The organism is Atlanticothrix silvestris CENA357 (assembly GCF_016056295.1).
Taxonomy (GTDB): domain Bacteria; phylum Cyanobacteriota; class Cyanobacteriia; order Cyanobacteriales; family Nostocaceae; genus Atlanticothrix; species Atlanticothrix silvestris.
On sequence record NZ_JAECZB010000019.1, the window covers coordinates 1 to 57671 of the forward strand.

At 41.3% G+C, this 57671-nt stretch carries 51 protein-coding genes, 1 tRNA gene and 2 pseudogenes (1 of these 54 running past the window's edge); 27 read left to right on the forward strand and 27 right to left on the reverse strand.

The features are described 5' to 3' along the window. A pseudogene (locus I8751_RS10295) lies at positions 1-1015 on the reverse strand (IS701 family transposase); the annotation flags it as partial. A gap of 480 nt (positions 1016-1495) precedes the next feature. Here I8751_RS10295 and I8751_RS10300 point away from each other — a divergent pair. Beyond that, a pseudogene (locus I8751_RS10300) lies at positions 1496-2805 on the forward strand (IS1634 family transposase). A 336-nt stretch (positions 2806-3141) separates the two neighbouring features. Here the strand turns inward: I8751_RS10300 and I8751_RS10305 are convergent. Both I8751_RS10305 and I8751_RS10310 read right to left on the reverse strand, forming a co-directional pair. Beyond that, a complete protein-coding gene (locus tag I8751_RS10305; protein ID WP_214439070.1) occupies positions 3142-3855 on the reverse strand; it encodes a DUF4082 domain-containing protein in 714 nt (237 codons plus the stop codon). A 438-nt stretch (positions 3856-4293) separates the two neighbouring features. Next, positions 4294-6693 carry a GH116 family glycosyl hydrolase gene (locus tag I8751_RS10310; RefSeq protein ID WP_214439071.1) on the reverse strand — a complete coding sequence of 800 codons (2400 nt, stop codon included), beginning with the start codon at positions 6691-6693 and terminating at the stop codon, positions 4294-4296. 178 nt (positions 6694-6871) lie between these two features. Here I8751_RS10310 and I8751_RS10315 point away from each other — a divergent pair, with 178 nt between their 5' ends. After that, positions 6872-7345: a hypothetical protein gene (locus I8751_RS10315; RefSeq protein ID WP_214439072.1), complete on the forward strand. Its 474-nt coding sequence runs from the start codon at positions 6872-6874 to the stop codon at positions 7343-7345. A 702-nt stretch (positions 7346-8047) separates the two neighbouring features. Next, a complete protein-coding gene (locus I8751_RS10320; protein WP_214439073.1) occupies positions 8048-8644 on the forward strand; it encodes a transposase in 597 nt (198 codons plus the stop codon). Positions 8645-8926: 282 nt separating this feature from the next. Here I8751_RS10320 and I8751_RS29565 read toward each other — a convergent pair whose 3' ends face one another. From I8751_RS29565 to I8751_RS10340, 5 genes are all read right to left on the reverse strand, one after another. After that, the gene (locus I8751_RS29565) at positions 8927-9055 is read right to left on the reverse strand and encodes a CU044_2847 family protein (protein ID WP_225894084.1); all 129 of its coding nucleotides are present in this window, start codon (positions 9053-9055) and stop codon (positions 8927-8929) included. A gap of 163 nt (positions 9056-9218) precedes the next feature. Then, positions 9219-9291 (reverse strand) — tRNA-Phe (locus I8751_RS10325). Between the two features lie 74 nt (positions 9292-9365). Continuing rightward, positions 9366-10235 carry a metal ABC transporter permease gene (locus I8751_RS10330; protein WP_214439074.1) on the reverse strand — a complete coding sequence of 290 codons (870 nt, stop codon included), beginning with the start codon at positions 10233-10235 and terminating at the stop codon, positions 9366-9368. Between the two features lie 3 nt (positions 10236-10238). Continuing rightward, complete coding sequence (locus I8751_RS10335) at positions 10239-11012, reverse strand: metal ABC transporter ATP-binding protein (RefSeq protein WP_214439075.1); 774 nt, start codon at positions 11010-11012, stop codon at positions 10239-10241. A 317-nt stretch (positions 11013-11329) separates the two neighbouring features. Further along, positions 11330-12349, reverse strand: a complete 1020-nt coding sequence (locus I8751_RS10340) for a metal ABC transporter solute-binding protein, Zn/Mn family (protein ID WP_318780313.1) — start codon at positions 12347-12349, stop codon at positions 11330-11332. Positions 12350-12672: 323 nt separating this feature from the next. On the opposite strand from I8751_RS10340, the gene I8751_RS10345 reads away from it, so the two are divergent. Continuing rightward, the gene (locus tag I8751_RS10345; RefSeq protein ID WP_214439119.1) at positions 12673-14286 is read left to right on the forward strand and encodes an iron uptake porin; all 1614 of its coding nucleotides are present in this window, start codon (positions 12673-12675) and stop codon (positions 14284-14286) included. 239 nt (positions 14287-14525) lie between these two features. On the opposite strand, the gene I8751_RS10350 is transcribed toward I8751_RS10345, so the two are convergent. The 6 genes from I8751_RS10350 to I8751_RS10375 form a co-directional block, all read right to left on the reverse strand. Next, complete coding sequence (locus I8751_RS10350) at positions 14526-15221, reverse strand: Npun_F0296 family exosortase-dependent surface protein (protein WP_214439076.1); 696 nt, start codon at positions 15219-15221, stop codon at positions 14526-14528. Between the two features lie 738 nt (positions 15222-15959). Then, positions 15960-17690 (reverse strand): Rqc2 family fibronectin-binding protein, encoded by a 1731-nt coding sequence (locus I8751_RS10355; protein WP_214439077.1) that lies wholly within the window; start codon positions 17688-17690, stop codon positions 15960-15962. A 279-nt stretch (positions 17691-17969) separates the two neighbouring features. After that, positions 17970-19241, reverse strand: coding sequence for a glycosyltransferase family 4 protein (locus I8751_RS10360; protein ID WP_214439078.1), 1272 nt, complete (start codon positions 19239-19241; stop codon positions 17970-17972). Between the two features lie 764 nt (positions 19242-20005). After that, positions 20006-20500, reverse strand: a complete 495-nt coding sequence (locus tag I8751_RS10365) for an RNA recognition motif domain-containing protein (protein ID WP_214439079.1) — start codon at positions 20498-20500, stop codon at positions 20006-20008. Between the two features lie 600 nt (positions 20501-21100). Then, the gene (locus I8751_RS10370; RefSeq protein WP_214439080.1) at positions 21101-23365 is read right to left on the reverse strand and encodes a M48 family metallopeptidase; all 2265 of its coding nucleotides are present in this window, start codon (positions 23363-23365) and stop codon (positions 21101-21103) included. Positions 23366-23455: 90 nt separating this feature from the next. Then, a complete protein-coding gene (locus tag I8751_RS10375; protein WP_214439081.1) occupies positions 23456-25084 on the reverse strand; it encodes a peptide chain release factor 3 in 1629 nt (542 codons plus the stop codon). Positions 25085-25219: 135 nt separating this feature from the next. On the opposite strand from I8751_RS10375, the gene I8751_RS10380 reads away from it, so the two are divergent. From I8751_RS10380 to I8751_RS10390, 3 genes are all read left to right on the forward strand, one after another. Beyond that, positions 25220-25561 (forward strand): DUF4870 domain-containing protein, encoded by a 342-nt coding sequence (locus I8751_RS10380; RefSeq protein ID WP_214439082.1) that lies wholly within the window; start codon positions 25220-25222, stop codon positions 25559-25561. A gap of 311 nt (positions 25562-25872) precedes the next feature. Then, positions 25873-26853, forward strand: coding sequence for a porphobilinogen synthase (gene hemB, locus I8751_RS10385; protein ID WP_214439083.1), 981 nt, complete (start codon positions 25873-25875; stop codon positions 26851-26853). Positions 26854-27138: 285 nt separating this feature from the next. Further along, on the forward strand, positions 27139-28059 hold the full coding sequence (locus tag I8751_RS10390; RefSeq protein ID WP_214439084.1) for a histone deacetylase family protein: 921 nt from the start codon (positions 27139-27141) through the stop codon (positions 28057-28059). Positions 28060-28132: 73 nt separating this feature from the next. Here I8751_RS10390 and I8751_RS10395 read toward each other — a convergent pair whose 3' ends face one another. After that, a complete protein-coding gene (locus tag I8751_RS10395; RefSeq protein WP_214439085.1) occupies positions 28133-28675 on the reverse strand; it encodes a GNAT family N-acetyltransferase in 543 nt (180 codons plus the stop codon). 281 nt (positions 28676-28956) lie between these two features. On the opposite strand from I8751_RS10395, the gene I8751_RS10400 reads away from it, so the two are divergent. The 6 genes from I8751_RS10400 to I8751_RS30045 all read left to right on the forward strand — a co-directional run bounded on the left by I8751_RS10400 (position 28957) and on the right by I8751_RS30045 (position 34243). Further along, the gene (locus tag I8751_RS10400) at positions 28957-29094 is read left to right on the forward strand and encodes a hypothetical protein (RefSeq protein ID WP_214439086.1); all 138 of its coding nucleotides are present in this window, start codon (positions 28957-28959) and stop codon (positions 29092-29094) included. A gap of 169 nt (positions 29095-29263) precedes the next feature. Next, entirely contained in the window at positions 29264-29710 is a 447-nt protein-coding gene (locus I8751_RS10405) for a tellurite resistance TerB family protein (protein WP_214439087.1), read from the forward strand. A 272-nt stretch (positions 29711-29982) separates the two neighbouring features. Then, positions 29983-31335 (forward strand): UDP-N-acetylmuramoyl-tripeptide--D-alanyl-D-alanine ligase, encoded by a 1353-nt coding sequence (locus I8751_RS10410; protein WP_214439120.1) that lies wholly within the window; start codon positions 29983-29985, stop codon positions 31333-31335. Between the two features lie 204 nt (positions 31336-31539). After that, the gene (locus I8751_RS10415; RefSeq protein ID WP_214439088.1) at positions 31540-31917 is read left to right on the forward strand and encodes a hypothetical protein; all 378 of its coding nucleotides are present in this window, start codon (positions 31540-31542) and stop codon (positions 31915-31917) included. Positions 31918-31948: 31 nt separating this feature from the next. After that, entirely contained in the window at positions 31949-34024 is a 2076-nt protein-coding gene (locus tag I8751_RS10420; RefSeq protein ID WP_214439089.1) for a caspase, EACC1-associated type, read from the forward strand. A gap of 87 nt (positions 34025-34111) precedes the next feature. Beyond that, entirely contained in the window at positions 34112-34243 is a 132-nt protein-coding gene (locus I8751_RS30045) for a hypothetical protein (protein WP_263973495.1), read from the forward strand. Positions 34244-34283: 40 nt separating this feature from the next. On the opposite strand, the gene I8751_RS10425 is transcribed toward I8751_RS30045, so the two are convergent. Continuing rightward, complete coding sequence (locus tag I8751_RS10425) at positions 34284-35048, reverse strand: Uma2 family endonuclease (protein ID WP_214439090.1); 765 nt, start codon at positions 35046-35048, stop codon at positions 34284-34286. Positions 35049-35082: 34 nt separating this feature from the next. Further along, entirely contained in the window at positions 35083-35721 is a 639-nt protein-coding gene (locus tag I8751_RS10430) for a Uma2 family endonuclease (protein WP_214439091.1), read from the reverse strand. Positions 35722-35857: 136 nt separating this feature from the next. Between I8751_RS10430 and I8751_RS10435 the strand changes: the two genes are divergently transcribed. The 4 genes from I8751_RS10435 to I8751_RS10450 all read left to right on the forward strand — a co-directional run bounded on the left by I8751_RS10435 (position 35858) and on the right by I8751_RS10450 (position 38686). Continuing rightward, positions 35858-36583 carry a pyridoxine 5'-phosphate synthase gene (locus I8751_RS10435; protein WP_214439092.1) on the forward strand — a complete coding sequence of 242 codons (726 nt, stop codon included), beginning with the start codon at positions 35858-35860 and terminating at the stop codon, positions 36581-36583. A gap of 191 nt (positions 36584-36774) precedes the next feature. Next, the gene (locus I8751_RS10440) at positions 36775-37494 is read left to right on the forward strand and encodes a SnoaL-like polyketide cyclase (RefSeq protein ID WP_214439093.1); all 720 of its coding nucleotides are present in this window, start codon (positions 36775-36777) and stop codon (positions 37492-37494) included. A gap of 65 nt (positions 37495-37559) precedes the next feature. After that, positions 37560-37889 (forward strand): MgPME-cyclase complex family protein, encoded by a 330-nt coding sequence (locus I8751_RS10445; protein ID WP_214439094.1) that lies wholly within the window; start codon positions 37560-37562, stop codon positions 37887-37889. A 101-nt stretch (positions 37890-37990) separates the two neighbouring features. Then, positions 37991-38686, forward strand: a complete 696-nt coding sequence (locus I8751_RS10450; RefSeq protein ID WP_214439095.1) for a hypothetical protein — start codon at positions 37991-37993, stop codon at positions 38684-38686. 569 nt (positions 38687-39255) lie between these two features. On the opposite strand, the gene I8751_RS10455 is transcribed toward I8751_RS10450, so the two are convergent. The 3 genes from I8751_RS10455 to folD all read right to left on the reverse strand — a co-directional run bounded on the left by I8751_RS10455 (position 39256) and on the right by folD (position 41658). Then, positions 39256-39711, reverse strand: a complete 456-nt coding sequence (locus I8751_RS10455) for a divergent PAP2 family protein (protein WP_214439096.1) — start codon at positions 39709-39711, stop codon at positions 39256-39258. Positions 39712-39727: 16 nt separating this feature from the next. Further along, positions 39728-40657 (reverse strand): geranylgeranyl diphosphate synthase CrtE, encoded by a 930-nt coding sequence (gene crtE, locus I8751_RS10460; protein ID WP_214439097.1) that lies wholly within the window; start codon positions 40655-40657, stop codon positions 39728-39730. 122 nt (positions 40658-40779) lie between these two features. Next, positions 40780-41658, reverse strand: a complete 879-nt coding sequence (gene folD, locus I8751_RS10465; protein WP_214439098.1) for a bifunctional methylenetetrahydrofolate dehydrogenase/methenyltetrahydrofolate cyclohydrolase FolD — start codon at positions 41656-41658, stop codon at positions 40780-40782. 287 nt (positions 41659-41945) lie between these two features. On the opposite strand from folD, the gene I8751_RS10470 reads away from it, so the two are divergent. From I8751_RS10470 to lepB, 3 genes are all read left to right on the forward strand, one after another. Then, positions 41946-42542 carry a hypothetical protein gene (locus I8751_RS10470; RefSeq protein WP_404800428.1) on the forward strand — a complete coding sequence of 199 codons (597 nt, stop codon included), beginning with the start codon at positions 41946-41948 and terminating at the stop codon, positions 42540-42542. A 31-nt stretch (positions 42543-42573) separates the two neighbouring features. Continuing rightward, complete coding sequence (locus I8751_RS10475; RefSeq protein WP_214439099.1) at positions 42574-43017, forward strand: NUDIX hydrolase; 444 nt, start codon at positions 42574-42576, stop codon at positions 43015-43017. 354 nt (positions 43018-43371) lie between these two features. Next, the gene (gene lepB, locus I8751_RS10480) at positions 43372-43944 is read left to right on the forward strand and encodes a signal peptidase I (protein WP_214439100.1); all 573 of its coding nucleotides are present in this window, start codon (positions 43372-43374) and stop codon (positions 43942-43944) included. 162 nt (positions 43945-44106) lie between these two features. Here the strand turns inward: lepB and I8751_RS10485 are convergent, their stop codons facing one another. After that, positions 44107-44640 (reverse strand): helix-hairpin-helix domain-containing protein, encoded by a 534-nt coding sequence (locus tag I8751_RS10485; protein ID WP_214439122.1) that lies wholly within the window; start codon positions 44638-44640, stop codon positions 44107-44109. Between the two features lie 14 nt (positions 44641-44654). Further along, positions 44655-45029 carry an NINE protein gene (locus tag I8751_RS10490; RefSeq protein WP_214439101.1) on the reverse strand — a complete coding sequence of 125 codons (375 nt, stop codon included), beginning with the start codon at positions 45027-45029 and terminating at the stop codon, positions 44655-44657. A 618-nt stretch (positions 45030-45647) separates the two neighbouring features. On the opposite strand from I8751_RS10490, the gene I8751_RS10495 reads away from it, so the two are divergent. Together I8751_RS10495 and I8751_RS10500 are read left to right on the forward strand one after the other, a co-directional pair. After that, positions 45648-46595 (forward strand): J domain-containing protein, encoded by a 948-nt coding sequence (locus I8751_RS10495; RefSeq protein WP_214439102.1) that lies wholly within the window; start codon positions 45648-45650, stop codon positions 46593-46595. Positions 46596-46708: 113 nt separating this feature from the next. After that, on the forward strand, positions 46709-47032 hold the full coding sequence (locus tag I8751_RS10500) for a DUF1825 family protein (protein ID WP_214439103.1): 324 nt from the start codon (positions 46709-46711) through the stop codon (positions 47030-47032). A gap of 565 nt (positions 47033-47597) precedes the next feature. On the opposite strand, the gene I8751_RS10505 is transcribed toward I8751_RS10500, so the two are convergent. After that, positions 47598-49520: a transglycosylase domain-containing protein gene (locus I8751_RS10505; RefSeq protein WP_214439104.1), complete on the reverse strand. Its 1923-nt coding sequence runs from the start codon at positions 49518-49520 to the stop codon at positions 47598-47600. Positions 49521-49695: 175 nt separating this feature from the next. On the opposite strand from I8751_RS10505, the gene tyrS reads away from it, so the two are divergent. The 4 genes from tyrS to I8751_RS10525 are packed head-to-tail and all read left to right on the forward strand — an operon-like array spanning position 49696 to position 52902. Further along, positions 49696-50886 (forward strand): tyrosine--tRNA ligase, encoded by a 1191-nt coding sequence (tyrS, locus tag I8751_RS10510; RefSeq protein WP_214439105.1) that lies wholly within the window; start codon positions 49696-49698, stop codon positions 50884-50886. Positions 50887-50928: 42 nt separating this feature from the next. Continuing rightward, on the forward strand, positions 50929-51648 hold the full coding sequence (gene pyrF / locus I8751_RS10515; protein WP_214439106.1) for an orotidine-5'-phosphate decarboxylase: 720 nt from the start codon (positions 50929-50931) through the stop codon (positions 51646-51648). Next, complete coding sequence (locus I8751_RS10520; protein WP_214439107.1) at positions 51645-52274, forward strand: hypothetical protein; 630 nt, start codon at positions 51645-51647, stop codon at positions 52272-52274. Before pyrF ends, I8751_RS10520 begins: the two co-directional genes overlap by 4 nt. Positions 52275-52296: 22 nt before the next feature. Next, positions 52297-52902 carry a Uma2 family endonuclease gene (locus I8751_RS10525; RefSeq protein ID WP_214439108.1) on the forward strand — a complete coding sequence of 202 codons (606 nt, stop codon included), beginning with the start codon at positions 52297-52299 and terminating at the stop codon, positions 52900-52902. Positions 52903-53014: 112 nt separating this feature from the next. On the opposite strand, the gene I8751_RS10530 is transcribed toward I8751_RS10525, so the two are convergent. Beyond that, positions 53015-53278, reverse strand: a complete 264-nt coding sequence (locus tag I8751_RS10530) for a hypothetical protein (RefSeq protein ID WP_214439109.1) — start codon at positions 53276-53278, stop codon at positions 53015-53017. A gap of 143 nt (positions 53279-53421) precedes the next feature. Here I8751_RS10530 and I8751_RS10535 point away from each other — a divergent pair, with 143 nt between their 5' ends. After that, entirely contained in the window at positions 53422-54000 is a 579-nt protein-coding gene (locus I8751_RS10535) for a Uma2 family endonuclease (protein WP_214439110.1), read from the forward strand. 2 nt (positions 54001-54002) lie between these two features. Here the strand turns inward: I8751_RS10535 and I8751_RS10540 are convergent, their stop codons facing one another. The 3 genes from I8751_RS10540 to I8751_RS10550 all read right to left on the reverse strand — a co-directional run. Next, positions 54003-54698, reverse strand: a complete 696-nt coding sequence (locus I8751_RS10540) for a uracil-DNA glycosylase (protein ID WP_214439111.1) — start codon at positions 54696-54698, stop codon at positions 54003-54005. 229 nt (positions 54699-54927) lie between these two features. Further along, positions 54928-56010, reverse strand: a complete 1083-nt coding sequence (locus I8751_RS10545) for a tetratricopeptide repeat protein (RefSeq protein ID WP_214439112.1) — start codon at positions 56008-56010, stop codon at positions 54928-54930. A gap of 362 nt (positions 56011-56372) precedes the next feature. Next, positions 56373-57671, reverse strand: partial view of a hybrid sensor histidine kinase/response regulator gene (locus I8751_RS10550; RefSeq protein ID WP_214439113.1) — the 3' portion only. Its footprint extends 597 nt past the window's final position; the window shows 1299 of its 1896 coding nt (coding positions 598-1896); its start codon lies beyond the right edge, outside the window; the stop codon is at positions 56373-56375.

Below are 57671 nucleotides of genomic sequence, written 5' to 3' on the forward strand. Positions count from 1 at the left end.
ACTCATAACAATCTCCCACCATCGTTCAATATCACAGTAGTGAGTTAGACGATAATCTGCCTGCCCAACCTAATTCATTTTTACTTTGCTTCAAGCCATATTCAACCCAAGTTCTTAACCCATAAAAATTACCAACATCTCGCTTGTTAATGTCTGGATACTTACTGATCACATACCAAGTAGTGTTATCAGGTAAATTCTCACTGTCTGTGGTAATCTGCCAATATCTTTTCTCTTGTCGTTTGCCGTGAATTATTTCTCTAATCAACCGCTTTTCATTTCTAAGGTCTGAAAATACCCTTTTAAACTTATGCCACTTTAAATATTGAGTATGTTGCCTTGGAAGTAAATCCACATAATGGTTTGAGCGAATCGCTACTATATAGTTTAGATTCATTTCATCTAACACAGATATGAAGTTAGTTCCACTTTCTCCATACAAACTGTCTGCCAGTACTAAGTTAAAGTTAAAGCCCATTGACTTGAGCTTTCGCATTAGAATTGCTGCTATTTGTGGCTTACTTAGGTACTTCTCTTCTGGTTTTAACCTTTCACGAGGTTTGTATACTTCAAACAGTAGTGGAAAAGTCATACCGCAGAATACACCATACGCTGTTACTGCTACAATTCCCTGATCTACTTTTCCCAAGTTTCCTATATACTGCCGTTTCACATAATCTGTCTTATTCCCTTTCTTTTTATCTCCTGTTTCATCAATAATTAGAATGATTGGTCTACCTTTTAGCACTTGCAAAATTAACTCTAATCGCAAAGTTCTTAACTTCTCTATATCCCAAGGTGATGTAGTTAAAAAATGATGCAACCCTTGTTGGTTATCCAATCCTACAATTTTTGCTATTTCTGGTAGGGTTTTCCGTTTTAGATCAGAAACACAGCCCACATGAAGATATTTAAAAGCCTCAAAACTCCTAACATCTGAAAACAGGCTTTTATACCACTGGCAATATTCGTCCACAAATTTGATTGTTGGTGCGGCTGGACGGGGCTGTACCATAGTCTGTGTCTTGGTTCTAGCATTTGTACTTTATTATACTACTGCCAGAGTGACAAAACAGGGCTAGATACAGTAAATCTTTCAATGGTTAAATCTGTATCAAATTTTTCGTGAAATGGTATAACTATACGGGATAAGGTTAACGTGAGTTCGACAAGTCTTATTTGACCTCTCCCCCAACCCCTCTCCGTGTCGGCTATCCATTAGCCCTCTTTTATCACTTTGGGTTCTCCCAAAGTGATAAAAGAGGGTTAGGAATGGGTATAATACACCTTTCCAACCCACATTCCGCACCTAAAACTGGCACACAGAGAAAGCAGTAAGTAAATCAAGAAGATGGGTAAAAATTAAGACCATAAAGCTACATAAGTGAAGCAAGCGGTAAGAATCAAGTAGAAGTCAAAAAATAAAGATTAAAATCAGCAATGCAAAGGCTCTAAGCATGAAAAGCTAGAAAGAGTTGATGGCAGATGCTGTGACATGAAAACACCCTTGAATATCGAAGTAAAAAATCTAGATCATCTGGGAATAGTAGCAGGAATAATAGATGAAATAGGGCTAGTAGACGAAATAAATAAAATAGTAGGACAGCACCCTCAAGAAAAGGTGAGTGCAGGTCAGGTGGTCAAAGCAATGATACTAAACGGGTTAGGTTTTGTGTCAGGCACTTTATATATGTTTCCTAAATATATAGATAATTATGCCTGTGAACACCTGTTAGGAGAAGGAGTATTACCAGAATATTTGAACGATGATAGATTAGGAAGAGTATTAGACCAATTATATTTAAGAGGATTAAGTGGAATTTTTACCATAATAGCGTTGGCAGCAGTAAAAAAATATGGAGTAAATTTGTCATCGCTGCATTTGGATTCCAGTTCGCTGCACCTACACGGAGAATATAAAACTGGCTTACCCGAAGTAGCGTTTGAAAAAAATGTCACAACAGAGAATGAAACCACACGAATAGAGATAGCACCACAGCCAATAAGTATTACCTATGGTTATTCAAGAGATCATAGACCAGATTTGAAACAATTTATTCTCGAGTTGATTTGTAGTAGTGATGGAGATATCCCCATCTTTTTAAAAGCAGCGTCAGGAAATCAATCAGATACGAAAACCTTTGCTAAAACTCTCGTTGATTTTCGAGAGAATATTGATATAGATGCGTTAATGGTAGCCGACAGCGCATTATATAGTGCCGAGAACCTTAATTTGATGAAAAACCTCAAATGGTTATGCAGAGAAGCAAAAATATTTCTCAAAATGATTGGAAATATTGCTATCAAATATCAGCACAATTAGCAGCAGATGAAGAAGCGATTGAAATGGAAAATCGGACTTCGGGAAAATTTATTTTAGCCACTAATGTTATTCAAGAATCCCAATTGAGCCACTCAGATATGATTCAAGAATATAAAGCTCAACAATCATGTGAGAGAGGATTTGCTTTCTTGAAAGACCCTTTATTTCTCACAGACAGCATCTTCCTCAAATCAAGGGAGCGCATTGAAGCATTATCTATGATTATGGGGTTATGTTTGTTGGTTTATACTTTAGGGCAAAGACAATTACGTGAAAGTTTATTGGCTCAAAACCAAAAAATCACAAATCAATTAGGTAAACTGACACCCCGCCCCACTCTCAGGTGGATTTTTCAATGTTTCCAAGGTATCCATTTATTAATTGTTAATGGTATTTTCCAGATATCAAACCTCTCTGATCAAAGATTATCGATACTACAATTCTTTCCTCATACTTGTCGTCGCTATTATTTATTAGTTTGATTGTCATTTTAAGGAAGCATTCTTTTTCTCATTTTTTTGAGTTACTTACTCTAATTCCAGTAGCTCTACTTTTTTATGCAGTATTTTTTCCACTGGTTCATTTTTTAACACACTCTGGCTTAATTGTTTACTTTCCATCCCTCCAGTTTTAGTCTTGAATCAAAAACTAGCTCCCAAATTCCTTGTCATTTCTTTTGTGACAGTTCCAGGTGCGGAATGTGGGTTCCAATACCCATAATTTATGATTGGTTCTATCTAGCAGTGAAACTATTTTGCTAACGAGTTAATATTTTTTTCGTAAATTATTAAAATGGTTTGACAACACAATAATTTCAGTTAAGGAATCAATCCTTGGTAGGGAAAGTATGGGGGAGGTGTGTTTGTTTTAAAAATGACATCAATCCAATAATTACTGGCTTTATAACCTTCTGTGGGGAAGCCACCACCTACTGCATATTTGTATACACTATTACGCTCACAATTACTGTCTGTGACTTGGGCACATTGTTTTAAGTAAATACCATTGCTGTCGTACACACCTTGACGCAATATGTGCAATGGCCCATTCTCAACACTAGTAGCAGTCCAGAAATTTGTTTCTGCTACATAAGATCCTTGACTTGCATAGTAGGAAGCAATGTAAATTTCTCCAGCTTTGATGGGCGCTGGTGGGTACACCATAACAGTTTGCCAGCCTGGAGTTGGCCCTTGGCCCTCGATCGCTATTCCTGTACCTATTGACTCCCCTGTTGATGCCTTCCATACACGAACCGCATAGCCACTATCAATTGATTTGTTTCGGAAAAATCGGACAGCGCTAACTACACCGTCTACATCACTACGGAACTTTACTCCTAATTCTACGGGGCCAGTATCTGGGTCAACTGGACTACTCACTTGGGGCGAATCAGGCCAGAATGAGTAAGAGTAAATCGGTAGATCTGTTGATATTGTTTGGGCATGGACATACGTAGGCAACCAGCCAGTTAGTGCAATAACACTAATAATTTGCAAGATATTGCGGTGTTTGTGCCATTTGGTGTGTTGCATCTTAAATTCTCCTGACGTATGATAATTCGATACTTATGCCACTTGGCATATTGCGTCTTAATTTTCTTTATGGTATTGATTTGTTACTTTAAGTACTTCTACCAGAATTTTGCTTCTTTTTGCAATAAAATCTCCAAAAATGGCTTATTAACCGCTTGTTTGCTAGTTTTTGCTCAAATAGGAACCTTGATTAATAGCTTTGGCGATTAATACGGCTTAAAAATACTTATTGATTCAGGACTTACGCAAAATATTTCTCAAACTCTCATTCCTCAGTGCCCTCTGTCTTGAAAAGTTTGTTACGGAGGGAAACCAACGCCAATATTGTGGAATAAGTCACGAGCCATCCTAAGACATACTTTTGATTAATTTTCAATAAGGAGAAAGAAGTAATTTTTCTTCATTCTCCCTATGTCCTGTACCTCTACCTTTTCTGCCCTATGCCCTATTCCAAACTAAATAAATTCCCCAAATCGCCATTGCTCTAAGATAAGTACTGGCGCGGAAAGTACCAGATGCGGTAATCGCTTCGGGCGTGCGGAATTGCAGCCCATTGTCGTAGATTTGTTGTACCACCGCTTGCGTCAACCTCAATGCTTCATCCTTCATTCCCATTTGTACTAGAAAAGCTGCTAGCCCAAAGTTAATCCCTGTCCAGACTTCCAAAGGATGAGTAGCTTGAGGATTTTCTGGTGAACCGTCGGGACGAACTCCATTAGCTGCACCGAACTGGCCATTACAGAATTTGAGGAAACAAGCATCATAAACAGTCTTTAAAGCAGAGAGGGCGCGATCGCTCGATACAATATCTGGTAAACCCAGTAACCGGGCGTAGAATTGTCCGCATAACTGATCTGCCATCACTACATCAGAACCACTCTCACTATCCAAGCGGTAATATTGCCCGTTCCAAAGTTTTTCTTCGTAGATAGGGCGGGATTGTTGCAGCCAAGCTTCATAGATGGATTTTTGAACCGCCAAGTCGCCAAGTTCGCCAAGGTTATGAGTTAATAAAATATTACTGATTGCGATCGCAGCTTGTAGCGCTGCTAACCACAATCCACCACAGTAAGCACTTACTCCCTGTAATCGCCAATCATCAAAGGTTTGGTCTGGTGCGCCAGAATTTTCGGGAATCCCATCGCCATCTTGATCAAAAGTTTTCAAGTAATTGAGAGTCTGGACAATCGCAGGCCAGCAATCTACAAGAAAGTCCACATCTTCAGCACCTGTGAGCAGAAAATCTCGGTATACTTGCAACACAAAATCACTGCCTAAATCTTTCCATAAATTACAGTCTTGATAACAGGTGTAATTAGTTTTCTCCCAGACATGTTCATTAGGTGCGCCTAAATCGTGGGGTGTTGCACCTGTGATTTTACGCGCGGCTGTTGTAGTGTCTGCCCCAATTGTGTAGTAATAGCCAATTACCCGCTGATGATCGTCACTATGAGGAATTGCCCTTGCAAATGCTCGCATTGCCGACTTTTCTAGTTCTGGGAACAGCATCAGCAAAGCAAAAGAACCATATAACCGCACGTCTAAACTTTCGTACCAGCGATAATCTAGGCACTCTAGCACCGCAAATTGACCGATGGGGTCTAAATCTGATGCTGCACTCCAGAGAGTACCGCCGCTGGTGAGGTCGTACAGTTCATTAAACAGCGCCATTTTAAACCAGTCGGGTAAATCTTCCCGCTCTAAAATCGGCTGTTGCCAAGTTTGAATTTGTGATCGCCAACTTTGATATTCTTGTAACGCAGTAGTTGCGATCACCCAAGCATTGTTGCCATCGCGACCAAAAAAGTCTGTATATCTGCGGTAGTAATTAATCCCGGCAGCAAATTCTGTGATCGGAAAATCCCAAGTTAAAACAAAGGGAATTTCTATAGTTTCGCCTGGTTGCAGAGTGAAGCGCACTGCGATCGCAGTTCCTATCTGTGTATTTTCTGATGCTGGAGTTGCATCTACATAATTGGGTAAATCACCATTGGCAGCAAAGCTTTGCCAAACATCTCCACCATTACCGTCAGGATTCCAGCGGGTATGATGAAATATTTCCACTTGGGGATGTTTTAAAGTGGCAATACACCAAGTGCCATCCCCTTCTTGTAATGGTGCATCACTACCAACCCGTCTTAAAACACAACCAATGTGTTGATTATTTTCAACTAATTCATTGTAATTATCTTGACTTTCCCCCAAACGTGGCTGATATTCGTAAACCGGGCTACCATCATCTCGAATCTTTACCTGGGGAGACTTGAGAGCATTTGTAAACCAGCCCACCATATTTTGCCAGGTGAGCATAATGCTGAGAGTAATGGCTTTATCTGTAGGGTTATGGGCATTCCAGAGAAACACTGCCACAGGGTAACTAGTTTCTTGATAATTGTTTTCCCAGATGGGAGAAAACTGCTCACAAGTTAACTGTGCTTGAAAAACGTTTTCGTAGACAAACCAACTACGGGGGTATAAGGCGTGATATGTACCTGCATTTTCTGGATACCATTGCCAAGCTTGCAGACTACCATCATCTGGCACTTGGGTAGACAAAGCGTAGGCACTAGATGATGTGTCGTTTGACTCAAACACACTAAATTGACAAGCGGGAATATTTTTGAAGGTATGCTCACCGCCGTCAATGTGCCACAGATTAAAGTCTCCCCGCGAAGAACGACCGATGCAACCTGCACCAAAGCCCCCTAAAGGCATACCATGCCAAGGGCCATCATCAATATTGCTAGCGTAGCGGACTGTATAGGGCTTGTCCCAGCCTAAACCGATGGGACGGCTCCAAGTGCAAGAGGGAATTACGGACGAGGGCTGATTTGTCATCGCCTGATTTTACAGCGTGCGGTTACGCTAAGGAAGCTTAACGCGATGTGCGATTTTTCTCAAGTAAAACGCGGTACTAGCTTTGAACTCGGAATTTTTATCTTTACTGGTGTCATTGAAATTCAAATTGTATATGTGGGCACTCTAAAACTAAGCAACATACTGGAGACTAATTTCTATGTCCACAGCCCCAATTAGTGCAACACTAACGCAATCAGAGAGAGATGCTGTGTTGCAAGCGATCGCCACCATTAAAGAAAAATTACCATTTTTGATTGATTTAAGTAACGAGGAGCGTAAAGCTTTACCCAAGATGGGAGATAAAAGCCGCGCCTTTGTCAGCAAAGCATTGGAGGTGGCGACACAGAACCCAGAGTTTTTACCGCGATCGTTTGACCTCAACGAGATGCGGAAAGACGTTCAATTATTTGAAGCTCTGTATCCAGTATTGCTTTCACTGTCACAATTAAAAGAATTGGTGGATGATACATCCCTAGCGGTGGGCAGTGAAGCTTATGCAGCCGCGTTGCAGGTGTATAACTATGCCAAAGCTAGTGGACAAGGCGCTGGTTTAGATGGAGTAGTTGAGGAAATGGGGCAAAGATTCGCCCGTAAATCTCGGAAGTCCAAGCCTCAAGCCGCAGCGTTGTAGAAAATAGCTCGGCAATCGCACTTCTAAGGTGCAATGTTGAAGCTCAGAACTTGGATGTTGGAGTAAATTTCTCGGCGTTCCGAGTTCTGAACTCGAAATTTCGGCTTCCGAACATGGAATTTTGAGATCCGATAGTAAATGATGGTGAAAAAAAGGCGATCGCTCGTCCTTTGAACTCGAAACTTCATGCTTTGAACAGCAACAACCGAGATCCAAAGGTGAATGATGGTGAAAAAACAGCGAATATAGTTCTTCCCATCCCATCTTTACCAACCTATAACCCAATACGGTTCAGTTAAGAAAAAAAGTAGGTTGGGTTGACGTTAGAAAATCCAACATTCCGAGGGATTTGTTGGGTTGCGCTTTGCTTAAACCAACCTACATTAGTCTTAGTTTTAGCCTTATCTGAACCGTATTGACCTATAACCTTACGCTACCACAGATATTTTCCGTAGGGGCATGGCAATGCCATGCCCTCAGAGAATTGTGCAGTACAACCAAGATTTTTTTGTAATCTCCCTGAGATCAATTAGCATTATTCACAGATCATATACATCGGTAAAAATAATATTGTTTATCGTTGAGAAACCAAATGGGTTGGAGGGCAAGGCATTGCCTTGCCCCTACGTTATTTGTGTGGGCAAAGGCAAAAATTAACGATTAAAATAAATCCAAATTTATAACAACTATATATAGAAAATTATGCCTTATGATCCACAAAAACATCATCGGCATTCTATTCGCTTAAAAGGGTACGATTACACCGAACCTGGCGCATATTTCATCACCATTTGCACCAAAGCACGGCAATGTTTATTTGGTAATGTGGTTAAGGGAGAAATGCAATTAAATTCTTTAGGTTATATCGCCTTCAACTGCTGGCAAACAATACCCGACCACTTTCCTCACATTGAACTAGATACCTTTGTGGTCATGCCTAATCATCTACACGGCATCTTAATCATGACCGAAAACCCTGTAGGGGCAAGGCATTGCCTTGCCCTCAATCAGCATATCGAACACAACACCGAAAAATTTGGTAAACCTGTACGTGGTTCTATGTCTACAGTTATTGGTAGTTATAAAAGCGTGGTCAGCAAGCGCATTAATATAATTTGGCAGACAAAAGGACAATCAATCTGGCAACGTAATTTTTATGAACACATTTGTAGAGAGCAAAAATCTATAGATAACATCCGAGAATATATTTTAAATAATCCCCAGCGTTGGGCAGATGATCCAGAAAATCTGCAACATAATTCTGATGATCAAAATTTCCTCTTTGATATTCCTTTTTAATTAAAAATCTTGTGTTATTTCATAAATATTAATTCGCATTGAGATACAACACATGGTAGGGGCATGGCATTGCCGTGCCCGTATGAATAATTTATGTGTCGCAAACATTATTTGAATTGATATTAAGCAACACGCGGTGAAGACACAACATTTTTATGCCCCTACAAAGGACTGTCTTTTATCCCAATTGCAAAAGGCGTAGGCAAAGCCCGTCGTAGACATCGCTTCCATCATGTTTTGCATAGCTTAAGGTATAAAAGTTATGCCTACTCAAACAAAACCTTAAGTGCTGGAATTTTGCTTGTTTTCAGGAAACTTACACTTCACCTCAATTTCAAAATTACTCTCCGCCGAACCTTCAGTTACAAAGGGGATACCAGTTTTTCCGCCTATCTTCAAGCCAAACTGCAAGCTTGAGGCTTGGAACTCTCAACTTCGTGCTTTGATCTGCAACACTTGAGTTCTAAAGACTAATCAAAGGTGATGTCTGATGGCAAGCAGCTGCGTGTCTACGCTTTGATAAAAACTTTAACCATGCTGCGATCGCCTACTTCGTTATCTATATTTAACTATATGCCAGGAACGAGACTTGAACTCGTGACACGAGGATTTTCAGTCCTCTGCTCTACCAACTGAGCTATCCCGGCGTGGACTTTTTATTAGCCACGATTAATCATCTTAGCGAACATAAAATGATTTGGCAAGAGGTAAGCAAAAAAAATTATGCTGTTTTCAACTTTAACTTCACCCCAATGAAAACGGCTATAAATAGCAAAAACTGAACAAGCACAATACTAGGGCCAGAAGCAAGGTTGAAAAGACCTGACACAATAATCCCAGCAATGCTGCTAGTGGAACCAACTATCACCGACATAATTAGAAAATGGCGAAAGTGATGACTCATCAGTTTGGCGGTTGAAGCAGGAATTACCAAAAAAGCATTCACCAGTAAAACACCGACAGCTTTAATCGCTACGGCTACGGCTAGTGAAAGCAAGACGACAAAGCCATAGCGATATAGTTGGACTGGAATGCCTTGCACTTGAGCTACATCAGAGTTCAAGGTCAACAAAATTTGCTGTCGTAGGGTTGATAGTAAAAATATGCTACTACCAACAAGTACAATTAGGGTCAAAATTAAATCTGTGGTATCAATAGCAAGAATATCGCCGAAAAGTACTGCCATCAAGTTACCGCGATATCCTTTAATGAGACTGGTGAGAATCACCCCGATCGCTAATGCTCCAGATAATACAATACTGAGTACGCTATCGCTCGCTAAATCGGTTTTGTCAATAAAGTAGAGAACTACAATGCCAAAAAGTAAGGTAAAAGGTAACAGCATCCAAGTCGGATTGACCTGTAACAGCACACCTAACGCTACACCTACTAATGCTGCATGACCGACAGCGTGGCTGAAAAATGACAGCTGGCGCAAGGTCACAAAACTACCAAGCAAACCTCCCAGTATCCCCATTAATACAGCACCTGCGATCGCTCGCTGCATAAAAGGGAATTGCAACAACTCTACCAATTCATGGCTATTGGTTACGGCTAGTGCAATTATCTGGCAATGATCATAGAAGTGCATAACTCAATTGTGGTGATGTTGGTAGCGACTGAATCCTGGGCCGTAGGTTGCTAAAAGGTTTTGGGGTGAAAGAGCAATTTCCGGCTGTCCGGTACAAACAACAGTTTGGTTGAGACAAAGGACGCGATCGCAATGGCGGCTTACCATATCAATATCATGGGAAACCTGTAACACTGTCCAACCTTCTTCCCGTTTGAGTTCATTGAGCAAAGCATAAAAATCTGTTGTACCTTGCACATCCACCCCGGCAAAGGCTTCATCTAATATTAAAAGTTTTCGCGGTCTTACCAAGCAGTAAGCTAATAATACCCGTTTAAGTTGACCACCGCTGAGAGTACCAATAGCTTGATGCCGTAGATGATAAGCATCGGTTCGCTGTAAAGCTTCTATGACTGCTGCTGATTTTTCCTGGTTTTGTCTCCATAACCTGAAGAAAAACGACCTCGCTGTTTTGGCTTCATTAGTCCATCCCAATCCTACTAACTCACTCACAGAGATTGGGAAACTGCGGTCAAAAATGAAATTTTGCGGCATATAACCCAATAAATGACGCAAATTTCCCAACCTAGAAAGTGGACGACCAAATATTTCAATCTTGCCAGCACTATGAGGAATCAAATCTAACACCGCTTTGACCAAAGTACTTTTACCCGCGCCATTGGGGCCAACTATCGCTGTATCTGTTCCTGGCAATAATTCAAAAGCAACGTCCCGCACAGCTAAATGACTGCCTTGATATACAGTTAATCCTTCTACTTTTAAAATTGGCGTAGTCATTATTCCTGGGTAATTGGTCAAGTCGCTTCGCTCCAATTAAAAATTAAAAATTATTAATTAAAAATTGCAATAAGTGGTTGCTCTGTCCCACCACTTATTGTAGACCACTAAATCAAAGTTCTAGTGGGGGCTTGTAGCCAAAATTAATTAATTAAAAAGCGAAAATTGCGGTCTTGGATAGAACCCCGAACTTTGCTCAACGGGGGGAGCCGCCGCACGCAAGTTCTCTCCAAGAGGAGCAACTTTTCAAGACATTGTTTTTCTTTTTAATTTTAATTCCAAAAAGGTCACAGGTGGTTAATTAGCCTTAATTAAACTTACTGGCAGGCAGTTTGCAGAGTTTGCAAATTAGCTTTCATTGCTTGAAAATAATACTGCGGATTTGTTTCGCCAGTTTCTAAGGAATCCAAAGTACGCAAATTTAAATTCAAGTCTTGAGAGAGACTTTTTAACAATTTGTTATCTACTCCTGGTTCACTAAATAAAGCTTTAACTTTGTATTTTTTCACTGTATTAACTGCATTTTGTACATCTGCTGGTGAAAGTTGGTCTTCAGGAATTTCCACCACAGCAACTTGTTTAATATTATATCGTTGAGCTAAGTAAGGATAGGCATCGTGAAAAGTGATGAAAGTGCAGTTGGGAGTTTTCTGCAAAGTTTGTTGAAATTCACTATTTAAAGTTTCTAATTGCTGAATATAAGCCGCAGCATTTGCTTCATAAATGGTTTTATTTCTAGGGTCAGCGGCTATTAATCCATCGCGGATATTTGTCACCTGCTGTTTTGCCAACACTGGATCTAACCAAACATGAGGATTACCTTCAGTGTGTGCATGGTCATGGTCTTTTTTTTCTGTTGTCGTTGTTTCAATAGGTGAAATCTCATTTAATGGTTTAATGCCTTTGCTGGCATCAATTTCTGTCAAATTAGAATTTTGGGCATTTTTTACAGTGCCTTCCAGAAATTCCTCTAATCCCAAACCATTTTTTACCAGCACATTCGCAGTAGCGATCGCTTTTACATTATCTGGTGTTGCCTGATAGTCATGTACTTCCGTCCCTGGCGGTACTAAAATTGCTACATCTGCGGCATCTCCAGCTACTGCTTGAGTAAACAAATAAATTGGTAAAAATGTCGTCACCACTTTGGTTTTTTCTGACGGCACTATAGGATTAGACGCTGCTTCTTGTGCTTGCGGCGACTGCTCAGAATTTGTTCCCTGATTCGTGTTTGATTGGTTACAGCCAACAACTGTGGAAAATATGAGCAGAGCAATTAAGGATAGGAAGCCTCTTTTTTGTGTGCCTGTTTTACGTTCTCTAACAGTCAAAATCACCGTATTTTCTCCTTAAATTAAGATACTTGTTTTACTTTTGTCAAAATTCTTATTGACAATGAGACTTATTCTACACTGCATATTATAATAATTCTCATTCTCATATAATCCAGATAACATTCCTTTGTGTAAGCAATCACAGCAGAATTTTTCCTGTGATGCTGTTGCTTGCTGTCTATGTTTACTTGGTGAATGTGGCTTTCTTAAGCCTTGTATTAAAAAATGCTAGCTACTGATACTATTTGAGAATCTTTTCAAAAAAATGTGCCCTTAAATAAATAGTGGTGCGGGTACAACAAATGGTGAATGAGTGTGAGGGAAAAATGCAAAAGCTATGGAAATATCTGCTGGCAAGTCCAGTAGTCTGCGGTATGATTATCTTTGCTGGTACTGCATTTGCAGAGGAAATATCTACGACAGCAAAAACAAATGAACGTCTAACTGTCGCAAATCCAGTTAATAAAGTTGAGAATTTTAATCAAGATCAGGTAATAGCGCAAGTTACTTCAGTGTCTCAGTTATCGGATGTCCAACCTACAGATTGGGCATTCCAAGCTTTACAATCACTAGTCGAGCGTTACGGTTGTATTGCGGGTTATCCAAATAGCACTTATCGCGGTAATCGGGCGCTGACAAGATATGAGTTCGCTGCTGGTTTAAATGCTTGTCTTGATCGAGTTAATGAACTTATTGCCACCGCAACCGCTGAACTGGTAACAAAACAAGATATAGCCACACTGCAAAAGCTGCAAGAAGAGTTTTCCGCAGAATTAGCAACATTACGAGGTCGTGTAGATACACTAGAAGCACGCACATCTGAATTGGAAGCGAATCAGTTTTCCACTACAACCAAACTACAAGGGCAAGTTGTTGCAGCCATTACTGATGTTTTTGGAGGTGACAACATTAATGGTGGGGAAATTACAGATAGAAATACAACTCTTGGAGTAAGGGCGCGGGTTGAATTTGTAACCAGTTTTACAGGTCAAGATACACTATTCACTAGAATCCAGGCTAATAATATTATCAGTCCTGATATTGGCACACCAGAAGGGAACTTATTCTTTGCTGGTGAAGACGGTACTACTGATGCTGCTATCGATGCCCTGTTTTACGCATTTCCTTTGGGAGAAAAGACACAGGTAATTGCGATCGCCAATGCAGGCGCAGCAGATGATATTACTGATACTGTAAATATTTTTGATGGTGATGGTGCTTTTGGAGCTTTATCAACCTTTGGCACACGTAACCCAATTTATTATCAGATGGATGGTGCAGGGTTAGGAGTAACCCACGAGTTTAATGATAAATTAGCACTCAGTTTAGGGTATTTAAGTGGTGCAGCTAATGACCCATCTCCCGCAAATGGTTTATTTGATGGTGCTTATGGGGCGCTAGCACAATTGACGGTTAAACCAAGCGATCGCATCTCTATTGGTTTAACTTACATCAATTCGTACAAACAGCCACTACCCACAGGTAGTAATGCTGCAACCCTCACACCCTTGTTAAATGAAGAGGGTGAACTAGATACCGCATTTTCCAGCAATTCTTACGGTGTGCAAGCATCTATCGGCATCAGTGATCAAATAGTCTTAGGTGGTTGGGCTGGATACACCAACAGCCGTACCCTCTCTGGTAATCGTGGAGATATTGACATTTGGAACTATGCCGTCACCCTCGGCTTTCCTGACCTTGGTAAAAAAGGTAACTTAGCTGGTATTATCGCTGGTGTGGAACCTAGGGTAACAAGTTCCAGTGTCGCAGGCTTGGAAAGAGATAGAGATACTTCTTATCATCTTGAAGCTTTCTATCAGTACCAAATCAGTGAGAATATCAGCATCACCCCAGGAGTTATCTGGCTGACATCCCCAGATCATAATAATGATAACGATGATGTTTTTATTGGTGCCCTGAGAACTACATTCAGTTTCTAATTTTCAACATCTAAAGAAAAGACGCGAAGTTGTTCTTCGCGTCTTTTTTGCATGATCTCAAAATTAAAACCCAGCATTCTTGCCGGGTACAAAATCTCATACCAAATTGTCGTTCTGAAAGGGTGCATACACAGGGAGCGAGATTCAAGAACAGCTTCTCTCACCCCAAAACATAACCTAAAATAGGTTACACGCTACATTAAAAAATGTCTATTTTTCGTTTTTCAGGGTGTATGAGCTTAAGCCATTTTTGACTTGCGCTTGACAAATGACCCCGCACTCAAAGCACCGAAGGCTAACAGACCCAACATAGAACCAGATTCAGGAACACTAGCTAGTCTGTAGGTATGGTTATCGCTTTCAAATGCACGACCGTTAGATCTCAAAACTACCTTGTCAAAGGTTTCTCCTTTACTAGCTAATAAATTAACGAAAACATTATCTGCATTGCTAGTCCAGCTACCAGTAGCTTGAGCGCCTGGAACATCTGCGCCGCTAAAGGTTTTCAACAAAGTACCACCACTGTAGACATCCACAAAGTTATATGTGTCTACTGACCCCCAGTACAAACCAAAGTAATCAATAGCCTTAGCAAAGTTGATAGTGACAGAACCAGTTGACCCTGCAACGTTAGAACCTACTGGTGAAATAGTCAGATATTTACTGGTATCACCAAATGGAGTAGCATAAGCGTTTGCTTGGCTACCTTGCACGATTCCATTGGTTGCAGAGTAAGTCGCAAATCCGTTTGGATCAACTGCTGTACCTGAATTAAAGTCAATAACCTGAGATCCTAGGATAGTAGACTGTGAACCTTGTCCTGCAACAGGTGCGCTACCTCCTTTGGTTAAGCTAACAGCGCCGGCTGGGTTAACACCCATGAAAACAACTGCTGTTCCGGCTAAGGCTAATGATAGTTTTTGCAAAATAGACATTGATTTGTTTCCTAAACTTTTACTATCCATAGACTGGCACGTCAGGTTGCGATTTGTGTAGGGATTAGAAACAATTTTTACAAAAACAATGTATTTGACTATTTGAGTCTAAAGAGGAGAAAAAGCCTTTTCATAATTCAGCTTCAAAGAATGCTATTTTTGAAAAAAAGTAAGTAACTACACTTACACACGAGTCATAAAATGTATTTATTGTTAACAGACAATTAGGGTTTTTCAGTAAAGTCTACTATTCAGGAAGCCCATCAGAAGTTGGAAAAAGAAAATCCATAGTGGGTTTAACGGAGATAAGGACAAAACTAGTCGTAATTACTTAAAAAGTACTGTAATATTAGTATTGATTGTGAGTCAATCAATACTCTCAATCAATACTCTTAGGTTAATGCTGTTGATTTTGGATATCTTGTTAAAAAGTGGGGGGTTCCAAAACAAGTTCCCCTAGGCAGTTGAGAATCTTTTTATACCTTTTATGCAGTAAAAAAAAGACCAGCCTCCCACAGCTAGTCTGAAAGATATTCTTTTGCGTTGTCTTCTCAATAGAGTTAAAACCAAATTGCGCGTTTCCAAAATGCAACGGGCAACTTTTCTTAACAGTATTGTAACAGCCAGCACAGTTTTTTCGTAAAGATTTACCAAAAAAGATGTTTCCCAAGAAAATTAACCTCTATCTTGTAGAATATTTCTAAAATTTTAAGAGATAGAGTGGTACAAAAAGAATAACTATCGACTATTGACTATCATCTGTGGTTTTCCCCACAAAATGCGTTCTTGTTTGTAAATAGCAATTCCCGGTTTAGCTCCTTTGGGTTTGTAAACATGCTTTGGCTGAGTATAAACTACTGGTACTTGCTCACTTTGACGAGCGCGGCTGTAATATGCCGCAAGATTTGCCACAAATTGTAAGTCATTTGCTTCTGGGATAGTACCAGGTTCTAAACGCAGTAATAGATGACTTCCGGGAATTTCTTGAGTGTGAAACCACAGGTCATAATCCCCAGCTACACGGAAGGTCAATTGGTCATTTTGGCGATTGTTACGACCGATTAAAACTTCAAAGCCGCTAGGTGTAAGGTAACGATAAAAGTTAGTGCTGGCAGTTTCGTTGGTACTGCGATTGCGGTATTCGGGATCTTCTAGATACTTTTGTCCAATTAATTCATCGCGAATTTCTTCAAGAGCTTGTAAATCTTCTATTGTTTGATATTGGTCTATCTGAGCGATCGCAGCTTCAACTTGCTCTAAATATGCAATTTCTGTTTGTACTTCTAAGAATAGCGGTTCAACGGCAGTACGGGCACGTTTCAGTTTTTGATGCTGCTTGTAAAGACGTTGGGCATTTTGTACAGCATTTTTATCTGGCTGGAGGGCGATCGCTATTGGTTTACTGGTCTCAAAATCAAGGAGGGTAATTTCTTTCATCCCTGGTTCCCAGTTTTGTAAATGCGCCATCAACAAGTCTGCTTTTTGTCGATACTCATCCGCTTGATCTGATTGCCGCAAACGGTCTGCAAAGGTTTGAGCTTTATTGCGTAATTTTGCCAGAATATTACTTAATTTCTGACTTAGTTGATGCCGTAATTGAGAGAATAACTGTTGATTGATTTGGTCATTGTAATACTTAGCCAGTAGTAATTGGATGTCTTTGGCTGGAGCAACAGCACCCCAACCCATGACGGTGTATCCATTGACAGTCCAAGCCGGTTGAAATCTATTTAATTCCAAGGCTTGTAGCCATTCCTGCCATCTTGCAAAGAGCCTTTGCCAGTCGTTGGTATTCAGAGTATCAGTGGTAATTTCTGGTGCTAAATTAGCTGCCACAAGCATTGACTCTACTAATGCAGAACTCAAGCCGCTATAGCTTTTTAACAACTGACGCTTAATTGATCCTGGTACTAAGCTGACCCGTTCTTGCCAACGTTCTTTTGATTCGCTCAAATTGGGAACAGCCCCGGTGAGTTTTGGTGGTGTTTCATAAGGCTGTCCGGTTTGGATGGGACGGACACTGGACTGTTGCTGACTAACTTGATGGGCAGCAGTAATAATGAAATTGCTGGCATCGGTGAGGATGGCATTGCTGTATTTGCCCATAATTTCTACATATATATGATGTAGAGTGTTTTCTCCTGGACGACGGGCAAATTGTAAATCAATCACACGTTCCCAAGGAGCGATCGCCTCAATTGCCACCAATGCCAAACCATTCAATTGATGTACTAGTTGTTGGCTAAAGGTAAAAGTGTCTGGCGATCGCGGTGGCGGATCGCCAATGCATAAGCGCGCAGCTTGGGGATGCCAGGAAATCTCTAACCAACCCCTTTGTTTGAGAGTGCGTAATGCCACAGCAATAGTGTAGCGATCGCGCTGATAAACTTGTTCTAAGCGCGATGGTAGCCAGTGAGCGCGTAGTTCGCTACAAGCGGCTGCGAGAGTGGTAAAGTCAACTGGTTGCACAGCAATTAGCCGATGGCGTTCAAGCGTCGATGCTCAGTATATGCTATCTTATCTGGCTCGGTGTGGAATAACGCAAAAAAGCGGTCATAAGTTATTATCTTTTTCAAAATAATCCTGACCGCGTTTATCCTAGCAGTAATTTTCTTAAAATTGTCTTGTCTATTTGTTGAAATTTCTACTATTGGGGTTTGAAGTTCTTAACTCCTAGTTAAATCCCAAGTTGGCTTAAAATTGTTGTTATTATACATTTCCTATTAACAACCAAAAAGCATGAAAAATTTATTGAGTAAGCAATGCAGCTTCTTTGGTTACTGGTTGCTCCAAAAATTGGGTGTAAAGTTCAGCGAGTTGATTTGCTACACCATCCCAACTAAACTTAGTTTCGACAAGCTTTCTGCCAGCTTTACCTAATTCATCTCGCCATTCTGGATTTAATAAAATTCGGTCGATAGCAGATGCAAAGGCAGTGACATTTTGTGGTGGCGCTAATAAACCTGTTTCTTCTGGAATTACAGTAAACTGAAGTCCGCCAACATCACTTGCTACCACTGGTGTACTACTTGCCATTGCTTCGATCGCTACAAGTCCGAAGGGTTCATAGTGGCTGGGAACAACGCAAACATCAGCAGCAGCATAGTAAGTTGGCAAAATTTCTTGACTAAGGCGACCAGTGAAGATGGTACAGTCATTCATTTTCAACTCATTGACAATGTTCTCAATGCGATCGCGTTCAATACCGTCGCTGTTACCTGGAGTACTACCGCCACCAATAATTAGCTGGAGGTTCTTAGAACGACGTAATTGAGATTCATTGATTGCACGCACCAAGGTTTCTATACCTTTACGCGAGTCAAAACGTCCCACATAAAATACAAGTTTAGTTTCTGGAGTAATTCCCAACTTGGATCTGGCTGCTTGTCGTTCAATCGCACCAAATCGCCGAATATCAGTACCACAGGGAATAATATCAATAGTGCCTTGACTAGAGACAAGCGATCGCATGTGTTGTTTTTCTTGGGGGCTTGTCGCCACAATCCTTTCTGCTGTCTCTAAAACCTTTGTTTCCACTGCTAATCGCTGAGTAGCTATTAAGGGGATAATTTCTATCGTGTTGTACTTGACTGCTCCTAAAGAGTGATATGTATGAATTTGTTTACTACCTTGAATTTTTTTCAGTTCCATTCCTATCCAACTAGAGTGCCAATAGTTTGTGTGAACTAAGGGATATGTAATATCATTTGCTTTTTGGAATTGAAGCAAACTATCCAAGAATTTTGGCAAATAATCAAAAAGATCATCTCGCGGTACAAACTTTACAGGGCCAGCTATTAGACGAATAGTTCGACAATTTTGACTATGTTGAACAACTGGATCTTGCTCTTTACTGACTTTCCGGGTAAACATATCAACTTGCCATCCTAGCTGCCCTAGTGCTTCACCCACATGGCGCACATAGACGTTTTGTCCTGCAGCTTCTTCTTTACCAATTTCAATCGCTGGGTCTCCGTGGACGGAAATCAGGGCGATGCGTTTTTCAGTGGTAGAGTTCATAGTTGTGCTGCTGTTATCACAAGGTATTAGGTGGTTTGAAGTCTGCGAAACGCAAACTTCACCCAAGTAAATTATTTAAAAATTTTGAGTAATTTTTATTTTATTTTAAATATGTCAAGGATTTTTTTATATCTACTACCAAGACTCTACTTCTGTCTTAAGTATTTATATTTAATTTTTTATGCATCAATCGCAATATTAATATTTAATGCCTGCGATAGATGAACTTTCATTTAATTAGTGTATTTTTTATAGAGAGTTCTTACGTAAGTCCTAATAGAGAGTAGAGAAAATTTAAATCCCCCTAATTGTTTATACATGAAGTACATACACATAGGGGGATTCATTGTATATCTTACTTTTAATCTTTGGAAACAAAAAAATACAAAAGTAGCTTTCAGTAAAATATACTTATGTGATAATGAGTTGTTCAGATTGAGTAGTTCTGGTTTACCCTTACCTTGACTGTTCTGACTCTGGAAAATGTTGCACAAGTGTAGTGCAGTTAAAGCAGTGCGATCGCAATTGTTAAGATATTGGGCCAGTTTTTTACTGTTATCCTTAGCAAACAGAACACTTTATTAATTGCATATTGTGTCTGTTTCGCTGAGAGGAACTTAAGGCACTGGTCTTTTGATTAATGACTATGGCTAAACGTTTAATCTCAAACGTCAGCCAAGCCTTTCCGCGAAACCTTTTTACTTACCACCTTTTACCTAACAGACGCGATCGCACTTACAATAATGGCTGCAAGTACCATGCACTTAGTTTGTAGTTTGTGCGGCTAGCATCTGCTTGAGCTTTTCTAGTTCAGAAGCCCAACGGGGATCTGGACGAATAGCATCTGAGTCAGCAGTGGTGTTGCTGGTTTCACGAGTACCACCACCACGTCTGGACTTCTTAGCACTTTTCTCACGACGATTGTTGTCTTTATTAATGTTTGGAGCAGGGTGACTACTAGCAGGAGTAGTAGCTTTAGGGGCTTGATCCTCGTTCTCCTCACCTTTTGTCCTAGGTAATGCCTTTTCTAGCTTGATGGGAGTTTCTTTAAACAAGTGGCCATTATACTTTTCAATAATTTGGTCAGCTTGTTCGTCATTGTTGACTGTAAGAAAACCGAAACCACGGCATTTGCCAGTTTTACGATCTTTAATTAGTTTAGTTGTAACAGCATCACCTTCTTCGGCAAAAACTGCTTGTAGATCTTGACGATCTATTTCTTCTTTTGGCAAATTGCCTATATATAGGCGAATAGACATGAACTATACCTCCAGAGTTGAATGAACATGGCAAGGCAAGAAAACAATCGCTTGGCTTTGGCTTTTCTTTTAAATAGATGCTATTAACCAAGGCTGCCATAAACCAATTTTTTTACTCCAAACTGTCAACCTATACAATACAGTTTTTCGTTGGGATCAATCTTGTTTAATCCAAAAGCCCACACAAATTCCAGCTAATACCACCTTAATTCTAAGAATTTTAAATTTATTAGCCTCTTGTTTGCCACAGTAAATATTTTTTCAGTGCCGTTGCCCGCAGAATTGAATACCATCCCTTAGATTACCACGGTATTTTCTACGTAGCTAGTTCACCGCATACATTTTTGAAAACATTATGATTGCATCGTAGCATAAAGTAAAGTTTTTTTCTCAAGAATGGATATAGGAAACAAAAACCAGCCGAGGGCTGGTTGGTTTGCTGCTGTGTTGGGAAGATAAAAACGGTAAAGCAATAATCAAGCCATTACGTTGATTAATATCAGTACCTTGGGGTTGTGTAAATAAATGTAACATTTGTGAAGGATGTTTGCAACTTTTGTTTACATTCTGTTCAATTTTGGTAATGAACACTGACAGAGGCTAGCCAGTGAGGAAAATATATGCACCCCAAGCTTGTGCTGCAACTGCCAAAACAGTAGACCAAATGGGATGAGGACTATGAATTGTTTTACCACTTTGAGTTTGTAATGTTTGGATATCAATCCAGGGTGTTGCTCCTCGGCGGAACCAGCCAATTACAGTAACTTGGCGACCGATCAAATCTTGGGGATTAACTGATTGCCCTAACCAGGAAATGTGATGTAATTTCACTAAACCTGTGCTGGACTGGAGAATTAAGTCTTGTGCTACGCAGTTACCTATGCCCTGACGGCCTAGGAGTTTGCCCACAAGATGCACCTTAATGCTATCAATGGGTATGGCAGATGGATTGGCTAATAGGTTGGGCAAAAGGTGATCAGTTTGCACATTGGCAGTTTTGATATCTGGAAAAAAAGAATTCATCCGAATCACCGTACCGATGCTGAAGCCAATTAATAGGCAGCCTGTCACGAAAGACCAATCTTCGTAGATCCACTTTAAGTTCAAAAATTTGAATGTGAAGGCAGTTTGCCAACTCAGCCAAATCAAACCTGCAAATACAAAACCTAGGGGAATGCCCAAAAAAGGAGCGATTTGTAATAAAAAGGATTGACGCGTTACCTTTAAAGACTGTTGACTTAAAGATTGCTGACTAGTCAGATGTAGTTCTGGGTCTATATGCCAGTGGTGGGCTATTTGACAGAGACGCTGGATGCGATCGCCTATTAAAGGATGACTATTATTAATTGCCAACCATCGCCGATAGGGGTTGAGATTATCCCACATCAACAGAGATTCAAAAGTGAGATGACCCGCAACACTACCCAAAGCGAGGCTCTGTTGATAACCTACTGGTGTGAGGAGATTCAAGCTTTCTAACTGCCAACTCGTGTGTTCTGCTTTTTGAATATCGCTAGCAATGCCAATGGCAATTTTGAGTAAGGCGCGAGTCAAAGCATTGGGATTACCGGTAATTTCAGCTGCTAGGCGATCGCTATAATAAAGCCGCAAACGCGACAACCATAAAGTAGTACCAGTCAACAAACACCAAAATCCATAACAAATACTAGCCGCGATAGTGACTGGCCAGTACCAAATGCCCTTTGATAATTTGTTTCCCCACTCCGATAATTGCTGATATAACCTGTAAGTTGGTAAAGTCACCAGCAACACCAAAGACATGACTACAAAATCCCAGTGGGCAATATGTCCTAGTTGTGCAGCGTAAATTGTCGCAATCTCATCGTCTGCTAGTTGTTCTAAAAGTCCCTGACTGACTACAATTCGGGCATTGCGGGGTAAATTTCCATAAGTCAGGGCTAATGGTGCAGCTATTGGCAAAATCAGCAGTTTGGGAATTTGCCAGTGGCGCTGTTGGCAATAGCGGTGTAGCACTCTCCCTGTTTCCCGACTGTAATTATTCAAGACATCTTTAGATAATGGTCGCTGGCCATAAAAGTTTGCCAATAGCCAATCCAATAACCAAGGCGATAGAGCGATCGCTGTGAATAAAACAATTAACAAAAATGGGGTAGGATTGCGGTATAAAAACTGTAATGGTTCCAGATAGGGCAACTTAATTAAAGTGTAGTTAATTGCTCCCATTGCCCCCTTGAGTATTTCCCGCATTACCCAAAATAGAGCCACAAATGTTCCTACCGCTAGCAAACGCAAGGGGATTAAACTTGGTTTACGTAGAGGTTGCCATACCTTGGCGCGTTTTGCTTGTCGCCAATAAACGCCAAATTCTTTGGTTTGAGTGTAGCCCACAGAGCCAAATAAACCACCTTTTGGTGTGACAGTTGTTTCTATAAATTTATTTTGGAAACCATTAGATGGTAAAGCCTGAGAATTACTACGACTGGTAGTTTCCACTTCAGAATTTTGTGGTTTTGGACGTGAGGCTGCTGAGGCTTGGGGATGATCTGAGGCTGAATTATCAAAAGCAACAAATCCAGTTGCTGAGTTTTTGGATTCTTTTTTTTGAGTTTTTTTGCTTTTTGTCAAATGTGTGAGCGCGCGTTCTGCCCACTCTTTAACCTGTGGATTCTTACTTTGTGTGAGGGTTTGACACAGAGCGATCGCCTTGCGGATTTCGCCAATGCGTGCATAAGCCATCACTAAACCAACGCGGGCTTGCAAGCTAGCAGTCCCATTACCCTGGCTACTAGCCAAAGGCTCTAGTTGAGCGATCGCTGTTTGGTAATTTCCCTGTTTTAGGGAAACTAAACCCGCCTCCAAAGATGATTCGGCATGTGAAGGCATAAAACTTCTGGCACTCCAATCTCTTCTAACTAAATCCACGGTTTGGTAAAACGCGAATCTCGGATGCCGTGGACATCAACGTATGCCCAGTTATTCTTCCATTGCTTGTTGAGCAGAAAATACCGGGGCGATCGCGCTTAATTTTAAATCTGGATGATCTCCCTGTAACTGTTGGCAATTCCATTCATTCCGGAATAGCAATACCGGGCGACCCATACTATCTTTGACGGTGGTGGTATTGAATATACGTCCCACCTTATTCAAAGCTTCCCAACCACCTTCAACCCAACGGGCTACGCTATAAGGCAATAATTCTAGCAAGGTTTCCACACCGTACTCATTTTGCAAGCGAAATTGCACCACTTCAAATTGCAACTGACCCACCGCTGCCATAATTGGGTCGCGTTTGGCTTCATCAGCTGAGTACATAATTTGCACTGCACCCTCTTCCCGCAATTCTGAAATGCCTTTTTGGAATTGCTTAAACTTCGAGGGGTTGGGATTCCTAAGAGTCGCAAACAGTTCCGGTGAAAAATACGGAATTCCTTCATATTCCAGCTTTTGCCCCGTGTAAATTGTATCGCCGATCGCAAAAACACCAGGATTGTTCAAACCGATCACATCGCCAGGATAAGCTTCATCAATCGATTCCCTCTCTTGAGCAAAAAGTTTTTGCGGACGAGACAGGCGGACGACTTTGCCAGTGCGAGCATGATTCACTGTCATATCTTTTTCAAACTTACCTGTACAGACCCGGATAAATGCGACGCGATCGCGGTGTTTCGGGTCCATGTTGGCTTGCAGCTTAAAGACAAACCCTGAAAAGTCAGGGTAGGTGGGAGGAACTTCGCCGACGCTGCTGTTATGGGAACCGGGTTTAAGGGCATAGTCAAGGAAGTACTTGAGGAATAACTCTACCCCAAAGTTGGTCATAGCACTACCAAAGAAAACCGGGGTCATTTTTCCTTGATGGATGAGTTGTAAATTCAGTTCCGGGCCAACACCTTCTAAAAGTTCTAAATCATTTTTCAGTTGGTGGTACAACTCTTGTTCTAGAAGTTCTTCAATTTGGGCATCACCCAAATTTACAATCGTATTGCGGGCTTCCTTACTACCGTGGGCACTGCGCTCAAATAGGTGAATTTGTTGTTGATTCCGATCAAAAACTCCTTTAAAGCGATCGCCCATACCAATCGGCCAATTAACTGCATAGGTCTGCAACCCCAATTCTTGCTCTATCTCGTCTAACAGTTCTAAAGGTTCTCTTCCCGGACGATCAAGTTTGTTTACAAAGGTAAAAATAGGTAGACCCCGCAACTTGCATACTTCAAATAACTTTCGTGTTTGCGGTTCTAAACCTTTGGCTGCATCAATTAACATCACCGCATTATCGGCGGCGGCTAAAGTTCGATAAGTATCTTCACTAAAATCTTGGTGTCCAGGTGTATCTAATAAATTTATTTGACAGTTTTGGTATGTAAACTGTAATACTGTAGATGTAATGGAGATTCCCCGTTGTTGTTCCATTGCCATCCAGTCTGAGGTCGCCTTTCGCTGCGCCCTGCGTGCCTTAACTGCCCCAGCTTCATGAATTGCACCTCCGTATAATAGAAGTTTTTCTGTGAGTGTAGTTTTACCTGCATCAGGGTGAGAAATAATCGCAAAGTTGCGACGAAGTTCAACTGCTTTATGAATCTCTGATTGAAGTTCAGTTGACATAAATTATGTTCAATTCCTTGTTACTTAACTTAACTTAATGTTTTTCTACTTGAGCGAGTCTTTTAATCTTAAAACAACGACGCTCGTGATAGGGTCGTAATATAGGAAAGAACCTTATTTAATAGGGAAAAACAAATGTACGAGCCAGACAAGCGAAAGCTGTTATCTGCTTTATGTCATGGAGCCATTTTTTTTAGTACAACTTTTGTCTCTGTAGGTTTACCTATTGCCTTACTGTTCATAACTGATGATCCCGTTGTTAAGGGGAATGCCCAAGAATCCATTAATTTTCACTTTAATGTCTGGCTTTATGGAACTATAATTGCAATATTGATCTGGTTAACTCTTGGTTTGCTCTTGCCATTGGCAGGACTTGGATATTTGCTGCACTGGGGACTGACAATTTGGGCGATCGCTCACGTACTCACTAATCCTGATCAACCTTTTCGTTATCCCTTTATTTTCCGAGTTTTCTAACACAAATAATGATAATTGGGGTTAGAAAATTAATAGTTCAGTCCTGGAAAAATTCTCTAGACCCCATTGTCTCATTTTCTTTATTATTTATTGGGTATTTATTGGGTATATTTCTGATATTTTTGTCTTAGTATACAGCGTAACAATGGCAACAAAGCTGTAAAATACGAAATTGCCCCACAGTTTGAGCAAGAGTAGGGCAAGGGTCAGTTAAGCACTGTTTGTAGTCTGTTCCATAACAGCAGAGTTCTACCCTGCTTTTGTGACGCTTTGTCTTGTGTCCATTGCGTTGTTTTTCTTGACAAAAATTTATGTTTCCAATACATCGCCCACGTCGTCTGCGTACTCATCCCCAACTGCGCCGGATGGTACGTGAGACTGTCTTAACAACAAATGATTTAATTTACCCACTTTTTGCTGTTCCAGGTAGTGGAATTGCCAAAGAAGTGAAATCTATGCCTGGAGTTTACCAACTTTCGGTAGATAAAATTGTTGAAGAGGCAAAAGTAGTTTATGACTTAGGGATTCCCGCGATTATTTTATTTGGTATCCCTGAAGAGAAGGATGTTGATGCCACTGGCGCTTGGCATGATTGTGGTATTGTGCAAAAAGCAGCAACTGCGGTAAAAAAAGCAGTACCAGATTTAATTGTCATTGCTGATACTTGTTTGTGTGAATATACAAGTCACGGTCACTGCGGTTATTTGCAAGTGGGCGATTTGACAGGACAAGTTCTTAATGACCCTACCTTAGAATTGCTGAAAAAAACAGCAGTTTCTCAAGCACAAGCAGGTGCAGACATCATTGCACCTTCTGGGATGATGGATGGTTTTGTGCAGGCCATTCGTGAGGGTTTGGATGAAGCCGGATTCCAAAACACGCCGATTTTGTCTTATGCTGCTAAGTATGCTTCTGCTTACTATGGCCCATTTCGGGATGCAGCAGACTCGACACCGCAATTTGGAGACAGAAGAACTTATCAAATGGATCCAGGTAATGGTCGTGAAGCCATTAAAGAAGTTGAACTGGATATCGCCGAAGGTGCTGATATGCTTATGGTCAAGCCAGCTTTGGCCTACATGGACATTATCTGGCGCGTGAAGGAAGCAAGTAACTTACCCGTTGCTGCCTACAATGTTTCTGGTGAGTATTCCATGATTAAAGCTGCTGCTCTCAACGACTGGATTGATGAAAAGCGCGTGGTTCTGGAAACTTTGACCGGGTTTAAACGCGCTGGCGCAGATTTGATATTAACCTACCATGCCAAGGATGCGGCACGATGGTTACAGTAGGGTGCGCGATTGAGTAGGCATTATTTAAGCAGAGGCGCAGAGTTATTAACTGAAAACAGTGTTAACCAGCGCTTCTATTTTTTTCTAACAGTTTGCCTTGCTTAAACTCAAGCATAATTAAATTAACCTAGTTATCAATCCCTTTTTTTCCAATGGTGCTAACTTTGACAAGTAATTGTCTCAGATTTCTATGAGGAACTAATTTGTCATAGTGTAAGCGACCAAGAATTATGCCTGGATGTTAGACAATCTTGAAAGTTAACGCCAGCCTAAACTTTTTGCCCTATGCTACCAGTCATTTATTCCGACGAGTTTTTAGATCACAAGACTGGAAGATATCATCCAGAGAATCCAGAACGCCTGACAGCAATTGTCAACGCCCTCAAAGCATCTGCTTTTGCAGAACAAATTGCTTGGCAAAAGCCTACACCAGCATTAGAAAAGCGATCGCTGATGCCTTTGTTAGTACAAACTCATAGCCCAGCTTACATTAAGAAACTTAAAGAAATCGCTACTACTGGTGGTGGTTATTTAGATGGAGATACGCCAGTCTCGCCACGAAGTTATGATGTCGCACTACTAGCTGTCAGTGCTTGGCTAGATGGAGTTGATACCGTGTTGGCTACAGCAAATCCGGCTTTTGTGCTAGCACGCCCGCCAGGACATCATGCTGAAAGTGATACTGGGATGGGCTTTTGCTTATTTTCTAATGCGGCGATCGCTGCTTTTTATGCCATAGAACAACCGGGAATTAAACGCGTCGCTATTTTAGATTGGGATGTGCATCATGGTAATGGTACTCAAGCGATCGTTGAAAATCATCCCCAAATTGCCTACTGTTCTCTACATCAATACCCTTGTTATCCCGGTACTGGTAAAGCTTCCGAACGGGGACTTCATGATAATGTCTTAAATCTACCCCTACCTCCTGGTAGTGATATCACCGTATATCAACCACTGTTAGCCAACAAGGTAGTACCGTTTTTAACAGACTTTCAAGCCGATTTATTAATTGTTAGTGCTGGTTACGATGCCAATGCTACAGATCCGTTGGCAAGTATCAATTTACAGCCAGAAAACTATGCTTTATTCACTGATTATTGTTTGGGGCTAACTCGTAAAATCATCTTTGGTTTGGAAGGTGGCTATGATTTTACAGCACTTTCTCAATCAGTTTTAGCAACAATAGAACGCTGTTTAATTTAGGAAATTTCATTTATAAAATCATGCCTAATAATGCTGCTATATAATAGTTTTATTATGGATGGAATACGCCACTCTAGTCCCTAGCCCCTAGTCCCTTTTTAGGAATTCTATACTCTACTAAATGTAAAATATTACCACTCAAATTCATCTGCTCGTATTCTCTAAAAACTTGCCCGCCTAGCTTTTCGGGAATTTTGCGACTGGGGATATTTGCTCGGTCTACAGGATAGATCAGATACTCATAGTCTAAGTTATCCTCAGCCCATTTTTTCAGGGCTGCGATCGCCTCTAGCCCATAACCGTTACCATGTGCTGATTTTTTTAGCCAAATACCTGCGGCTGGATATTTAGTATTAAGTTCATGTATGCCACTACACCCTAAAAATTCTTGAGAATCTTTCTTTAAAATTACAACGATCAGGTTATCCTCATTTTGCATTTCTAGTAGCGATTCACTAATAAAAAATTCCGTTTCAGAAATCGTTTTAGGTGAACGAGGATGCATGTAAGTAGTAATTTCCTGCGTAAATTCTCTAAAAATACATTGTTTGTATTTCTGTGATACAGGCTCTAAAAGCAGCCTATCTGTGGAAATTTCTAAATTTAAAAGTTCCATACTCGATTTTTGAGAATGTACTTTAATTTACTAATATTTCAAAGCTAATTGCGGTGGTTTATAGCGTATTAATTTTGACATTAAAGCTTGTTCTGTATTGCCTGTGACATAAGATCGATGAATTTCATGGAATCTTCAAAAAGAAAAAGTCTGAGTGGTCTTATAAAAGAGCTAAAGTTTTGTTAAGATGCTAATGCGAGGAGTTTCTTCACGGGAATTATTCAGTCAGTGCGTGAAGAAATAAAAAGTCCTAGCAACACAGAGTAAAAAAAGGTGAAGCAATGACCACCTACATTTTTTTTGAAGATGCCCTCCGGATGCTTACTAATGCCTACTTGCTATCAGCAGTGTTTCTAATCGCAGCTTCTGGCATAGGTTTGGCAGTCATCGAAACGATTGAAAAAACAGGAGAACGCTAAGTTAAGTCCTGGTGATGTACTTTTTGCCAAAAAGCATTGAGTGCAGGTGTTCGCTGTGAAGCTGTCCTGGGAACACTAAGCAATGAAAGTCTCACAGCGTTACAGCATTACCTGACAATCTCCACAGGTAACTGTATCGCTACTGAGACCCAATCCAGGAGCAACTACCATGAATTTATTAAACACAGTCCTGGGCACAGAAAACCAAGCCCCAGCGTTCCTCAGTCCGGCGGAAGCTTTTGCAGCCATAACTTTGGTAACAACAGCTTCAGATGGTTATCTTTCTAATGAACAAGCGCTTTGCCTATCCTCTGTACTGTCTCGGTTAAAACTTTTTAGAAGTTATACCGATGAGCTAATGAAGAGGTTATTTGATAAAATCTTAGGTATTCTTAGGCAGGAAGGTTTTAATTCCTTATTTAACGCAGCTAAACAGTCTCTATCTCAAGATTTACGGGAAGCAGCTTTTGCTGTAGCCACCGATTTGATATTAGCTGAAAGTCTTGTAACCGAAGACGAAAAAAATTTTTTAACCGATTTATCTCAAGCTTTAGGTCTTTCCTCTGAAATAGCGATCCAAATCATGCAAGTGATGGCGATCAAAAATCAAGGATAAGGCGATGATATAAGAGTAGACGAGATATTATACTTAATACCCAACTATAAGTAACAAATTAAATATAAATTAAGTAGTGCCAAAGGAGTTTTGCTTCTTTGGCACTATTCTTATTGTGGTTTTGCCAAAATCTGTAAAAATATTAACCTTAATACTTTTATCAAGAAGGGAAAAGGGAAAAAATTCTCCCTATGGCAACTTCTTTCCTGATGGGCGACCTAATTCATCCCTTTACCTCTTCCCCTTTAACCCTTACCCCTCTTTTTATTAATATGCCTTGGTCTGCTTCCATACCCCAACTAATTGAAGTTCTTTTGTCTCATCCTGTAAACTTATCTGAAGCTGCCTTAGCACAAGTAAGCAATGGTATTCAAACAGACAGCCGTATTCTGAAACCTGGTGAAGTGTTTCTAGCCTTGCGGGGTGAAAAGTTTGATGGACACGAATTTGTACCCACAGCGATCGCTAAAGGTGCTGTAGCTGCAATTGTCGATTTTGCCTACAAAAATCCAGGATTACCTGTATTGCAAGTAGAAAATACCTTAAAGGCATATCAGCAAATCGGCAGATGGTGGCGCGATCGCTTTCATATTCCTGTGATTGGGGTGACTGGTTCTGTAGGCAAAACCACAACTAAAGAACTGATTGCGGCAGTTTTGGCAACGCAAGGGTCAGTTCACAAAACTTATGGGAATTTTAACAACGAAATCGGTGTCCCTAAAACACTCCTAGAACTTGATGCCGAACATGACTTTGCCGTGATTGAAATGGCAATGCGGGGTAGAGGACAAATTGCCGAACTCACCCACATAGCGCATCCCACCATTGGATTGATTACCAATGTCGGCACGGCACATATTGAGTTACTGGGTTCTGAAGTTGCGATCGCTGAGGCAAAATGTGAGTTATTAGCCGAAATGCCCAAGGATAGTGTAGCGATTCTCAATTATGACAATCCTTTATTAATGACGACGGCGAAGAAATTTTGGTCAGGGGAAGTTTTGACTTATGGCCTTTCTGGTGGTGACATCCAAGGACAATTGAGCGATAGCGAAACTATAGAAGTAGGAGGAATGCAATTGCCTTTACCTCTACCTGGTCGCCACAATGCCACAAATTTCTTGGCAGCCTTGGCAGTAGCAAAGGTCGTGGGAATTGATTGGTCAAGCCTGAAAGATGGTGTAAGAGTGGATATGCCCACCGGGCGATCGCAGCGTTTTACTTTGCCCAATGATGTATTAATCTTAGATGAGACATATAATGCTGCACCAGAAGCTATGTTTGCTGCTTTGCAATTGTTGGCAGACACACCCGGAAAGCGCAAAATAGCCGTGTTAGGTGCAATGAAAGAATTGGGAGAGCGATCGCTCCAACTGCACCAGCAAGTGGGAGAAACAGTGCGAAATTTGCAATTAGACGGCTTGTTAGTTTTGGTTGACGGACAAGATGCAGAAGCGATCGCTAAAAGTGCCGGGAGTATTCCATCGGAGTGTTTTGCCACTCATGGCGAGTTGATTGCCAGATTGAAGACATACGTACAAACAGGCGATCGTTTATTGTTCAAAGCTGCCCATTCAGTGGGACTGGATCGTGTTGTCAATCAGTTTCGCTCAGAATTTTCTTAAGGTAGCTACTGCTATTTTTTCAATGTCTTGCGATCACAATTTTAAGAGCGATCGCTATTTTCACATAGCAATCTTTCGCCAAAAATTGTAGATTTTTGAGAAAATATCAGTAACTTCACCGAAATTATTGCAATTCGTGATGTAATCAGTGAAGTCACGGCAAAAAATCAGTCCTCAACTATTGTCCACGCTAAAGAGGTAAAAATGATCTCTGAATCTAATGTCAAACTAACGATCGCTCTTGCTAATCCAGACTTAGATCCAGAAGAGCAAGAGCAAGAAACGCGAAATCTTTTGCGAGAAATCAAAGATTTAGATGTAGAAAGTGCGGAACTTGTAGCAGTAACAGAAACACCTCAAGGTTCAAAGGCACTTGGAGGTTTTCTATTAGGAGTGTTGCAGGCTGAGGTAAGCCTTGCCAATTTGAAGAAAGTATTGGGATTTTTGGGCGATCGCTTAGGTAACAAAACCATTGAGTTGGAAGTTGAAGCTAACGGTAAGAAACTCAAGGTTAAGGCCAGCAGCCAGCAAGAACTAATGACCGCGATTACAGCAGCACAAAACTTTGTAGCAGTAACCTAAAAAATGCCACAACAGGGAAGAGGATAGGGACATGACGAAGGTAGCACTCCTAATAGGAGTTAGTGACTATGAGCCTGGTCTTAACCCGTTACCAGCCTCAGTCAAGGATGTGGAAGCGATGGCCAAAGTTTTGCAAAATCCAGAAATCGGTGGATTTGCCGAGACTAATATCCAAAAATTGGAGAATCCTGAACCTCAGAAAATGCAGGAAGCGCTCGAGATGCTGTTGAGCGATCGCCATAAAGATGATCTTGTAGTCCTTTACTTCTCAGGTCACGGTATTAAAGATGAGAGTGGCAAACTTCATCTTGCTACTCGCCTTACCCGCAAAAATCCCCAAGGACGACTGATCAAATCAACCACCGTTCCCGCCAGTTTTATTCATAGCATTATGAGCGATAGCCGCTGCAAGCGCCAAGTCGTAATTCTTGACTGTTGCTTTAGTGGAGCGTTTGCTGAGGGTTGGTCAGCTAAAGATGATGGCTCTCTCGATATCCGGGCTGAACTGGGTGGCGAGGGGCGAGTTGTCTTGACCTCTTCTACTGCTACTGAGTATTCTTTCCAGCAACAAGAAGCAAATCTTTCGATTTATACCCGTTACCTGATTGAAGGTATTGAAACAGGAGCCGCAGATTTAGATAATGATGGTGCAGTTTCGGTTGATGAGTTGCATGAGTACGCCAAGAAGAAAGTTCAAGAAACGGCTCCTGCCATGCAACCAGAAATTTATGCAGTCAAAGAAGGGTTTAAAATCCTATTATCTAAAGCACCCATTGGTGATCCAAAACTGAAGTATCGCAAAGAAGTAGAGATTTATGCTAGTCGGGGCGAGATTTCGATTATGGGTCGTATAATATTAGACGCCCTACGTCAGAATTTGGGGTTGCTCCCTGAAGAAACTGCTGCAATTGAAACTGAGGTTTTAAAACCGTATCAAGAATATCAACAAAAATTGCAGCAATATGAGCAAGCATTAGTTGATGCGATGGGGCGTGAACAGACTTTGAGTGACTATACTCGCAATGATTTGCGACGTTATCAGGAAATTTTAGGACTTAGAGATGAAGACATAGCGTCAATTGAGACGAAAATTAGTCCCAAAAACGAATCAGTTCAATTTCCAGATCAAGTTACAGCGTCCAAAAACATCTCCCGCGAGAATGATGTAACACCAGTCAAACCACTCAGCAAAGCTGTCGCAGCAAGTCAAACTGAAACTCCTGCGCCCAATATAATAAAATCTCAAACTATTCTTTCTACTTCTATTGCAGTTCTAAAAAACCCCAGAGCAATTGGTGGAATAGGTATTCTCGCTGCTATAGTTCTAACTTTCTCTTTCTTGGTGAAGCCGAACGATACCCCAGTAACGACACAGCCTAACCCAGCAGAATCGCCTGCACCTGCCACTTTCTCTCCTACAACCGAAATCAGTGCTAAAGATTTCTATGATAGAGGACTTGATAAGTATAACAAAAAGGATTACAAGGGAGCTATTGAGGATTTTAACGAAGCAATACGACTCGATCCCAATAATTATGTACTTGCTTACTACTGGCGAGGTCGTGCCCATTCTTATCTTGAAAACTATCAAGAGGCAGTTGAGAATTATGACCAGTATCTTAAGATCAATCCTAATGATGTCGATGGTCTCGATAACAGAGGATACTCTTATTACAATTTAGATAAATATGATCTTGCTATTGCTGATTTAAATAAATCTATTGGAATTAACTCCAAAAATAGTTATGCCCATAACCAACGAGGTCTAGCTTACTACGAACAAGGCAAGTTTGAGTTAGCCATTGCTGATTACACAAAAGCCATTGAGCTTAAATATACACCACTTAGATCGGCATATTTTAACCGGGCTAGATCCTACTATAAACAAAGTAACTACAATAAGACAATTGAGGATTACAATCAGACTATTCGTCTCGATTCTAGTTATGCTCCTGCTTACTACAACCGAGGTCTTGCCTACACTCAATTAAACAACAAGCAGGCAGCGATCGCAGATTATCAAAAAGCCGCAGACCTTTATCAGCAACAGGGAAAAACAAAAGACTCTCAAGATGCTTTGGAGAAAATTCAAAAGCTTCAGGAGTAACTATACTTTGACTAGCGATCGCATCATAATTGGTTTCAGCATCAGGCGATCGCCTGGATAATCTTATATTCTTATTCAAGTGCAGGGTTGAATGCTTATAATTTCAATGCACCAGAGCCGGAGATAGTATTAGTGATGGAGAGTTTGGCATCTGGAGAGATTGACGAAAGTACTTCGCAGGTTTGGTTAGCAAAATATGCTGATCAATTGCATGAATAAAATGATGCAATATTACACGACCTAATTGAAAAAATCATCCTTATAACATCTCTGGATTTTCCCCCAACTCTCTTAATCTAGCTTCCAAACGAGCAGTTCTTTCAGCAGTAGCTTGAGCTTGTGTAACAGCAATTTCCGCCTGTGTAATTGCGGCTTGTGCTTGTACAGCAGCGGCTTCTTCTGGTAACAAAACTAAATTGCCAGCCACATCATAAAATCGTAACCATATCGCCGTTTCTCTGTCTATCGTTCCTTCCCAAATCCCCAACCAGAAACCTAAACGCTTACACCATAGCCACCCGCGATCATTTGGTGTTAATAGTTGATACTGCTGATTATCATCTAAATGCCACCCCTGCAAAGAATTAGGATCAAAGGGATCATAGACAAAATAATCAGAGGTGCGAAAAATTTGCTCATAAAGATCTTTTTTAAAACCCTTGTCTATTGCTGCCGTCGATGGTGACATTAATTCCACAATTACATCAGGATAACGACCATTTTCTTCCCAAACTACCCAACCTTGTCTAGAGTTATTAACATCGACATTCAAAACAGCAAAAAAATCTGGGCCACGGAAATCACGGTTACGAACTTGGGCGCTGCTGTAATAAATAAACATATTGCCGCCAGTAAAGAAATCATTGCGGTCAGCCCAAGCTTGTTGCAATGACCGAATCAGGACATTCATAGCAATACGGTGGCGATTTGATTCCAAGGATTCACCATCATCAAAAATTAAATCTGTAGGTGGCATGGGGGGTTGCCAGTCTACAACGGCTGCTGGATTGTTCTCAATATTCATGAGCGATCGCCTTTTTCACAAAGCCTTAAATTGACTATAAATTATTCTTTACCCAATTTCTAAAATTACGCATAGCTTGACTTCTCCCAATAGTTAAACACTGTTGGACATACTCGTTAACTAATTCAATAATTGGGATATTAGGAAAATTAGGACTAAATTGAGATTTTATATATTTGCCTTCTTGTAATAAATAAATTTCTAAACCTTGTTGTGTGTAACGCCAAAGTTCAGGGACTGCCAAAATTTCATAATTCTCAAATCGAGTGCGGGAGGTAATATCGATTTCAACAGCTAAATCTGGTGGTGGGTCTATATTTAAATCTATGCGATTTTTACCAATGACAGCAGCTTGATTTTGAATATAAAAACTGGTATCGGGTTCCACTGCTTGAAGCATTCGTTCATTTTTAAGTGTTGTGGAGCCAAAAGGCTCAAAATCAATTTGGAGTATTTCTAACAAGATTTTGACTAAATCACCAATAAGTTCTTTATCTTTTTCGTGTTCTGGTAAGGGAACCATAATTTCTAACCAGCCATGACTATAAGAAATACGTGCGGCACGCTTTTCTCCCATTTCTTCTAAAATATTTTCTAACTGCTGCCAACTAATATCTTTGAGCAACATTTGTTGACCTGGTTTGACGATAATTTGTTGTAGTTTTAAAAGCATATCGCCTCACAGAGTTGGTTTACATATTATTTTAAATCCGTTGAGTTAGTAAGGCGATCGCCTGGACTTGACAACTTCTAGCCATAATTTCCGGTAAAATTAACTTCTGAGGACTGTGGATAGGGAGATACAAGGGTTGCCTACACTTGGTGTTAACATCGACCACATTGCTACCATCCGACAAGCACGGCGGACGGTAGAACCAGACCCCGTAGCGGCGGCGGTGCTGGCAGAATTAGCAGGTGCAGACGGCATTACAGTACATCTGCGAGAAGATCGGCGGCATATCCAAGATCGGGATGTGCGAATTTTAAGACAAACGGTGCGATCGCATCTGAATTTAGAAATGGCCGCTACAGATGAAATGTTGGGAATTGCTCTTGATATCAAACCCGATTATGTAACTTTAGTACCTGAAAAACGCGAAGAAGTCACCACAGAAGGCGGATTAGATATTGCCGGGCAAATTGCTAGAATAGGTGAGATAGTCGATAAACTACAGAGTGCTAGCATTCCAGTTAGTCTGTTTATTGATGCCGAACCAGCACAAATTGAAGCATCCGTCAAGGTGCAGGCACGATTCATTGAACTGCACACTGGGCAATATGCTGAAGCTAAAGATGAAACTAAGCGTCAGCAAGAATTAGCTGTATTAGCCAAAGGTTGCGAACAAGCGATCAAAGCTGGATTGCGAGTTAACGCTGGTCACGGACTCACCTACTGGAACGTTTATCCGGTGGCTGCTCTTCCAGGCATGGAAGAACTAAATATTGGTCATACCATCATTAGTCGGGCAGCCTTGGTAGGTATAGAAAGAGCAGTCCGCGAGATGAAACAAGCCATACATGGGCATAAAGAATAGGGAAAGAAACTTTAAGCCATAACCTGTCTTCAAGCCTAATAAAGTAAACTAGCCATTCAAAATTAATGAAACGCTTGCGGAATGGGAATTACGAATTACGAATTACGAATTACGAATTCTGCGAAGCGGTACCAGAGGGGTTGTCACTGCGAAATCTGGAAATTGCAAGCAAATCTTCAGTAAAGACTTCTATGAGCGCCACACAGTCTAACAACTTGCCGCTTTGGGTACAAGATAGAGATCAAGTTATTGCAGAAAGTACTAATGTCCAGTGGCGTTATCAGACAGCCCCAGATTATTCTCGCTCAAACGAAAATCTGGCTACAGAAAGTACACGTAATCATCTTGAAGGTACATTAGAAGTGATCGTGCAAAATTTGGTGAGAACCTTCGAGATGGAGGTCTCTTTCAAAACGAACCCACAACAATGGTTGTCTATCGTCAATGACAAGTTTCGTGTTAGTACCAATGGCGGATTAGAGTACACAGCAGCAGATTTATCAGCCCAAGGTACTTACAATTTATTTATGGCTGATTCCGAACATTACAAAGCTTCTCAAGAAAGCTTTGAAACATCAGCCCAAATCTTCCATACAACCTTTCCTCAAGGATTTCCCTGGGAGGTGTTGGAGGTGTTTTCCGGGCCACCAAATGTAACATTTAAGTGGCGGCACTGGGGACATTTTAACGGTGCGTACCAAGACTATGCACCAACTGGAGAAACCATAGAAATTATCGGCATGAGCATTGCTCGTGTAACTGATGACTTGAAAATTATTTCTTTGGAACACTACTTTGACAACACACTATTCTTGGATAAATTGATAGCTGGTGGTAAACAAGTAAGTAGTGAAAACAACAAAGGTGCTTGTCCCTTTAGTTCTTGGTTCAAGAAAGGAAAAAAAAGCTAGTTAATCAGGGTACAGTGTGATCTCTGTACCCTTAAATTATTCATTAGTAACCATCAAGGATGAAAATGCAAACATACTATTACGTTTTGGCAAGCCAACAATTTTTGGTACATGAAGAACCAATAGACGAAGTTTTGAAAGAACGCACTCGTCACTACCACGAACAAGAAAAAGAAATTGATTTTTGGTTGATTCAGCAACCAGCCTTTTTAGAAGCACCAGAGATGGCAGAAGTAAAAGCAAAGTGTCCCAAACCAGCAGCTGCAATTATTTCTACTAATTCCCAATTTATTATCTGGCTAAAACTGCGATTAGAGTATGTGATCACAGGTGAATTTCAGGCTCCTTCTGCAACAATTCCTAATCCTTTGGCATCTCTTAGTAATGTGTCGTGATATATAGTCAACAGTCAACAGTCAACAGTCAATAGTCATTAAGATTGTGGACTGTGGACTATTGACTCATAACTAAATAATCTTTTGAGAAAATCCAGTTTATGCATCCCAAATCTGTGCAGAAATTTGAAACTTTATCCAGTGCTTTAGGATTTGCGATCGCAGGATTAATAGGTAGCATGACTTACGCGATCGCCCAACCAGCCATTCCTGTCTGCCAGCCTCCAAGTGCTGGAGAGTATCTTTTACTAGTAGTCAGTCCTACAGCAAATAATCAAAAGCAGTTGCGTAGCGCCTTACCAAATGAAATTCCTAGCACCACCTGCCAATACCTCACTGAAATAGTGACGCGGATAGGAGGATTTAAAAAGATTGACGATGCCAATCGTTGGGCGAGATATATCAATAATATTGCTGGGTTATCTGCCATTATCACTACAAGACCAGCAGCGCCCAATGTGGCACAAGCTCAAACCCAAACGCAACCTCAGATTCAACCTCAGATTCAACTTCAATCTCAGACAATCAGCTATAATCCCCAAGCCCTAGGAGAGGGTTTTGCAATTTTAGTAGATTATTTCAACCGCCCAGAACTAGCAAATAGCGTGCAACAAACGGTAGGAGGCAATGTAGGTTTTGCATCCTACGGTCAACGCCCTTACTTGCTGGCAGTTCATACCACTAACCAACAAGAAGCATACAATACATTGCAGAAACTCAATGAACGTGGTTTTTTTGCCGTTCTTGTAGATAGTCGCAACGTAGTTCTATTAAGGTCGGTTGTACGTTTGCAATAAGTTAATCAACAATATCAAACTTGAAGGTCAAGGTTGAATTCAATATTTTTTGGCTATGGTCTATTGACTCTAGCCTTTTCTAGGTGACTCGAAAATCTCTTGTTCTTTCTCAGCGTTCTCTGTCTTGAAAAGTTTGTTACGGAGGAGCCAGTGCGGTCTTCTCCCAAGGGGAGACGCTAAAAGCGATGGGGGTTTCCACGCCACTTGCTACAACGGAGGAAACCTCCGCAACGCAGTGGCTCCCCATGAGCAACTGGCGTTGGAAACCCTCCGACGCTCGCGGACTCGCTAACGCTGCGCTATGACAACTTTTCGCTGCGACTCTGCGGTTTAAAAGTAATTTATTTAACCACAGAGGCGCAGAGAGAAGTTGCGTGCGCGGGTTCCCCGCGTTGAGCAAACTTCTCCTATCGGAGACGCTGCGCGAACGGAAGGACACAGAGGGAAGTCGGAGCAGCGGCTACCGCCGTAGATGCTTTTGCAGCTTGTCGTAGGCATCTGAACAAGCAATTTTTTGACCAATATTTTTACCCACCTTGAAAAACCTGCCACGGACTCTTAGCTTTTGACTAATAAGCAGCCCTAGCCAACCAAGAAATGGTGATGCCTAAAGCTGACCCAGCTATCACCTGCACTGGTGTATGTCCTAACAATTCTTTAAGACGGTCTTGGCTAAAGTCTGGTTTTTCGTGGAATAATTCATCAATCATTTGATTGAGGATGCGAGCTTGTTTACCAGCAGCTTGACGAACTCCAGCTGCATCGTACATGACAATGATCGCAAAAACCATAGCTAAAGCAAAATCAGGTGATGCCCAACCAATGCTTTGCCCTACACCAGTGGCTAGAGCCGTAACTAGGGCCGAATGGGCACTGGGCATACCTCCAGTTGTCACTAAAACACGCACATCAAGTTTACGATGTTTGGCTAGCTCCACTAATAACTTCAATGCCTGAGCAATTAAACAAGCTATCAGAGCAACCAGCAGCACCCGGTTGTCTAAAATGTCGCCTATGTCCTGCATGGGTTTTGGTATTGACCTAGTGATTGCGACTGGTAATAAAGTGGGCAAGTGCTTGAAGTGGCTGTGCTAGTTCCCCAAAAGGTTCTAACTCCTTACAAGCTGCCTCAATTAGCTGTTGGGCTTTGGAGCGCGATTCCTCAATTCCCCACAAGCTAGGATAAGTTACTTTCTTAGCTACAAGGTCTTTACCAGCAGTTTTGCCTAATTGTTCCTGGGTAGCAGTGATATCCAGAATATCATCTATGATTTGAAATGCTAGTCCAATGTTTTGCGAATAGCGAGATAGCTTTTGCACATTTTCAGATGATGCCCCGGCTAAAATGCCACCACAAACAACGCAGGCTTCTAAAAGGGCGGCTGTTTTATGGTTATGGATAAAAGTCAGAGTTTCTAGAGAAATATCTGACTTTCCTTCCGAGTCCAAATCAACCACTTGACCACCAACTAAACCAGCAGCCCCCATTGCCCTACCGAGACGAGCAATCACCTTTAAAACTCGATCTTTTGGCACGTTTTCGGGAGTTTGAGTGGCAACAAACTCAAAAGCATAAGCCAACAAGCCGTCTCCAGCCAAAATAGCAATGTCTTCACCGTAGATCTTGTGATTGGTCAACTTGCCGCGACGGTAATCATCGTTATCCATTGCTGGTAGGTCGTCATGAATCAAAGACATGGTGTGGATCATCTCTACAGCACAAGCTGCTGGCATTGCCATTTCAATCGTACCGCCCATCATCTCACAAGTAGCAAGGCAAAGAATAGGTCGCAGGCGCTTACCTCCAGCTAATAGCGAGTAGCGCATTGATTCATAAATCTTTTCTGGATAAATGATGGGAATAGCCTTGTCCAGAGCAGCTTCACAAATTTTTTGTCGCTCTTTTAGATAGGCTACTAGGTTAAAAGTGGCTTTCTCTGGCATTTTCTGAAGGTTATCCGCTGCTACCATTCTTCAATTCCTTCAATTTTGGGCTTTTGGGTGTTTGGTCATATACGTCACAATTTTAAGATGCTGTGGAGCTAAAAAAATGATGAATCAGGTGAGGAGTTAAAACTCCTAACTCTTAACTTTTAACTCCCTGCTTTCCTTAAATAGCTGGCAACTGTATTTTGCAATAAAATGGCGACAGTCATAGGGCCAACACCACCAGGAACGGGGGTGATAAATCCCGCCACGCCAGCAGTTGATTCCCAGTGGACATCGCCGACTAAGCGACTCTTACCACTTGCATCGGTGACACGGTTCATTCCCACATCTACCACAACAGCGTCCGGTTTCACCATTTCAGCAGTGATTAATCCTGGACGACCTACAGCAGCAATAAGAATATCAGCATTTTTGACGATCGCACTTAGGTCTAGCGATCGCGAGTGAGCAACGGTAACAGTAGCATCAGCTTCTAGTAACATCAAGGCCATAGGCTTGCCTACCAAAATACTTCGTCCCACAACTACAGCCTGTTTTCCCCGTAAGGGAATGTCATACTCCTGTAAAAGCCGCATGACACCAGCTGGGGTGCAACTGCGTAAACCCGCTTCTCCTCGCACTAGTCGTCCCAAGTTAACTGGGTGTAGTCCATCGGCATCTTTGTCTGGGTCTATTTGATGTAGCAGAGTCACAGCATCCAAATGATCAGGTAGGGGTAGCTGCACGAGAATGCCATCTACCTGCTCATCTTGATTGAGTTCAGCAATTACTGACTCTAATTCTGCTTGGGTGGTTTCTGTCGGAAAGTGCTTGCCAAAAGAAGCAATGCCCACCTTAGCGCAAGCTCGTTCTTTATTGCGTACATAAGCAGCTGATGCTGGGTTATCGCCCACCATCAAAACTGCTAAACCAGGAGGTCTGCCAATTTTGGCTTGTGATTCTGTAATGCGAACAGACAGTTCTTGGTGAATTTTTTCAGCTAAAGCTTTACCATCAAGAAGTTTGGCAGTTTTGGTTTCCATTAGAATTTAATCCGAAGTGGGGCATTGGGCATGGGGCATGGGGGAAGAAGGTTTTAAGTTTGTTGATATTTTTTTTTAATTATGTTTATTTGTTTTTTCTAATTATCTAAGATTCATGGGCGAGTATCCAAGACTCATGAGCAAGTATCAAAGACTCATGAGCGAGTATTAAAGACTCATGAGCAAGTATCAAAGACTCATGAGCGAGTATTAAAGACTCACGGGCGAGTATCAAAGACTCACTAAACCCAAACAAAAGGATAAAAAGTTTTCCTGCCCCATGCCCCATGCCCCTACTGGTCTGTCAAATTCATTTTGATGGTTGGCGAGACGCGATAAATCGCCGTCTCTACAGAAAATTCATTCGTCAATTATTTATTGACAGACTACTACTCTTTTCCTTTGTTAGTCTTAAGCAAGTGACCAAGCAAGTACTAATACAAAAATTTGCTCAAACGATGGCTTTCATACAACAAGCAAAAAAATTTTACCCTTCACTTTTGTACGGCTACAACAAAATTTCTTTTCGCCTGGGATTAACTGTATTTCTTGTAGCTGGACTTTGTGGTTGTAGTTCTTTAAAAATGCCTAGTTTAAAGGCCAGCAATTTAAGCTTTGGCAGCAATGTCACCCCGATTCGGGAAATTAAACCACAACAAGGAAAGCAGAGTACGGTTTACGTCGAAGGAAAGGTAGAAAAGCGAGTTCCTTTAGTCAAGCAGTGGGCGTATCAAATTAACGATTCAACTGACACAATCTGGGTTGTTACCAATCAAAGCAATCTCAAAGAAGGAGAGCGAGTGGTAATTAAGGGTAAAGTTAACTATCAAAGCATACCCTTAGCAGGCAAGGAATTTGGGGAAGTTTATTTAGAAGAAGAGTAATATTTATAACAAGAATATTGAGTAAATATCTATGAACAATCAACAGGTGCATGTAGCGGTCGCCATTCTTTATCAAGAAAACAAGTTTCTCATGCAACTACGAGACAATATTCCTACTATTGCCGCTGCTGGTTGCTGGGGTCTGTTTGGCGGTCATATTGAACCTGGTGAAACACCAGATGTAGCAGTAAAACGAGAAGTTTTAGAAGAAATTTGCTACACTCTACCACCGTTTTTTGAATTTGGCTGCTATGCCGATGATGCAGTTGTGCGCCATGTTTTTCATGCACCGCTGTTGGTAGAACTCAATCAACTAGTTCTTAATGAAGGCTGGGATATGGGTTTACTAACACCGGAAGATATTCGTCAAGGCAATTGTTATTCGGCCAATGCAGGCGAAGTCAGACCTTTGGGATCTATGCATCAGCAAATTATGTTGGATTTTATCGAAAAAAGCAACAATTCTAACCGTTAAGGTCAGTGGTCAGTTGTTAGTGGTCAGTTGTTAGTGGTCAGTTGTTAGTGGTCAGTGGTCTGTTGTTATTCTTCTTGCTCCTCTGCTCCCCTGCTTCCCGGTTACTGAGTGTTGGTCATTGAGCTGCTTGCCTTGAACGGAGCCGAAAGGAGCCTAAATGAGTCGTAAAGCCTGGGGTATAACTATGCTTAGAGCGCAGCGTCTCGTAGAGAAGTGCTACTCCTGTGCTTACCTTGTGGGTAGAGTTTCTATACAAATTAAATCGCTGTAAAAGCCAGATTGGTTACAAGCATACTTTTAGCGTCAAAATAATCAAGGTATTTGTCCCATTTTGTGAAGTTGCTGAAAATCTCTATGACTCCTCAGGAAAGTGATGCAAAACAAACTTCTGCGTCCTCGAAAATATGGCGTAGTTGGCAGGAAAATCTGATTTTAATTGCGATCGCCTTGTGTTTGGCACTGCTGATCCGAACTTTTATTGCTGAACCCCGCTACATACCTTCGGACTCAATGTTGCCTACTTTACATACAGGCGATCGCTTGGTGGTAGAAAAAGTCTCTTATCGTTTTCACCCTCCAATAACTGGAGATATTGTTGTCTTTCAGCCTTCCGAAGAACTGCAACGTCGGGGATACCCTAAAGATCAAGCCTTTATCAAACGAGTAATTGGTGTTCCTGGAAAGATTCTCAAGGTTACTCAAGGCAAAGTTTACCTCAACGGTCAACCTCTGGTAGAAGACTATATTGCTGAACCCCCAAATCAGCCATTTCCACCAGTACAAGTCCCAAAAGATCAGTTTTTTGTCATGGGCGACAACCGTAACGATAGTAACGATTCTCGCTACTGGGGCTTTTTACCTAGAAAGAATATCATCGGTCGGGCAGCATTTCGCTTTTGGCCTCCTGATCGAATAGGGTTTATTTAAAGTAGAGGCTAGGAGTTAGGGATTAGGGGCTAGAAAATAGAGAAAGTTACAAATTAAAATAGTTATTTGTTAAGGTCTAACCTCCAGTTGCTAATAGACTAAGCTCAACTTTCTATTTACCCATTCTCTAATCCCTAGTTCCCAGTCCCTAGTCCCTCTTACTTAAAATCTCAAATAATACATCAGCTGAGCGATCGCCTCACCAGATAACTCCAATCGTCGCTGAAAATCAGCTAAATTGCGGTAAAGCCCAGCCGATAGTCGATTTTGAATTATTGCTTGGGCTAAAGATAAATCTATAAAAGGAATTTTTGTTAATTGCTCAACTGTGGCTGTGTTTGGGTTAACTAAAAGCGCAGGTTTATCTAAAGATTCGTGGTCATAATAAATAAAAATCAGCAGCGGGTTTAGTGGCTCTAATCGCTGTACTGGCATACCCAAAGCTGCTGCAATATCTTCAATACAATAAAATTTAACACCTGAACGTGAAAGTTCTACCAGCGATCGCGCTTGGTGGATCGACAAGCCAGGTAGACGCAACCAATCATCTACAGTCGCTTGATTAGCATCAATACGAATACCCAGTTTGGCTGCTACTTGAATTTCTTCCCCAGACTGTAGTCGATAGTAGGGATCGTTAAGAAGCTTAGCCCGGAGTTTTTGTAACTTGAGATTCAAAGGTAGCCAGTTGTTCATCATTTTTGCTTGCTTCAAGAAATTTGGTCGAGCAGCTGGCGGCGCTTTTGTTCAAATTCGTATTCAGAAATCAGTCCATCTTGGCGCAGAGCATCTAATTCACGCAAAGCATCAGCGATCGCACCGACATGATTACTTGCTTGCTGTGATATTTTGACTGGTGAATTACCCAAATTAAAATTACGATCAAAAGCTTCTTCATCTTGGGCTAAGTACCACACTCCCTCGATAGCACTAGCTACCTTGGGTATGGGTGTCCAAGAAAGTAAAACATACAACACACCCCACAGGGGCTGTCCCAAATAAAACTTATGTAATCCTGAAATTGTCAGCGTGCCAGAAAAAGCTAAGATAGCGGCAACGCTACGGCTTTTGCGCTTAGTCAACATATTCCCAATAAATCTACCACTACCACAGTTCCTACAATAAGATAGCCATAGTAGCAAAGCACGCGGTTAAATTCAGCATTGCGGAATTCCTCGTGAAAAGCAAATCTATAAATCCATTCTATTAATTTACGCAAAAGCTATCACTATTAATGAGGGAATAGGGAACACAGAGAAATAACAATGCCCCAATGCCTTATTCCCACTTTCTATAGATCTAGGACTAGCTCTTTCAAGGTAAATCGTAAAATAAGATTGTTTTTTCTCAGCGCTCTCTGTGTATCTGTGATTTAAAAGTAATTTATCTAACCACGGAGACGCAGCGAAAAGTTCTGTTCGCGTAGCGTCTCCGTCAGGAGAAGGAGGGTTTCCAACGCCAGTTGCTCATGGGGAACCACTGCGTTGCGGAGGTTTCCTCCGTTGTAGCAAGTGGCGTGGAAACCCCCATCGCGTAGCGTCTCCCCTTGGGAGAAGACCGCACTGGCTCCTCCGTAGGAAATTTTTCAAGACAGAGGGTACAGAGAGAAGAGTTTACAGAGAAATTTTGACTAGAAATTTCACCCACCTTGAAAGGGCAAGTCCTGATACCTTATAAAATTTTTATCTATAAATATTAATACAATGTCCCAAACCGCCTTCCCAGCAAAATGGCTAAAACAACTTTCCGACCCTTACGCTGTGTTGGGAGTTTCTGTGGTTGCGAATGAGGAGCAAATTCTTAAGCGCTATCGTATTTTGGTAAAACTGTTACATCCTGATCGCTATGCCAAAAACAATAATGTAGAACAGAAATTAGTAACGGCAATTTTTACCTGTTTGATCAACCCGGCTTATGAACAGTTAAAGCGTACCCAAAAGCGGGCTAATGTAATCGTCCAATTGCGAATAGAAGCAAAAAGTTGGCAGCACAAAGCTTCATCTCTACAAAATCCTGTAGTTGAGCAACTGATGCCAATGTCTGCACTGGAAGCTCAAGTCTTTTATGAACAGGCGATCGCTTCCTATGCAGAAGACCAATATCAATTGCTTCACCAAGCCTATCAGATAACTCAACACTTAAGTAATTTGAACTTGGCATACTTGTGTTTACAGACATCTAACTCATTTATTTCCAAAGCACCTATTTCCGTAGTTTCTAAGGTCAAATGCCAGCCACTAGAATTAACATTAGATAAAATAACAAATGTCAAACCAGTTCCAACAAACTACGCTCAGCGTCACTACCAGCGAGCTATTCAGTATACTCAACAAGGTAACTGGGCATTAGCTGTAGGAGAATTACGTGATGCTATCAAGTTAGAGCCAAATAACGCTGATTACTACGCCTTACTAGGATTGGTTCATTTACGACAGAATTTTTCGGGGATGGCGAGGGTTTATACACGTCAAGCACTAAAAATTAACCCGCAACAGCCACTAGCTTTAAAATATGCTACCCAACTAAAAATTAATTTAAATGAAAATACCAATCCGCAAACAATGGTTAAAGCGTTAGGTATTGCCGCTTTATTAAGTAGGTTTGTTTTCAAAACAGAAGCGAACTCCAGTCAAGTGTTGAAATCTCGGTAAAAAACCGTACTTAAACCGAAGCTTGTTCTGTAGATGAGTTCCCTAGACTAGAATGAAAATAGAGGCAAAAATATAAGCCGCTGAGTGTCATTACTCAGTTGAGTATAAGTAATATGGGATTTTTTGATTCTGATATAGTTCAGCAAGAAGCAAAACAGCTGTTTGAAGATTATCAAGCTCTAATCAAGCTTGGTAATAACTACGGCAAATTTGACCGTGAGGGCAAAAAGCTATTTATTGATCAGATGGAAGCTATGATGGATCGCTATCGCGTTTTTATGAAACGCTTCGAGCTATCAGAAGATTTCATGGCACAAATGACTATGGAGCAGCTCAAAACTCAGTTAGGTCAGTTTGGGGTTACTCCGCAACAAATGTTTGATCAAATGAATGGTACCCTAGAACGGATGAAAGCTGAGTTAGAAAAACAGCCCTAATCAATTCTAGATTTGAATGTCAATCTAAAAGGATGTTTGAAAAGTTTTGAGCGACTAGAAGTCGCTAGTACACAAATAACCCTGTTCTGTCACTCTCGGAAAACAATAATCGAAGCAATATTCTGAAACTTTGATTGAGCCAAGCTTTGAGGCTTTATTTTCTAACAGTAACTAAAATTTATAGCCAAAACTTAGAAATTAAAGCCTCGAAAGGCTTTCAGCGATTGGGTTCTCCCAAAGTGATAAAAGAGGAATAAAGTCCGCCTGCGCGGACTAATGCAAAAACAAGGGTTTGAAACCCACGCAGGTGGCCTTCCCGGAGGGAAGCCGTTACGCGTCCTGTCCGTGTAGCCAAGCCACTGCGCCCTTGCGGTTCCCTGACTTGTTCGCGCAGCGTCTCCCCTTGGGAGAAGCAAGTGGCGCGCGACTTCTAGTCGCCTGGGCGAGTAATAAATTAGACTTTTCAAACAACTTCTAAAATTCAGAATCTAGCTGGAAAATTTTCTAGGGAGGGTTTCCCTCCCTGGTGCTGGCTATTCGTGGTAATTTTTCACCAAATCCAAAATTATGATGATTTGGGGCGAGTAAATTGGGAAGGTGGCTTGAATTTTTCCGCTGGTACACCCTTAAGCGCCTTCTCCATGAAGTCTCGCCAGATAGGAGCTACCATACCCCCACCCGTTGCTCTACTGGCTAATTGTCTGTTATCGTCTCTACCCACCCAGACAGCTGTTGTCAACTGTGGTACGGTACCAACAAACCAAATGTCCTTTTCTGAAGAAGTTGTTCCCGTTTTACCAGCTACAGGACGGCCTAATGCTGCACTTTTGCCAGTTCCTTCATTAACTACTGATTGCATCACATCCACAATCGCCGCGGATGCCCAAGGATCGAGAACCAGCTGAGGTTTGGGAGTGTTGTCTAGTAATACGTTGCCGTTACTATCCGTGACACGGGCAATGATAGTTGGTGGTGACTGCCACCCATAATTAGCAAAGGTCGCATAAGCACTAGCCATTTCTAGAGGTGTAACACCAATGGCACCAAGTGGTAAAGAAGTTACAGGTGCCATCGGACTCATAATTCCCAAAGTACGGCAGGTTTCTATTACCTTGTTCATACCTATAGCCTTGCCAAGCTTAATCACAGGAATGTTACGAGACTGCGCTAGGGCTTTGCGAATTGACATTGCACCACTAAAACTACCATCGTAGTTTCTGGGATAGTACCGATTATTACCATCTTGATAACTGACTGGTGAATCTATCACTGTCGAATCTGGTGCATATTTACCAGTAGCAAAGGCAGCATAATAAACAAACGGTTTAAAAGAAGAACCTGGTTGACGTTGAGCTTGAGTTGCACGGTTGAATTCGCTGGCTTTGGGATCTACACCACCTACCAAAGCTTTGACAAAATGCGTGCGTGGATCTATTGCAACTAGAGCAATTTGATTCTTGTATAATCCTTGACTTAGCAATGTTTTGTGCCACTTGGCAACAGTTTGTTCTGCCATTGCTTGGAAGTTAGATTCAACGGTAGTTTGTACCCGCATCCCGCCTTTTAGCAGTGCTTCACGTCCAAACTTTTTAGCCAACTCCTGCGCCACAGTATTAGTGACATAAGGTAAGGCACTACCTTGAAAAGACCTGATTCTACCAAGCTTGATTTCCTGCTTTAAGGCATCATCATAATCTTGCTGGTTAATCCAGTTCAAGTCCAACATCCGCCCCAGCACTTCTTTTTGTTTCTGCTTTGCCAGTTTCATACTTACGAACGGGCTGAATTCTTCTGGCGCTTGAATTAAGCCCGCCATCATTGCTGACTCGCCCAGAGTTAAAGTTTCTGCTGACTTTTCAAAGTAACTGCGTGCAGCCGTTTGTACACCATAATTGTTATGACCCCAATAAACTTGATTGAGGTACATTTCCAAAATTTGGTCTTTGCTCAGAATCTGTTCTAAGCGAATTGCTAGCACCCCCTCAGCTAACTTCCGGGTAAAGGCACGCTTTTGAGACAAAAACAGGTTTTTCACCAATTGCATGGTGATGGTAGAACCACCCTCCCGCACACCACCTGCTGCCCAGTTGACTACTATAGCTCGGCCAACGCCAGTAGGGTTAATACCGTGGTGATCATAGAAATGACTATCTTCGCTGGCTAATACTGCTCGTTTCAGATTCGGAGAAATTCTATCTAAGGATACGACTTCCCGGTTTGCTTCCCCGTGGATACTTGTTAGTAATTTGCCTTTAATGTCATAGATGTAAGTCGTTTCTGACGGCAAAAAATTCCGTAGTTGTCTCACATCTGGCAAATTGCGGAAGCTAATGGCTAAGCCAACTAGTCCTCCGGCTACAATAGAGCTTGCCAACATCGTTATTGATAACAGAGTACCGCCAGTTACCTGACCTACTCCTTTTAAAAATTCAAAACCAGATGAAGGCCGACGTTGTGGCTGCTTGTTTTCAAAAGTCCTAGACGACACGGCGATTCCACTTCCTCACTTGTAAATGTAACTGTAAATTTATTCAATTAAGCAAGACGGTTAATTTTTTGCAATTATATTAGTTTGGCAGATTCAGAGAACGGACAAATTGCCAGTGAATATAACCAACCTAACTTCTCAAGTAAAAAGCGTAGTTAAGAGTGAGTCTCCTAGTATGACGCAAAATTTTTCTTGGTTGCGTCGCGGGATAGTAGAAATCTTCCCACAACCAACTGATGCTGACAGTGAAAGTTTAGAGAAGCACTTAGAAACTACAAACCGACCTTTAAGGATCAAATTGGGAATTGATCCTACAGGTGCCGATATTCATCTTGGTCATAGCATACCAGTGCGAAAACTGCGAGCTTTTCAAGATGCAGGTCATACAGCAGTCCTAATTATTGGTGATTTTACGGCTAGGATTGGCGATCCTACAGGGAAATCTGAGGTGCGTCGCCAACTGACAGAAGCAGAAGTGGCGCAAAATGCTCAGACTTACCTTGATCAAGTGCGTCCTATCTTGGATTTTGACACACCAGGAAGGTTAGAGGTGCTTTATAACTCCGAATGGCTATCTCAACTCAAATTAGGAGAAATTTTGGAGTTACTTTCCACGATGACAGTGGGGCAAATGTTAGCAAAGGAGGGATTTGCAGAACGCTATAGAAAAGAGAATCCAATTTTTATTCATGAGTTCCTATATCCATTAATGCAAGGTTATGATTCCGTCGCTGTCAAGGCAGATGTGGAATTAGGAGGAACTGACCAGAAGTTTAATCTTGCTGTGGGACGAGATTTACAACGTCATTTTGGGCAAAAGCCTCAATTTGGTTTACTATTACCTATTTTAATAGGCACAGATGGTGTGCAAAAAATGTCCAAGTCTTTAGGTAACTATGTAGGCTTGTCAGAACACCCTGCACAAAAATATCAAAAATTACAAGGAGTGCCAGATAATCTGCTGTCACAGTATTTTGAACTGTTGACAGACTTACCTTTGGATAAATTACCAGAAACCCCCCGCGATCGCCAGATGCTTTTAGCTTGGGAAGTTGTCAGACAGTATCACGGTGAACAAGCAGCCAATGAGGCGAAAGAAGCCGCGAAAAGTGGTGGTAAAGAAGGTGCAGTTCCAGAATTTTCTCTAGCTGATGTATCGCAGTTTCCTGCTAAATTAGCTTATCTTCTCAATGCCACTGGCTTGTGTAAAAGTACCGGGGAAGGTAAGCGAAAAATTCAAGAAGGTGGGGTACGCTTAGATGGCGATCGCATTAATGATGTCGATACCACTTTTCAGCAGCCCAGCGAATTACAGGGGCGAGTGCTACAAGTCGGTAAAAATAAGTTTGTTCGACTTGTACCTTAAATTGGGCATGGGACATAGGGCATAGGGCATGGAGAATTTTTAATGAATGCAGAAAAACAAGTTATTGTGGCTTTGGATGTGCCGGATTTGTCAAGCGCGATCGCTCTCGTTGAGCAACTACCGCAAGTACATTTCTGGAAAGTAGGCTTAGAATTGTTTACCAGTTCTGGCCCTACAATCTTGGAAGTACTAAAATCTCAGCAGAAGCAGATTTTTCTAGATTTAAAGTTTCACGATATCCCTAATACTGTCGCTGGTGCTTGTCGCGCCGCAGCTAGTTATGGGGTCGATTTACTGACAATACATGCTACTGCTGGTGTAGATGCCCTCAAAGCTGCAACTGAGGCGGTACAAATAGGAGCAGCACAGGCGGGTGTTAAACCACCTAAATTAATTGCTATTACTTTGCTGACGAGCATTTCTTCTAGACAACTGGCATTTGATTTAAAAATCCCCCTAGAATTGCCAGAATATGCTCTAGAAATGGCACTAATGGCTCAAGAAGCGGGGTTGGATGGGGCAGTTTGTTCGCCCCAAGAGTTAGCACAGTTAAGGCAAACTTGCAAAGATGAGTTTTTGCTAGTTTGTCCAGGGGTACGACCAACTTGGGCAGAAAAAGGTGATCAAAAGCGATCGCTAACTCCAGCGCAAGCGATTCAAGCTGGTGCAGATTATTTAGTGATTGGTCGTCCCATTACTACTGCTGCCGATCCTGAGTTAGCCTGGAAAAGGATTGCTGAGGAGTTAACTACAGTTGCATGAAGTCAGGATTCCGGCAGAAAAATTATGCCTTGTGGGTTGGGGCTTGTGTCTTTTGGTTGGTAATAGCAAGTAGCATTAATAATTCGGCATTCTCGAAAAATCTCCCCGCCAACCCCTCTTTCATCACCCAAGAAGAATTAATCAAAGATCAGCCGGAGTCTTCTTGTTCTGAGCAAAATCTAGATATATTAACTGCTCAGTTATTGCGAGATTTACCGAGCTATGCCAATCGTGCTACTCAACGCGCCCGCCGCCGTGTCAGCAATGAGGTTTACAGTTATCTTTTAGTCGCAGGAAGACCAGTATTTCAGCCGCTACCCCTCAGCCCAGAGGGATATAGCGCAGATGGGCAAAAAAATGCCGCAACAAAAGTTGAGCAGGTTTTTTTTACTACTTTAGAACGGCAGTATACAAGTGGAAAAGCAATAGAATTGCAGCAATTTCATTGGCTGTTGTTGACTAAAACTAAAAGTAGTTGGCGCTTGGTGATGATGTTTACTCAAACTGGTGGTTATCCCAAAAAACAACCACCATCACCTCCGCGAGATAGTAGTAATGGTGCGATCGCTCAAGGAGTTAAGGCTTGGCTACGAGATTGTCAAGCGGGAAGTATATCACAATCATAACTGCTAAATATTTACATAAATTATGACCTACACTCCACATAAACTCTTCAGTTTTGAGCAATTTATAGCCGAACATGGCGACAACCCCCGTTACGAACTCATTGACGGAGAATTACGTGACATGGAACCAACAGGCCCCCATGAAGAAGTTTCAGGAAGCATTGCTGGTAGAATCTATGTGGAAATTCTTCGTTCTAATTTAAACTGGCTGATTCCAAAAGCTTGTTTGATTAAGCCACCTGCTGCGGAAGCTACAGCACTACGCCCGGATGTCATTGTTCTAGATAAAGCAGGACTTAATAATGAACCGCTTTGGCAAAGAGAGCCTATTATTTGTAATAGCAATATAATCAAACTCGTTGCGGAAGTTGTGAGTACAAATTGGCAGGATGACTATGCTAGAAAAGTAGAAGAATATGCATTTTTAGACATTCCAGAATACTGGATTATAGACTTTCGAGGTCTAGGAGGCTTGCAATTTATTGGTAATCCCAAACAACCTACTTTTACAGTCTGTCAATTAATCAATAATACTTATCATCAGCAACAATATCGCCTAGGAGATGCAATTACATCCTACCTATTTCCCAACTTGCAACTCAAACTCGATGACGTTATGCCAAGTTAGACTCACGCTCATATTAATTAGAACTTGCAGCTTTTGAATCGTGCGATCGCTCAAGAAGTTAAGGCTTGGCTACGAGATGTCAAGCAGGAAGTCTGCGTATGCTTACTGGAGTTTAAAATCCACCACTATCACAACCGCCACCGCCACCGCCATCGTATCCACCACTATCACAACTGCTGCCTGAGTCATAGCTCCCATAATCACTAATGCCCCAGTCAGTATAACTAGTGTCGCTTTCACCAGCATAGTAAGTAGGGTTTCTGGCGAGATTTTTACGAGAATTTTTCTTAGAAAATTTTCCTATTAAAAGCTTAAACAAAAATATCAAACCCAATGGAGCTAAACCTATAGTTAAAGCTATGATCGCGTTTACCATTTGTGCTTCTCCTGTGCTGATAAATTCAAGTTTTCAGTGAAATCTCAGTCTTGACTACACTTTCTTTAGCCGCTTTTCCGGATTTCATTATTTGGCTAAGATTAAACCGAGTCTAAAAAGTTTGGTGTTCAAAGGTAAAGACAATGCTAGCCATCTCCCAACAACCAAACAAAATGACCGTCGAGGAATATCTTGGATGGGAACCTCAACAAGATATTCGCTATGAATATGTCAACGGTCAAGTGTTTGCCATGACAGGCGGCACAATTCCTCACAATGATATTACCCTCAACCTGTATGCTGCTCTGCGCCCTCATTTGCGCTCTAAAGGTTGCCGAGTGAATGTGTCAGATGTGAAGGTGCAAGTCACTCCCGAAAGTCTTTACTATTATCCTGATATTATCGTCAGCTGCGATCCTCAAGACCTCAACGCTCACAAATTTATTCAATATCCTAAGCTAATTGTCGAAGTTCTCTCTCCAGGTACAAGTGCCAAAGATAGAGGTGAGAAATTTTCTTACTATCTAACAATTTCTACTCTGCAAGAGTATATCTTGATTAACTCTGAAAAAATCTCCGTTGAGCGTTACTCACGAGGAGAGGGTAGAATGTGGCTTTACTATCCTTACACAGAAGGAGACATAATTACTTTATCAAGCATTGAATTTGAATGTCCCATTGAACTGCTTTATGAAGCTGTTGTATTCGCAACTGATGAGTAAACTTAAGTTGCACTTTCACTATTTTGCCGAATTTCATCAAGCTTGGCACGCACTGCTTGGATATCTTGCCACATTAGCCATTTAGGCGCACCTTTTTCTTTAGAAGGGTTACGTAGTAAGTAGGAAGGATGAAAAATTGGCATACATAAACGTGCTTGCCACTCTATCCACTGACCGCGAATTTTAGTAATTCCCCGTTTATCGCCAGTTATGCCTTTGACCGCAGTTGCACCTGTTAACAAAATAATTTTGGGGTCAACTAAGCGAATTTGTTCTAATAAATAAGGTTTACAAGCTGCCATCTCATCAGGAGTGGGAACCCGATTATTTGGTGGTCGGCATTTATTGATATTGGCAATGTATACATCATTCTCTGTACTCAGGTTCACAGATGCCAAGATTTTTTCTAGGAGTTGCCCTGATCTGCCTACAAAGGGTAAACCTGTTTCATCCTCGTTTTGACCTGGTGCTTCCCCTATCACCATGATTGGTGCTTGCAAGTTTCCCCGTCCGACAACAGCATGAGTACGAGTATCTCCCAACTCACAGCGGTGACACTGATTGCAGTGCTGTGCCAATTCAGTCATATTGGCATACGTTCCAGAAGGGATGGGAATTTTTGAGTCTGTGGGAATCAGCTCTTGTTGATTAGGGTTTGAGTCATCATCAAATAAGCTGAGTTGGATTTCGCTATTCATGAAAATTGGGATATGGCGGTCAGCAACAGCTGTGTAATCTCAGTGAAATATAGCTATAGCTTTGAGTTTATAATACCAATTCAAATAATGTTTGCGACACATAAATTATTCATTAGGGCACAACAATGTTGTGCCCCTACCCATCTGTCGCATTCTTTTCTCAAATTGGTGTAAGTTTCATTTTATCAGTGAATTCGATATCAAATGCACTCTAACTATTTGTAAATGTTCACTGCTGATATTGCATTGCTTTAGCATAATCACCCAAGGCATAGCAAGCAACTTTTAAGCTTGCAAGGGTTTGTTCTTCAATGCGTCGGTCTTTTATGGTTCTGGCTAATAGCAAACGTTCTTCATAGTATTTAATCGCTTTGTTATAATCACCCAAAGCTTCACAAGCAACTCCTAAACTGCCAAGGGACTGTTCTTCACTACGCTTGTCTTTTAGTTCTCTAGCGAGTTGTAAACGCTCCTCATAATAAATAATGGCTTTGGCATAATCGTTGATGGCATAACAAGCATTGCCTAAGTTTTTCAGTACTTGGATAGCACTGCGAAGATTATTCAGGGAGCGTGATATTTTTATACACTTTTCATAGTAGGCGATCGCTTTTGGGTAATTGTCTAAAGCATACCAAGTATTACCCAGATTCTTTAATACTTGCTCTATACCCCATTTGTCTTGGAGTTCTCGAACGATTTCTAAGCTTTGCTCTTGATATTCAATTGCCCGTACAAAATTGCCTGAAGCTTTATACACTAATCCCAAATTATTTAAAGCTGCAACCTGACTCCGCTTATCTTGCAATTTTTGAGTAATTTTTAAGCACTTTTCTAAATACTCAACTGCTTTTTCATAGTCGTTGAGGTGGCGATAAGCATTACCCAAGTGGGATAATGCCTGCATCTGTATCAATAGGTCTGGGGTATCTTTTTTTAAAGCTAGACATTGTTGGCAATAAGAAATCACACTTTTGTAATCACCTGAAGCGTAAGTTACCAGGGCTAAATAAGAAAGTGCCTGCTCTTGTTGTTGTACATCCGCAACTACCTGAAACATCTCTAGGGATTGTTTTAACAACTTCAATGCAGGTAAAAGTTCACCAGCTTGCTGCTGTTGAATTCCTTGTCGTAATAGCTGGGATGCTTCTGATAAATGGTCATCACTTTCCTGTACAAGTAACATCTGTGCTGGCGAATTTTGATTAAATTCATGGGTAATTGTGTTGCGCCTGATTTGTTTCAGGTGTGCTGTAGGCACTTGCATAGGAAATGTACTTTTTATCTGGTGGTTCGATTCACCTTTCGACATCGACCAATCCCTATTTATTTTGGTAATATATCTAGTATTCCCAAAAACAGAGCCTATCTTTCATAAACCTTGGGATAAGCAATAGGTGAGCTAGCGCGGTAGCGCCAAGGGGGATTCCACGGCACTTGCTACAACGGAGGAAACCTCCACAACGCAGTGGCTCCCCATGAGCGACTAGCGCTCGCGTAGCGTCTCCCTTTGGGAGAAGGGCAATAGGCAATAGGTAATAGAAAAACTAGATTACCCATGTTTGCGTAGGTTCTCGAAGAGACGCGGGGCGTTCGCGTAGCGGAACAAAGTACGCCTTAAAACTTTACTACTTTACTTTTTTGCAGGAGTATGGCGCTATTTATTTTTATTCTCTATTCCCTGTTCTCTTTTATTGTGTTAATAGTTTGCAATAACTGGTTGGTTGTGTAAGGTTTAGATAAAAAAGCTTTGATACCTATTTCATAAGCTGTATCAGTTTTATCACTGGTTGACATACCGCTAACAGCAATAATTTTGACATCCGGGTTAATTTTTTGCAATGTCCGGATAGTAGTAATACCATCCATAGACGGCATTACCATATCTGTTAAAACTAGAGATATTTGATCACGATGTTCTGCATACAAAGCTATAGCTTCAATGCCATCGCAAGCTGTGATCGCTTGATAATTATGACTTTCTAGAGATGTTTTTGTGATATCTCGAATTGCAGCTTCGTCATCCACAACTAAAATCAATTCTCCATTACCTTGAAGTAATTTCTGTTCTGTTTCTTCTATATCTTCTTCTGCCTCTTGTGCTGGCAAATAAATTTTAAATTGACTGCCTTTTCTTTCTTCGCTGTATACATTAATAAAACCACCGTGGCTTTTAACAATACCAAGCACTGTTGAAAGACCAAGCCCAGTACCTTTGCCGAGTTCTTTAGTAGTAAAAAATGGTTCAAATATCCGTTCTAATATTTCCGGTTGAATGCCAATTCCAGTATCAATAACATTAATTACAATATAAGGGCCAACCATAGCATCAAGATTCATCTTGGCGTAATTTTCATCAACCAAGAAATTTTCCGCTGAAATTTTTAATTTTCCTCCATTGGGCATAGCGTCACGAGCATTTACACACAGATTCATCAATACTTGATGCAATTGGGTGGCATCACCAGATACAGTCCCAAGATTTTGTGAAACTTTGGTAGAAATTTCTATGGATTTGGGAAAGGTTTCTTTGAGAATTTGCTGGATTTCAGTGATTAAATGCTTTAACTGCAAAATAGTACGCTCTCCCTGAATACCGCGCGTAAATGACAGTACTTGCTTAACTAAATTAGCTCCACGTTTAGCGTTGGTAATCAATATTGGTAGCAGTCGCCGGGAGCGCTCATCATACAGATGGGACTCTAAAAGTTGCGCTGTCATGAGAATAGGAGCTAGGACATTATTAAGATCATGGGCTATCCCACTTGCTAAAGTGCCGATACTTTCTAATCGCTGAGCGCGGAGAAATTGTGCTTCAAGCTGTTTTTTTTCTGTAATATCGGTGTTAACAACCAAAATAGATTGTGGTTTATCACCGAACTCTTGTACTAATGTCCAACGGCTTTCAACAGTGATTGTTTGGCCACATTTTGTTCGTTGATATAGCTCTCCTTCCCACGAGCCATTTTTCAT

Coding starts and splice junctions, on each gene's coding strand:
- I8751_RS10305 (WP_214439070.1), bottom strand. CDS start 3,855: ATGCAACACACCAAATGGCACAAACACCGCAATATCTTGCAAATTATT.
- I8751_RS10310 (WP_214439071.1), bottom strand. CDS start 6,693: ATGACAAATCAGCCCTCGTCCGTAATTCCCTCTTGCACTTGGAGCCGT.
- I8751_RS10315 (WP_214439072.1), top strand. CDS start 6,872: ATGTCCACAGCCCCAATTAGTGCAACACTAACGCAATCAGAGAGAGAT.
- I8751_RS10320 (WP_214439073.1), top strand. CDS start 8,048: ATGCCTTATGATCCACAAAAACATCATCGGCATTCTATTCGCTTAAAA.
- I8751_RS10330 (WP_214439074.1), bottom strand. CDS start 10,235: ATGCACTTCTATGATCATTGCCAGATAATTGCACTAGCCGTAACCAAT.
- I8751_RS10335 (WP_214439075.1), bottom strand. CDS start 11,012: ATGACTACGCCAATTTTAAAAGTAGAAGGATTAACTGTATATCAAGGC.
- I8751_RS10345 (WP_214439119.1), top strand. CDS start 12,673: ATGCAAAAGCTATGGAAATATCTGCTGGCAAGTCCAGTAGTCTGCGGT.
- I8751_RS10350 (WP_214439076.1), bottom strand. CDS start 15,221: ATGTCTATTTTGCAAAAACTATCATTAGCCTTAGCCGGAACAGCAGTT.
- I8751_RS10360 (WP_214439078.1), bottom strand. CDS start 19,241: ATGAACTCTACCACTGAAAAACGCATCGCCCTGATTTCCGTCCACGGA.
- I8751_RS10365 (WP_214439079.1), bottom strand. CDS start 20,500: ATGTCTATTCGCCTATATATAGGCAATTTGCCAAAAGAAGAAATAGAT.
- I8751_RS10370 (WP_214439080.1), bottom strand. CDS start 23,365: ATGCCTTCACATGCCGAATCATCTTTGGAGGCGGGTTTAGTTTCCCTA.
- I8751_RS10375 (WP_214439081.1), bottom strand. CDS start 25,084: ATGTCAACTGAACTTCAATCAGAGATTCATAAAGCAGTTGAACTTCGT.
- I8751_RS10380 (WP_214439082.1), top strand. CDS start 25,220: ATGTACGAGCCAGACAAGCGAAAGCTGTTATCTGCTTTATGTCATGGA.
- hemB (WP_214439083.1), top strand. CDS start 25,873: ATGTTTCCAATACATCGCCCACGTCGTCTGCGTACTCATCCCCAACTG.
- I8751_RS10390 (WP_214439084.1), top strand. CDS start 27,139: ATGCTACCAGTCATTTATTCCGACGAGTTTTTAGATCACAAGACTGGA.
- I8751_RS10395 (WP_214439085.1), bottom strand. CDS start 28,675: ATGGAACTTTTAAATTTAGAAATTTCCACAGATAGGCTGCTTTTAGAG.
- I8751_RS10400 (WP_214439086.1), top strand. CDS start 28,957: ATGACCACCTACATTTTTTTTGAAGATGCCCTCCGGATGCTTACTAAT.
- I8751_RS10405 (WP_214439087.1), top strand. CDS start 29,264: ATGAATTTATTAAACACAGTCCTGGGCACAGAAAACCAAGCCCCAGCG.
- I8751_RS10410 (WP_214439120.1), top strand. CDS start 29,983: ATGCCTTGGTCTGCTTCCATACCCCAACTAATTGAAGTTCTTTTGTCT.
- I8751_RS10415 (WP_214439088.1), top strand. CDS start 31,540: ATGATCTCTGAATCTAATGTCAAACTAACGATCGCTCTTGCTAATCCA.
- I8751_RS10420 (WP_214439089.1), top strand. CDS start 31,949: ATGACGAAGGTAGCACTCCTAATAGGAGTTAGTGACTATGAGCCTGGT.
- I8751_RS10425 (WP_214439090.1), bottom strand. CDS start 35,048: ATGAATATTGAGAACAATCCAGCAGCCGTTGTAGACTGGCAACCCCCC.
- I8751_RS10430 (WP_214439091.1), bottom strand. CDS start 35,721: ATGCTTTTAAAACTACAACAAATTATCGTCAAACCAGGTCAACAAATG.
- I8751_RS10440 (WP_214439093.1), top strand. CDS start 36,775: ATGAGCGCCACACAGTCTAACAACTTGCCGCTTTGGGTACAAGATAGA.
- I8751_RS10445 (WP_214439094.1), top strand. CDS start 37,560: ATGCAAACATACTATTACGTTTTGGCAAGCCAACAATTTTTGGTACAT.
- I8751_RS10450 (WP_214439095.1), top strand. CDS start 37,991: ATGCATCCCAAATCTGTGCAGAAATTTGAAACTTTATCCAGTGCTTTA.
- I8751_RS10455 (WP_214439096.1), bottom strand. CDS start 39,711: ATGCAGGACATAGGCGACATTTTAGACAACCGGGTGCTGCTGGTTGCT.
- crtE (WP_214439097.1), bottom strand. CDS start 40,657: ATGGTAGCAGCGGATAACCTTCAGAAAATGCCAGAGAAAGCCACTTTT.
- folD (WP_214439098.1), bottom strand. CDS start 41,658: ATGGAAACCAAAACTGCCAAACTTCTTGATGGTAAAGCTTTAGCTGAA.
- I8751_RS10470 (WP_404800428.1), top strand. CDS start 41,946: ATGCCCCTACTGGTCTGTCAAATTCATTTTGATGGTTGGCGAGACGCG.
- I8751_RS10475 (WP_214439099.1), top strand. CDS start 42,574: ATGAACAATCAACAGGTGCATGTAGCGGTCGCCATTCTTTATCAAGAA.
- lepB (WP_214439100.1), top strand. CDS start 43,372: ATGACTCCTCAGGAAAGTGATGCAAAACAAACTTCTGCGTCCTCGAAA.
- I8751_RS10485 (WP_214439122.1), bottom strand. CDS start 44,640: ATGAACAACTGGCTACCTTTGAATCTCAAGTTACAAAAACTCCGGGCT.
- I8751_RS10490 (WP_214439101.1), bottom strand. CDS start 45,029: ATGTTGACTAAGCGCAAAAGCCGTAGCGTTGCCGCTATCTTAGCTTTT.
- I8751_RS10495 (WP_214439102.1), top strand. CDS start 45,648: ATGTCCCAAACCGCCTTCCCAGCAAAATGGCTAAAACAACTTTCCGAC.
- I8751_RS10500 (WP_214439103.1), top strand. CDS start 46,709: ATGGGATTTTTTGATTCTGATATAGTTCAGCAAGAAGCAAAACAGCTG.
- tyrS (WP_214439105.1), top strand. CDS start 49,696: ATGACGCAAAATTTTTCTTGGTTGCGTCGCGGGATAGTAGAAATCTTC.
- pyrF (WP_214439106.1), top strand. CDS start 50,929: ATGAATGCAGAAAAACAAGTTATTGTGGCTTTGGATGTGCCGGATTTG.
- I8751_RS10520 (WP_214439107.1), top strand. CDS start 51,645: ATGAAGTCAGGATTCCGGCAGAAAAATTATGCCTTGTGGGTTGGGGCT.
- I8751_RS10525 (WP_214439108.1), top strand. CDS start 52,297: ATGACCTACACTCCACATAAACTCTTCAGTTTTGAGCAATTTATAGCC.
- I8751_RS10530 (WP_214439109.1), bottom strand. CDS start 53,278: ATGGTAAACGCGATCATAGCTTTAACTATAGGTTTAGCTCCATTGGGT.
- I8751_RS10535 (WP_214439110.1), top strand. CDS start 53,422: ATGCTAGCCATCTCCCAACAACCAAACAAAATGACCGTCGAGGAATAT.
- I8751_RS10540 (WP_214439111.1), bottom strand. CDS start 54,698: ATGAATAGCGAAATCCAACTCAGCTTATTTGATGATGACTCAAACCCT.
- I8751_RS10545 (WP_214439112.1), bottom strand. CDS start 56,010: ATGTCGAAAGGTGAATCGAACCACCAGATAAAAAGTACATTTCCTATG.